The sequence below is a fragment of the Saccharibacillus sp. O23 genome, from assembly GCF_002205895.1.
In the GTDB taxonomy this organism is placed as follows: domain Bacteria; phylum Bacillota; class Bacilli; order Paenibacillales; family Paenibacillaceae; genus Saccharibacillus.
Genome location: NZ_NJDE01000030.1, coordinates 1 through 47,896 on the forward strand (window position 1 = coordinate 1; position 47,896 = coordinate 47,896).

Consider the following 47,896-nt stretch of genomic DNA (forward strand, 5'->3'; position numbering starts at 1 on the left):
CGCCGCGGCCGCGGCGGGGTCGATGTCCGCGGACGCGTCCGCGGCCACGGCGCGCACTTCCGCGCCGAGCACCCGGCCGAGTTCCTCGGCCGGAATCCCGCCCGGGCGCAGCACGGTCGCGCCGCCTGCGGCGTTCGTCCGCACGACGGTCGACTCGACGCCCACGCCGGCCGGGCCTCCATCGACAATCCCGTCGATGCGGCCGTCCAGATCTTCGCGCACATGCCGCGCGAGCGTAGGGCTGGGGCGTCCCGAACGGTTCGCGCTGGGCGCCGCGAGCGGACAGCCCGACGCGCGGATCAGCGCCAGGGCGATGCCGTGGTCCGGCATCCGCACGGCCACCGTATCCAGCCCCGCCGTGACCCGCGGCGACAGCGCGCCGGGGCGCACCGGCAGGACCAACGTCAGCGGTCCGGGCCAGAACGCGTCCATCAGCTTCTCGTCCGCTTCGGACACTTCGAGCACGAACGCGTCCAATTCGGCGCGATCGGCGATATGCACGATCAGCGGATTGTCCGACGGACGGCCTTTGGCGGCGAAGATGCCTTCGACGGCCGCCGTGCTGCGCGCGTCTCCGCCCAGACCGTACACCGTCTCGGTCGGAAAAGCGACCAGCTTGCCTTCGGCCAGCAGCGCCGCCGCCGCCCGAATGCCGGAATCGGCAGGCCCCGTTTCGGCCTTTGCCGTTGAATCCGTCTCGGCCGACGGACGCGTTCCGGCCGCGTTGTTCCCCGTGGAACCTAGGTCGGCAACTTCCCAGATCAGGGTCTTTTTGTTCGAATCTTTGCCTGCGTTCATGGTCGTTTCCTTTCTCTGCCTTTTCGCCTTCTGCTTCGATTTCGCTCCTGAAGCGGATCAAAATTTCAGATTAGGAATTTTAAACTTGCGCTTTTTGTTTTCTTTTTTCTCCCCGTCGTCCAAATGATCCGTTCTCAGCACGTTTTCTTCCGCCTGATGCTTTTTGTTGGCGAAGTGGATGCTCATGACGACTCCGATACACGCCATGTTGATGATCAACGAGGTGCCGCCGTAACTGATAAACGGAAGCGTGACGCCGGTCAGCGGCATCAGCCCCATGAACATGCCGATATTCTCGAAGATCTGGTACATGAACATCGCCACGATCCCGACGATGATGTACGGGCCGGCCCGTTCCCGGCATTCCAACGCGATCAAGATCATACGGTGAATCAGAATGAAGTAGAGCAGCAGCAGGACCGCCATGCCGACGAAGCCGAATTCTTCGGCGATGACCGAAATGACGGAGTCGGCATACGTATACGGCACGCGTCCGGAAAGTTCGCCTTTCATATAGCCTTTGCCCAGCATTCCGCCGTTGCCGATCGCAAGCTGCGCTCTTTCGATCTGATAGATGTCGTCTTTGCTGGCTTGGTCGGGCAGCAGCCACGCATCGATCCGGGCTAAGAAGTGAGCGCGCCCCGATTCTCCCAGAAAGTCGGTAATCTGTTCGTGGTACGTCTTATACGCATGAATGCCGCCGAACAGCATACTTCCCGCCAATACCAGAAAGAGCAGCGCCTGCGTATATTTCATGTTTCCGATCCACAGCAAGCCGACCAAGATTACCAGATAGCATAACGCGTTGCCCAAGTCGTTTTGCAGAACCACCAACCCGAAAGGAATCAGCACGATAAATCCCGCCGGCACGATATCTTTCCAGAAACCGAGTTTGTCTTTCTGCTTGCGAACCAGATAAGCGGCCAGAGTCACGATCAAGACTAGTTTGAACGCCTCGGCCGGCTGCAGACTGAACCCTTTGAATCCGATCCAGCCGTCCGCGCCGTTAAGCGACATGCGCAGCGGCGTCCAGACCAGCAAGAGCAGGCCGATCCCCAACATATACACATAGACGGCATATTTGATTAACCATTTGTAAGGGAAGAACGCTACGGCAAAAAAGGCGACAAAACCGGCTACGTAATACACCGCCATTTTAAAAGCCGAAGCCGTAAGAACGTCCGCTTTGCTGTTCGTAATCGCGCTGTGCACGACCGGAATACAGATTCCCATAAAGATCAGCAGAATCGTGACAAGAGCCCAGTCAATATTTTTGATCTTGCTTAGCATCGTCGCAGCCTCCCGGTCGCACGCGCCGGTCTTCGCCGCCGCGTGTCGGTTGATAGTCGGACGAATCGTTCCGCCCGCGCCGTTCTACGCTTTCTTCGCAATCTCTCGATCGTACGCTTGCTTATTCGGCCGTCCGATCGGTGCCGTTTACTCCGCCGTTCCCGTTTTGCCCGTTTTGCGCGAGCGTCCCATCATCTTGCCTACCGCGCCGCGAAGCGCGCGCAAGCCTCCGTCGTCCTTCTTGCCGTCCGATTCTTTGAGGTGCGAGAACTCGTCTTTGGAAGCTTCGTCGCGCGTGCTCGCCCGGATGCTCATCACCACGCCGATACTCGCCATATTGATCAAGAGCGACGTGCCGCCGTAGCTGACGAACGGCAGCGTGATCCCCGTCAGCGGCATCAGTCCGATGAACATGCCGATATTTTCGAAGATCTGATACATGAACATCGCCACGATCCCGACGATGATGTAAGATCCGACTTTGTCCCTGCATTCCAGCGCGATCACGATCATCCGATGAATCAGGATAAAATACAGCGCCAGCAGGAACGAAATGCCGACAAATCCGAATTCTTCGCCGATCACGACGATGATGGAATCGGAGTACGTATACGGCACAAGCGATCCGTTCGGATTTTGCACCATCTCGCCTTTCATGTATCCTTGACCGAGCATGCCTCCGCCCGCGATGGCGAACTTGCCGTTCTTGGTCTGCCAAGAAGCGTCCCGACTGGCTTCGTCCGGCATGAGCCACGGATCGATCCGATCCAACCAGTGCGCGCGATGCAGCGTATTCGTCATGAAATCGGAGATCTGATCATGATAGGTGACGTACGCTTTGATGCCGCCGACCAACATTCCGACCCCCAGCACGAGGATCAGCAGCGCATGCGTGAACTTCAAGTTGCCGATCCACAGCAGACCGAGCAGAATCAATACGTAACTCAGCGCGTTCCCCAAGTCGTTCTGAAGCATGACGACGGCGAACGGAATGAAAGCCACGATGCCGATCGGGATCACGTCGGAGAGAAAACTCAACTTGTCTTTGTTGCGCTTGGCCAGCAGCGAAGCCAGCGTAATGACCAAAGCCAGTTTGAACAGCTCTGCCGGCTGCATGCCGATCGGTCCGAGCTTGAGCCAGCCTTGAGCGCCGTTCTGCGTCTGGCCGAGCGGCGTTAACGTAAGCAGCAGGAGCAGCAGGCCTCCGCCGTAGACCAGCCAGAAATATTTGACGTACAGCCGGTAATCGACGAGCGTCATGAAGAAGATCACGCCGAATCCCAGAATGTAATAGAAGATCATCTGGGTATCCAGCCCTCTGAACTTGTCGCTGTTCGCGACCGCGCTGTGGACGACGGGAATACAGATTCCCATCATCATCAGCAGCACAACAATAAGAGCCCAATCGGTATGTTTCCATTTCGTAATCATAATCGTACGGTTCCTCCGAAAAGCCTGTTCAAGGCCGGTTATTCCCTCTTGCGCCTTGCAGACCCCGTTACAGTCCCGTCGGCTTCTCTTTGTATTTGTCTTTATCTATATTGTAGGCTACAAAACGCCCCATGTCATTTTAACGTCCGAATTGCCGTCATGCCCTGCATCGCCCTAGCGAAAAGGCGGAAAGACGCAGGCATTCCGCCTGCGCTCCCCGCCCGCGCCGAAGCTCTGCGCGCTATCGCGCTCAGACGATTCCGATCACATGCCGCCCGATGCCGGCCAGATCGTGCACCGTCTCCACCGTACGCCAACTGCCGCGGGCGCGCAGCATGTTGGCGACTTCTTCCGCTTGTCCCATGCCCAGCTCGAACGCGATCAGCTTAGGATCGCTTTGCAGCAGATCGAGCTGCTTCATGATCTCCCGGTACGGCCATAGTCCGTCCGGTCCTCCGTCCAGCGCGCCGCGCGGTTCGAAGTCGCGCACTTCCGGCTGAAGTTCTTCGATATCTGCCGCCGGAATGTACGGCGGATTCGATACGAGGATATCGAACCGTTCGCCCGCGAACGGCTCCAGCAGGCTGCCTTCGCGGAAATCGACCTCAGCGCCCAGCCGCTCGGCGTTGCGTCTGGCCACGCTCAGCGCGCCGGGCGAGATATCGCTGGCGGTCACGCCGAGTTCAGGACGCAGCAGCTTGAGGCTGACGGCGATCGCGCCGCTGCCGGTACCGACGTCGAGCGCGGATGGCGCGCCGTCCGGCCACAGCGCCTTCGCCCGCGTGAGCACGGCTTCCACCAGCAGTTCCGTTTCCGGACGCGGAATCAGCACGTCCGGCGTCACTTCGAACAAGAACCCGTAGAACTCCTGATCGCCCAAAATATATTGAGCCGGTTCCCCGTCTCCTTTGCGCGTAATCGCGTTCTCCCAACGTTCCCGATGTTCGTAAGGGAACGGCTCGCGCAGCGCCATCGCGTACTGCGCGCCGGACATGCCCAGAATTTCTTTGAGCAGCAGCCGCGCGTTTTCGTCCGCTTCGCCGACGCCTTTCTCCCGCAAAAAAGAAGAAGCCTCCGCAAAGGCTTCCCGGAGCGTCAGTCCTTCGCGCAGTTGAAAGCCGCTCCGGCCCGATCTCGCTCGATTAAGCGGATGATTCTTCATCGAATCGAAATTCAAGGGATTAGACTCCCTTTTCGATCAATTCGGCTTGTTCGGCGATCGTGAGCGCGGACACGATCTCCTGAATATCGCCGTTCATGATTTGATCCAGTTTGTGCATGGTCAAGCCGATGCGGTGGTCGGTCACGCGGCTCTGCGGGAAATTGTACGTACGGATGCGTTCGCTGCGGTCGCCGGTTCCGACTTTGCTTTTGCGTTCGCCGGCATATTTCGCTTCTTCTTCCTGCCGCATCATGTCGTAGATGCGCGAACGAAGGACCTGAAGCGCTTTTTCTTTGTTGGAGTTCTGCGATTTGCCGTCTTGGCAGGTCGCTACGATTCCGGTCGGCACGTGCGTCACGCGAACGGCCGATTTGGTCGTATTGACGGATTGTCCGCCCGCGCCGCTCGAACAGAACGTATCGACGCGAATGTCTTTGTCATGGATCTCGATATCCACTTCTTCGGCTTCCGGCAGCACCGCGACCGTCGAAGTCGACGTATGGATGCGGCCGCCCGATTCCGTAGCCGGAATGCGCTGCACGCGATGCGCGCCGCTTTCGTATTTCATTTTGCTGTAAGCGCCGCGTCCGTTGATCATGAAGATGACTTCTTTGAAGCCGCCCAGATCGCTTTCGTTCACGTCCATCAGCTCGACTTTCCAGCCTTGCGTATCCGCATACCGGCTGTACATGCGGTAGAGGTCGGCCGCGAACAGCGCCGCTTCGTCGCCGCCCGCCGCGCCGCGAATCTCGACGATCACGTTCTTCTCGTCGTTCGGGTCTTTCGGCAGCAGCAGCACGCGGATCGTTTCTTCCAGTTCCGCTCGGCGAGTCGTCAGTTCATCGATCTCCATTTTGACCATCTCGCGCATCTCGTCGTCGAGCTTCTCGCCCTGCATTTCTTTGGCGGCTTCGAGATCTTCGACCACGCGTTTGTACTCCGTATACGCTTCGAACGTTGGTTGAAGATCGGACTGCTCTTTGGAATAGTCGCGCAGTTTCTTCGAATCGCTTGCCACGTCCGGGTCGCACAACAGTTCGCTCAATTTTTCGTAACGGTCAACCAGAGCTTGCAATTTATCCAACAAGGTTGATCACCTCTTCAATATTTTTTAATGATTCCGTACAAAATCTTTATGACATCTATACCTTACGATTCAGGAATACTCGTTATGCTCGCTATAAATGAACGCCGATGAACCTCATATTCATTCCTCCAGTTCCGCGTTTCGCGGAGAAGAAAAAGGATAAGGAAAATAGCCGTTCGCATCAAGGTGCGACGACTCTTAATTATAGCATAGCTCTTGCGGATTGCCTATCGAAACTTCCGCCTGCCCGCCGTGTCCGTCTCGCGCGTTTGCTCTGTTTTTCGAAATCTTCGATTTTTATCGTTCTGCATCAAAAGTCTTATTCATCCGAGAACTTTGCCTTAACATATGCGCGCTTTCTGTCGATATTAGTTACAGTGCTCCGAATCCCCGATCGGCCTTGTTTTCTACGCTGTTAGGGCTAGAGCGTAAGCGCTTTTCTTGGGAAAAACGCGCAGTGAAGAAAGGATGGGTTCATATGTCAGCTTTAAGAGTCGTAATTGTGGATGACTCGCCCTTTTCTATAGCGGTTATCCGAAATATCCTTGAAGACAACGGATTTGAAGTGGTCGGAGACGCCGGCACACTGGAAGAAGTCAAAGAAGTGATCGCCGCCACGCAGCCCGATCTGGTTACGATGGACATGACCCTGCCCGGCACGGACGGACTGGAGTGCACGCGCGCCGTTCACGAGATCAATCCGAACATCAAAGTCGTCGTGATCAGTTCCATGATGGACGACGAAATTCTCAAAGAAGCCAAAGAAAATCACGTCTCCGGATATATCCAGAAACCGGTAGACGCCGACGAGCTGATCGGAACGATTCAACGGCTTGTCTCGTATAACGAGATGTTCAAAGAACTGGAAGACGCCTACGTCGAAGTGTTCAAAGAAACGCTCAAAGACGGCATGAATCGCATGACCAAGACCCTTGTGACGTATACCGACGAACACGAACTGCATGAAGATTTCAATTCCCGCGGCATCGCCGTCATCGTCGGAATCATCGGCAAATTCTCCGGCAGATTGATGATCGATCTCAGCAAAGAAACCGCCCATGCTCTCGTCACCGCCATGATGAGAAAAGAACCGACCAGCACCAACGAGATCACGGCCGCTCTGGCGGAATACACGAATATCGTGGCCGGCAACGCGTGCTCGATCCTGAACAAGAAAAACAAAGCTTTCGGTCTGCGTTTGTCGCCTCCGTCCGTGATGCACGGCGACAACATGCTGATTTCGCAAGCCACATTCAAGACCGTGAGCGCCGTCGGAGACACGAACTTCGGCGAAATCCTGCTCAACGTCGGTTTCAAAAGAGGTGAGGACAAATGGATGTAGCTCACGTTAACCCGTTTATCGAATCGTTCATGAACGTGATGCCGCAGCTCGGCTTTGCCGAAACAAGCAAAAAAGGGCTGGCCGTCAAAGGACAAGAGCTTGTCTGCTCAGGCGTTATTATTCTGGTCGGGATCGTCGGCACGCTCAAAGGAAACGTCGTGTACCGAATCGATACGGAACATGCCAAAAAAATCGCTTCGACGATGATGATGGGCATGCCGGTCGAGCAGCTCGACGATATGGCGAGAAGCGCGCTGTCCGAGCTGTCCAATATGTTGACGGCTACGGCCGCGACCGGATTCGCCAATCTCGGCGTAAGCATCGATATCTCTACCCCGACCCTGCTGTCGGGCGAGAACATTTCCGTCAAGATGAGCTCCAAGCAAGTATTGAGCATCGAACTGCTGGCCAGCGGCATTCCGGTCGAAGTCTTGATCTCTTTCGAAGGTTGATCTCTGCCGAGCAAGCCGCTTTCGTCCCGGACGAAAGCGGCTTTTTTGCGTTGTCCGATAACGATAAGTTATTCCAATTAAACGAACAATGATGTATTATGTTTGTATAATAATAGACAAAATAAATAAACGTCTATAAAAATAAGGAGATACGATACGAAAATGGACACGGACACGTTATGGAATGCCCCGATCGAAGATCTCAAAAAAGGCTATGCCCGCGGCGAAGAAGGATTCGTCTGCTTGTTCTGCGGCCGCTTCGTCGAACAAGGCTTGATCTATCCGGAAGAAGGCCGTTTCTACGAAGCGGAAACCTATATGCGGCGGCATATCGGACAAGCGCACGGCTCTCCGTTCGAAGCCTTGATCGCCTTGGACAAGAAAGCGACCGGCCTGACCGATCATCAGAACGCGCTGCTTCGCCTTTTCTATGAAGGGCGCAGCGACGACGAGGTCAAAAGCGAACTGGGGATCGGCAGCGCTTCGACGATTCGCAATCATCGTTTCGCGCTGAAAGAAAAGGAACGGCAGGCCCGCCTTTTTCTCGCTTTGATGGAACTGCTTAAAGAACGCGGCGGCGATCGGACGACCGCGTTCATCGCGCCGCATCCTCAAGCCCGCCTGATGGACGATCGCTATAATCTGACGGAAGACGAGGAACGCGAGATTTTGCGGAACGCTTTTCCGGACGGCCCGGACGGTCCTCTTCGCACTTTCGATCTTCAAGAAAAACAGCGGCTGGCCGTGCTCCGGCATCTCGCTTCCCGACTGGACGACGAACGCGCGTATACGGAAAAAGAAATCAACGCGGCGCTCGAGCCTTTCTATGCCGACTACGCGATTCTGCGCCGTTTTCTGATCGAATACGGATTCGTGGAACGCGAACCGGACGGCAGCGCATATTGGACGACCCGGGGCGGACGTCCGAATGCCCGCGCGGAGAATCGGCAAGCAGACCACCCGGACCACGATCAGCAAGCCAACCCTAAACCTAATTGCCGAGCGGCCGCTTCTCTGCCGCCGAAGGAGGAATCATCCGTGAACCCTACGAATCGACGCAAAGAACTTCAAGCTTTGTACAAAGAAATGAAGCAGGAGGGCGGCGTCTACCGCATCGTGCACAAAGACAGCGGCCGATCGTTTATCGCTTCGCTGCCGAATCTCAAATCGATGGACGGACGGCGCTTCGAACTGAACAACGGCAGTTTCAAAAACAAAGAATTGCAGCGCGATTGGAAGGAGTACGGCGAAGAAGCGTTCGAGTTCGAAATCTTAGAGGTCTTGAAGCCGTCCGACAATGCTTACGTGACGGTGCGCGAGCAGCTCGGCGAGTTGGAGCAGAAATGGATGGACGAGCTGGAACCTTACGGCGAACGCGGATACCATCGTCGATCTTCGAAATGAACGAAGCGGACCGTCCGAACGGCGGACCGCTTTCGCGCCAGCCGAGACGCCGGCAGTCCGTTCGAGCGGCGTTTCCCGATATTCGTACCGATCCGCGAGCGGTTCCGAGCGCGCAAAAAAAGCCGTTTCCTTCCCGAACGAAGGAAACGGCTTTTCGGCGCGCTCGTTTAAAGGCGGCTTATACGTTGAAACGGAAATGCATGACGTCGCCGTCCTGCACGATGTATTCTTTGCCTTCGAGACGCAGTTGTCCGCGCTCTTTGGCTCCGTTCATCGAACCGGCATTGACGAGGTCTTGGTAGCTCACCACTTCGGCACGGATGAAGCCGCGTTCGAAGTCGGAGTGGATGACGCCCGCGGCGCCCGGCGCTTTGGTTCCTTTGCGGATCGTCCATGCGCGGACTTCCTGTACGCCGGCCGTGAAGTACGTGTACAGACCCAGCAGTTTGTAGGCGGCTTTGATCAGCAGGTTCAAGCCGGATTCTTCGATGCCCAGCTCGTCGAGGAACATCTGCTTGTCTTCGCCTTCCAGCTCGGAGATCTCTTCTTCGACTTTGGCGCTGATCGGCACGACTTCCGCGTTCTCGGCAGCCGCGAAATCGCGGACCTGCTGCACGTAAGCGTTATTCGCCACGTCGGCGATCTCGTCTTCGGCCACGTTCGCCGCGTACAGAACCGGCTTCAGCGTCAGCAGATGCAGTTCGCGGATCAATTGCAGCTCGTCGTCCGTGAGGTCGATGCTGCGCGCCGGTTGGTCGTTATAGAGCGCTTCTTTGACCTTCTCCAGCACTTCGATCTCTTGGGCGTATTGTTTGTTGCCGCCCTTCATGTTCTTCTTGGAACGGTCGATCCGTTTGTCGACGCTCTCGATATCGGCCAAGATCAGCTCCAGATTGATCGTCTGGATATCGCTCACCGGATCGATCTTGCCGTCGACGTGCGTGATGTTCTCGTCCACGAAGCAGCGAACCACGTGCACGATGGCATCGACTTCGCGGATATGGGCCAAGAATTTGTTGCCCAGACCTTCGCCTTTGCTGGCGCCGCGCACGAGGCCCGCGATATCGACGAATTCGAAAGCCGTCGGTACGGTCTTTTTCGGTTCGACCAGCTCGGTCAGCTTGTCGAGACGTTCGTCCGGCACTTCGACGATCCCGACGTTCGGGTCGATCGTGCAGAACGGATAGTTGGCGGACTCGGCGCCCGCTTGCGTGATTGCGTTGAACAGCGTGGATTTGCCGACGTTCGGCAAACCTACGATACCGGCTTTCAATGCCATATGAATACACAACTCCTCTGAGTTTGATCTCGTTAATGGATGACGCGCGCGAATAGGACGCTTCGGCTTGCTCTGAACCTCGAAAAAGCATCACCGCATATTATAACAGGAAATCCCGCGCAGCGATACGGTGTCCGGGCAAGTCTTTGCAAGAAGCGCCGACGCGGCAAAAAAGCGCCTGCTCGTCTAACGACGAACCAGACGCTCGGTTCTTCTGAGCTCGGCGACGGTGCCCGCGCCGATGCCGAACATCACCGTGCGCAGCTCGAATTCCGCTTGTTCCAGCGCCGCTTCCGCGCTGGCGGCGGAATCGACGGCAGGGCCGAGCAGCGCGCGGCCGAAGCCCGCGAGATCCGCGCCGAGCGCGATCGCTTTCGCCGCGTCTACCCCGCTGCGCAGTCCGCCGCTGCCGATCAGCGGCATCTCGGGCAGTTCCGCGCGAATCTGCGCGATGCTGTCCGCCGTGCCGATGCCCCAGCCGGCGAAAGCTTCGGCGGCCGCTCGGCGCATGGCGTCGGCGCTGCGGTACTTCTCGACCTGGCTCCACGACGTGCCGCCCGCGCCCGCGGCGTCGATAAACGCCGCGCCGGCTTCCGCCAGACGCCGGGCCGTTTCACCGTCGATGCCCCAGCCGACTTCCTTGATGCCGACCGGAACGCCGGCCGCGCGGCATAACCGTTCGATCTTCGGCAGCAGCCCGGCGAAATCCGTGTTCCCTTCGGGCTGGAAGACTTCCTGCAGCCCGTTCAGATGCAGCACCAGCGCGTCGGCCTCCGCGATCTCCACCGCGCGCCGGCATTCGTCGACGCCGAACCCGTAGTTCAACTGTACCGCTCCCAGATTCGCGATAATCGGAATGTCCGGCGCGCGATGCCGGACTTTGAAGGTCGCCGCGAGGTCTTCGCGCTCGACCGCGGCGCGCACCGAACCGAGTCCCATCGCCCAGCCCCGGGCCTGCGCCGCTTCCGCCAAACGCTCGTTGATCCGTCCCGTACCGACGCTGCCGCCGGTCATCGAACTGATCAGCAGCGGAGCCTTCAACTTGCGCCCCAGAAAGCCCGAAGTCAGATCGATCCGCTCGAAATCCAGCTCCGGCAGCGCGTTATGGCGAAATCCGTAACGTTCGAAGCCGGTCGTGACGCCTACGCTTCCTACTTCTTCTTCCAAGCATAATCGGACATGCTCGCTCTTGCGGTCTCCGGTCGACGGACCGGAACCCTTATTCTGTTCGGACATGGCCGATACCCCCGTTTCCCTTACTCTATAGATCCGCTCGAATCGGATTCGACGAACCTCGCCCGTTTAGCGAAGCGATCCGTTCGGCGATCAACCGGCCGGACAACGTCACGAGCGGCGTCCCTCCGCCCGGGTGAGCCGTGCCGCCCACATACCATAGTCCGTCGATATCCCGATCCCGGTTGCCGGGACGGAAGAACGTCTGGCGCATCGAGTTGGACGAGATCCCGTAGATCGCGCCGCGATGCGCATACGTATCGCGCTGCAAGTCGGACGGCGTGTACGTTTGCAGGACTTCCGCCTGATCCAGACCGCCGATCCCCCGCCGTTCCAGCATGCGGATGATTTTGTCCGCATAGGCTTCCCGGTGCTGCCGCCAATCCCAAGACTCCGACAAATACGGCGCGTTCGCCAGAACGAACAGCGAACTGCCGCCTTCCGGAGCCGTGCCGCTTTCCGAATGCCCGCTATTGCAAATGTACAGAGCCGGATCGTCCGGCGCAACCCGGCGAGCGAAAATATCGTCGAATTCGCTTTCGAGCCGCTCGGGGAAGAAGAGCGTATGATGCAGCAGCGACTCGTAGCGGCGGCGTACTCCCGCCAGCAGAACGAAACCGGAGAGCGAAGGTTCGTAACGGTCCAGACGATCCGCCGCCGGGCGGCGGCGCAGGCGGTCCGGCACCAGACGGGCCGTCGCGAGCAGATCGCCGTTGCAGACCACTTCGTCCGCTTCGATCGCGCCCCGCGTCGTCTCGACGCCGTAAGCGCGTCCCGAGCGGACCTTGATCGACAGCACTTCCGTGTCCGTGCTTATGCGCACGCCGAGTTCCCGCGCCAACCGTTCCATGCTCTCGACCAATGCATAGGTGCCGCCCTGCACGCCGTAGATGCCCAAGTCCGCTTCGACATGGGCCAGCATGGCAAAGATGGCCGGTGCTTGAAGCGGAGAAGCTCCGACATAGGTCGCGTAACGGCCGAACATCGCCAGCGTATACGGATGGACGAAGTAGCGCGCCAGCAGCGTACGCAGCGTGGTTCCCGGGCGTACCCGCAGGAAATCGCGCAGCAGCGCGGGATCGGCTTTTTCCCGCATCGACAGCATCAGACGGTTCAAGAACCGTCCGTCCGCCAGTCCGTAGACCCGCCGAGCCTCCTCGAGAAAAGCCGGGTAACGCGCCGCGTCTTCCGGGCTGTACGCGGCGATCTGCTCCCGCATCCGATCGCGGTCGCGGCTGAGATCGACCGTTGTGCCGTCCGCGAACACGTTCCGCGTCCGCGGCTCCAACTCGTACGTCCGAATATAGTCTTCCATGCGCCTTCCGGCCTGCTCGAATACGCTTCGGAACGCGTGCAGCATCGTGATCGTGCTGGGTCCGCGATCGAACCGGTAGCCCGCTTCCTCTACGCGTTTGAGCTTGCCTCCGAGCGTTTTTTCTTTTTCCAGAAGGGCGACTTCGAACCCGGCGGCCGCCAATCCGATCGCGCAGGACAATCCGCCCAGGCCTCCGCCGACAATGACCGCTTTACGAGTCACGGACGGCACCTCCTTTCGTTGGTACGATTGCGGGAACAATCAAACATAACGCCGCCCTTTCCATTCGTAGCCGCGGCCGTTCGAACCCGACGCGGCGCTGGATACGGCAAGCGCGATCGTGCAGGCGGCAGCGGCCGGCATCAAGAAGCCGTACGCGAACGGAAGTCCGCCGCGCACGTCGCTGATGCCTTTGATCGCCATGCCGAGCAGCAGCACCGTTCCGGCCGTCAAGGCCAGATGGATGCTGCCCGCGAGCAGGCCGATCAGCAGAACGAATAACGGCAGGACGTAGAGCGCGGCATACCCCGCGACCAAGAGCAGCAGCAGCAAATAATTCCGCCCGAGGCCCGGAAACAGATTTTTGCGATAACCGTCCCACACCTCGCGCGAGCTGCGGTACATCCGCATATAGGCATGACGCGTCAGATCGACCAGTTCCATGCGGTAACCGCATTTTTTGATCGCCCGGGCCATCGCCATGTCGTCGAGCATCTCGTTTTTGATCGCTTCGTAACCGCCCGACGATTCGTAAGCCGATTTCTTGAACAGCATGAACGCGCCGTGCGCGGCGACGAACATGCTGCTGCGCGAACGGGACACGAACGGAATCGGCAGATGGCACAGAATCACGAATTCCATCATCGGCACGATCAGCTTCTCCAGCTTGCTGCCGACTTTCTGAAGAGGAAACCCGCTCACCAGCCCCGCCCGGCGCGAGACCGCCGTGCGCAGCGTGTCGCGGATCGCCGACGGAAGCAGACGGACGTCGGCATCCAGCATCAGATACCAACTGCCCGACGCGCGTTCGGCAAGCTCATAACAGGCGTGGGATTTGCCTTTCCAACCCGGCGGCAGCTCGGTGCCCGGCATCAGCCGTACGCGAGGGTCGTCGACGGCGATCCGGCGCACGATATCGCCGGTCGCGTCGCTCGAACCGTCGTCGTAGACGATCACTTCCAGCCGGAACTCCGAATCGTCCGACGCCAGCACGTGTTCCAGGCAAGCCCCGATATTGCGTTCCTCGTCGCGGGCCGGAATCAGGACCGACACCAGCGGACGCCCTTCGATCCGTTTGGCTTTGCGGCCGGGAACGGGCAGCGCGCGGATATTCGTCAGCACGAAGATCAACTGCGCGACCAGCAGGAAAGACAAGAAGGTCATGACATGGGCAAGAGTCGTCAATGAGCCGCCCTCCTTCCGCCGCGCGCGCGGTCGAACTTCTCGTTCACGGACAGGCCCGTACGCAGAAGCTCGCGGTCCGGACGCGGCGCCGATGCCGGATCGTCCACGGCGGCGATCTCTCGTTCGCGATGTCGATCGAGCTGCCGCTGAAGCTTGCCTTGCAGCAGCGCCATGACGTCTTCCCGGTCCGACGCCGCCCAATCTTCCAGCAGCGGACGGCCGATCTCCAGCGAAGCCTCGGGCTTCGAGTGGAGACCCTGCGTATAATAGAACGTCACCGGCACGACCGCCGCGTGCGGCACGCGGCGAAGCAGATGGGCCGCCCCGCGCCTTAAAGCGAGCGGACGGCTCTCCAGATGACGGATGTCTCCCTGCGGAAACAGCCAGACGCGGCTGCTTTGTCCGAGCAGCCCCTCCGTATAACGCAGCGAAGAACGGCTCGCGCCGGGGCCGCTTTTGTCGACGGAATACGCGCCGAGCTTGCGAAAAAAGCGGTACTTGGCAAGCTGTTCTTCGTCCATCATGACATAATGGCGATCTTCGCCGCTTCGCCGCCATAGATGAAACAGCAGCAGGCCGTCCCACCAAGAGCTGTGGTTGGCGATGTATAAAATCGGCCGATCGCGTTCTACTCCCGCGTCCAGACTGCCGTACAGATCGATTCGGCGGAAAGCGCGGGGAAGCAGATAACGACGGTTATAGAGATCGAACAGAGCGCGAAACGCCGGGGAATGTTCTGCGGGTATCATAACGGAACCTTGCCTCCGATAGCACCATGCCGGCCAGCGCGATTCCGGCGGGACCGTAGATCCCGTCTTGAAGAGCAAGCAGACCGAACATGAGCAAAATAAATTGATAAAGCCTCAATCCGAGCAGCCGGGTTCGACGGCTCGGCAGACGATCCGGCAGCAGCAGGGACAGCAGGGCGCCGACCGCGAACCAACTGACGAAGTTGCTCCACGGAACGCCGTAGAACCCGCCCGACCCGCTCCAACTCCAGAAGCCCCGCGAAGCGGCGGCCGGATCGAGCACGAAGTCGATCAGTACCGTCCACGCGCCGATCTGCACGGCTTTGCTCGATCGGCCGATCAAGGAAGGGCGGACCGGTCCGGCGATCAAGGCGGAGCTGCCGACCACGGCGATCCACGCGAAGCCGAGCGTGATCGGCACGCCGAACAGATGCGGGCCGAGAATCCAAGAATAAGAGTAGCCGCCGAACGGCCAACCGGTATGCACGCCGCTCCATTCGATCGCCATTCCGCCGAGCCAGATTCCGGCCGCCCCGACGATCAGACGAAGCAGCGGATGCGAATACGTGCGGATGCCGGGCGGGATCTCCCGCGATTCGGTTCCCGCCGTCGCCGAATGCAGCAGAATCACGGCGTAGACGGCGTAGAACACCAGAAACAAAGCGCTCGAGAACCCGAGCGGCTTGGCGACGCCGATCGTAAGCATAAGCGCCGAACCGATCGTCATCCAGACGTAGAAGACGATCCCCATGATCCGCGCCGTCCGCTGCGCCGTCTCCGCCCGGGCCGAGAGTTCCGCGACCCGGTCCGACGAACGGCCGGCAGCGCCTTCGCGTCCCGCCTCGCGCCGCCCTCGGCGACCGGGCGGGCGGAAGCTGCCGAAGCTGCCCATCAGGATACCGCAGCGTTGTCCGACGCATCTCCCGCCGCGCCGAAAGCGGACAATACGCGCATCAACAGCATGCCTTTCTCTTCGTCGGGAACGACCGCGCGGCGCGTGAACACGTCGTATTCGTTGCGGCGTACCTGTTCGAAGATCGCGCCGTAGAACGCCGCGGCCAGAGCCACGGCAAGTCCGCTTCGCTTCGGATAGGTCTCGAGGTTCGACAGCCCTTTGGCGAACCAAGCGGCGGCCTGCGCGTGCAGCTCGTCGATCATCGCGACGAACCGGCCGTCGATCACGCCGCGCTCCAGTTCTTCGTCGGCGTATCCGTGCCGGCGCATCAGTTCCGCCGGAACGTAACGCCGTCCGCGTCGCAGGTCCTCGCCGACGTCGCGAATGATGTTGACGATCTGCATCCCTTTGCCGAGCGCGATGCCCGCTTCGGCCGCTTCGGCGTGCAGGTCGTCGCGCAGCACCGGCAGCAGCATCTCGCCGACCGTTCCGGCGACGAGATAACAGTAATGTTCGAGCTGCTCCATCGTTTCGTAGCGAAGCAGCGTCAGGTCGCTCAATTGACCGTCCATCTGGCTCAGGAACGGACGGCGGTCCAGATTCGGGAAGCTGCCGAACAGCCAACGCAGCGCCGGCCAGATATAATGTCCGTCGGCTTTGTCCAATTCCATGAACTTCGTTCTCAGCTCGTGAATGGTATACGGCGACGTGTCCGGCTCGTCGACGCTGTCGTCGATCAGACGGCAGAACGCATAGATGACGTATACCGCGTGCCGTCTCCTTTCGGGCAGATCCCGGAAGGCGTGGTAAAACGAGGTGGAGCCGCGACGCATCGCTTCCTCGCACTGCTGCATGATATGTTCGTTCATGGATTCCACTCCTTCAAAAGCTGATTTACGGCCATTCTCGCTCCCTGCATCACGATCGGAACGCCTCCGCCGGGATGGACGGACGCGCCCGCCGCGTATAAGCCGTCGATGCCGGCGAACGGTTTGGGCTGCGGCCGGTAAGGACCGGATTGAGCCAAGATCGGCGCGATGCCGAAGCTGCCGCCGACGTAATTGCCGTCGCGAAGCGCGTCTTCGGGCGTCCGCAGCTTGATCCATTCGATCGATTCGCGCAGTCCCGGGAATCCTCGGCGTTCCGCTTCGCGAAGAACTTTTCGCGCCAAACGCTTGCCTTCTTTGGGCCAAGCGATGCGCGAAGCGTCCGGAGCGGGAATCAAGAAGTACAGGACGCTCTCTCCCGGAGGAGCCGCCTGCGGGTCCAGTTCGACGGGATTGAATACGTAGAACGACGGATTGGCGGGAATCATGCCCCGCTCGAAGATCGCTTGCAGGCCGTCGCTGAGACTGTCCGGCAGGAAAAATTGATGGGCCGCCGTATCTTCCCAACGCTTGGAAGCGCCGAGATAGACCAGCACGCAGCCCGACGAAGGCCGGTAAGGCTTGCGCCGACGCGCTTCGGGCCGTGCGTCGAGCAGCGGCAAAATAGCAGGGAAATCGCCGTTGAACAGCACCGCGTCATATTCTTCGCGCCGGCCGCCGACCACGATTCCCCGGCATTTCCCGTCTTCGACGGGCAGGCTCTCGACGCGCTCGTTCAAACGGATCTTCACCCCGCGGGCGCGCAGTTCTTCTTCCAGAATGACCGGCAGACGGGCATAGCCGCCTTCGATCATCCAGATGCCGAATTCGTGTTCCGCATACGGCAGGATCGAATAGACGCCCGGCGTTCCCGCCGGCTGACCGCCGATATAGAGCGATTGGAGCGAATAAGCGTCGATCAGATCGTCCGACTTGAAATAACGCGAAGCCGCGACCCTGACGCTGCGGTGCGCCTGAAGTTTGCCGAGCATCCGGACCAGCCGAGGCGTAAAAAAGTCGCGTTTGCGCGGGAAGGTCTGTTCGAGCACCGCTTTTTGCGCTCCCGGATAGGTCTCGCGCATCTGCTCCATATAACGCTTGTACCCTTCCGCTTCTCCCGGAAACAGCCGAGCGATTTCTTTTTCCTGCTGCTCGGGGCGGCGATGTTTGGTCATCGTCCGGCCGTCGGCGTAATGAATCCGGTAAAGCGGGTCGGATTCGATCAGCTTGATCCGCTCCCGTTCGATCCCGCCTTCTTCCAAGATCGACAGCAGCATCTCCGGCAGCAGCACGATGGTCGGTCCCTGATCGATCCGGCGCGTATCGTTCTCGTCGCGTTCGAAAGCGATCCGGCCGCCCAGACGGTCCCGCGATTCGATCAGCGTCACTTCGGCGCCCCGTTTGCTGAGCAGCAGCGCCGAAGTCAAGCCTCCGATGCCGCCGCCCACGATCGCGACGCGCGGCGCGCGGCTCATTCGGCTCCTCCTGCCGCGACCGGCGCTTGAACCGCCGGATGCGCTTGCGGACGGCCGTCCGCGCCTTCGATCAGATCGACGCTGATCCGCGCGGATTCGAAGATCGTCGGCAGGCCGCTGCCCGGATGCGTACCTCCGCCGACCAGCCATACGCCTTCGACTTCCTCGAAACGATTATGCGGACGCAGCGCCATCATCTGCCCGAGATTATGAGACAGATTGAAAGTCGCGCCCCGGTAGACGTCGAGTTCGTTCCGCCAGTCGAGCGGCGTGAAGAACGCTTCTTCTTCGATCCGTGCGCGCAGTCCTTTCAGCTGTTCGATATTTTCCAGGCGATCCAGCATCCAATCTTTCAACTCTTCGCGCCGCCCGCTCCAATCGGTATCGCCTTGAAGATTCGGAACCGGCATCAGCACGTACAGCGAAGATTTGCCGGCCGGCGCGAGCGTCGGGTCCAGCTTGGACGGATTATGCACATAGATCGAAGGGTCTTCCGACAGCGTCAGCGTTTCGGTGATTTCTTTGACGTTGCGCGCGTAGTCGTCGGCAAAATGGATCGAATGGTGCGGCAGATCCACTTCGCCGTCGATGCCCAGATAGAGCATGGCCGTCGAACAGGAATATTTTTTCGCTTCGAGCTTTTTGGGGTTATATTTCTTCAGAACGCCCGGTTCGAACAATCCGTTCATCGCCGAAGCGAAATCCGCTCCGATCACGATATGTTCGGCAAAGCGAGTCTCTCCGTCTTGAAGCCGAACGCCCGTCGCGCGGCCGTTCTCCGTCAGAATCTTGTCGACCGGCCTGCCCATATGGAACCGGACGCCGTGTTCTTCGGCGACCTTGACCATCGCTTCCCAGAGCGCGGCGATGCCGCCGATCGGATGCAGCAGACCGAAACGATGTTCCATGAACGACAAGATCGTGAACGTTCCCGGACAGTTCCAAGCGGACATGCCGAGATATTTGGATTGGAACGTGAACGCGTACTTCAGCCGTTCGTCGTTGAAGTAACGCGATAGCTGGCCATAGACCGTATCCGTGACTTTGAGGTGAGGCAGCGCTTTGATGGCATCCGCTTTCAAGTAATCCCCGAATCCGCCGAACGGTCGACGCAGCAGAGGTTCGACGTGTTCGTACTTCACTGACTCATCGGTCATAAAACGATAGAAACCGGCTTCTTCTCCGGGGAACAACGCTTGGATGCGTTTGGCTGTTTCTTCGTTGTCGCTGGAAGGCATCAACACCGTTTGTCCGCGGTCGAAATACAATCCGTACAGCGGGTCCAACCGATGAAGCTTTACGTAATCGTGCACCGAACGTCCTGCCCGCTCGAACAGCTCTTCGAGCAGTTGCGGCATCATCAGAAACGTCGCGCCGCGATCGAAGGTGTACGCGCCCAGCCGCAAACGTCCCGAACGTCCTCCGGGAACGGGCTGTTTTTCGTACACGTCGACTTCGTAGCCTTTGGCTCCGAGCAGCATTGCCGCCGCCAATCCCCCGGGACCGGCGCCTACCACAACCGCGGTTTTACTCTTTTGGTTTCTCCCCATGCCATTCACCTTTCCTGATTAGACTTGCCCCATCACCTTTAATTACCCATTAACCGGCCTGTCGGCTCGCTTTTCGTATGATGTATTTTGTAAAATCGGTTTGAGCGCGGCTGAGTTTTTACCAAATTTAAAATTTTAAAGTTTTGAGTCCACGATTCTATTTTAGACTACCATAGCTGTCCCCTCCCGACAAACGCTATCCGCCCCGAAAACTTAAATTTTTAACCGATTCGCGACCCGACGCCCAAAAAGCCAAGGCGCTCCTAAGGAGCGCCTTGACCGTCTTTGGGCCGCAAATGTCTCATAACAAAGGCGAAAGCAGCCGCGCGGCCGATTCCATGAACCGCACCGCCATGCGTTTGCTGCCGAATTCAGCCGGATCGATCATCGTCGTATTCAGCAGATCGCGTTCGAAGTCCGCCGCGATGCGCGCGACGCTGGCATTGTTCATGAGCAGCGCGTTGACTTCGAAATTGAGATGGAAGCTGCGCATATCCATGTTCGCGGTGCCGATGCTGGCCGTCTCCCCGTCCACGATCAGGAGCTTGGAATGCAGGAAGCCTTTTTCGTATTCGTAGATCTTCACGCCCGCGTCGAGCAGGATCGGGAAATACGAATGCGACGCCCAGAACGGCAGCTTCTTGTCCGGCTTGGCCGGGAACAGCAGCCTGACGTCGAGACCCGACAGCGCGGCCGTGCGCAGAGCGGTGAGAATGTCTTCGTCCGGAATGAAATACGGCGTGGCGATCCAGACCGACTTTTTGGCCGTCGTGATCATGGAGAAAAAGATATGTTTGAGCGCCCGGCGATCGTTATCGGGTCCGCTGGCGATGATCTGCACCGCTCCGAGCGACGGATCGGCTTTGCTTTTGCTTTGAAAATATCCCGGTCCGGTCGGCTGTTCGCCGGTCATATGCCGCCAGTCCCGCAGGAAAATCCGCTGCAGCGTGGCGACCGCTTCGCCTTCGATCCGCATATGCGTATCCCGCCAGAATCCGTACGTCTTGCTCCGGCTGAGGTATTCGTCCCCGACGTTCAACCCGCCGATAAAGCCGATGTTTTTGTCGATCACCACGATCTTGCGATGGTTGCGGTAGTTGACCCGGCTGGTGGCGAGCAGGAATTTGGTCGAGCCGAAGATCGCCACCTTGATTCCGGCATCGCGCATCTCGTCCAGAAATTTGCGCGGCAGTTGAATGCTGCCTACGGCATCCACCATGAAGCGCACTTCCAAGCCCGCTTTCGCTTTCTGGATCAGCAGCTGCTGAATCTGCGTGCCGATATCGTCCGCGCGGTAGATGTAATATTCCATATGGATATGATGCTTCGCTCCGCGCAGCGCTTCGAGCAGCTCGGAGAAGGTGCTGCCCCCGTTGGTCAGCACTGCCGTCGGGCTCGAATACGAGACCGGCATCAGCGACAACCGGCGCGACAGGCGCAGAATGCGCTGCTGTTCCTCGGTAAAATGCGCGGTATTCTCGATGCCCGCCAGCGTATCTTTCTCGCTCCATTTATAAATGCGGCGGTCCCATTCAGCTTTCTTGTCGTATTTGCGGCGGCGGAAATAATTCTGCCCGAACAGAAAATAGAAGATCAGGCCGACCACCGGCAGCAGTCCCAAGACCAGTATCCAAGACAACGTGCTCGACGGATTCCGATTGTCCATAAAGATCACGAAGGCGATCGAGATGACCGTCAGCGTGGAAAAGATGCTCATGACCGCGGCCGCGGTCGTTCCGAACAGATCGACGCCGAAATAATAAAACACGAACAGCAAAACGGCGAGCAGGAATACGATCAGCCCACGTCTCATTGTGCAATCCCCCATTTCTCGTGACGGTCATTACGTCTCCGGCCGCAATCGGTTTCATCGAAATCCCCGTTTCCGGCTCTTCGCAATCTTGATAACTGTCTTTACCCTTCCCGTTGACAGGACGAATCCGGTGTGATATTTTTCTACCTAACGACCGTTAGTTTGTTTTCTTCGGAAAAAAGGAGGATTTCGCATGACCCGCAAGCCCGTCATCGAAGATATCGCGCTCGGTTTGTTCGCCAGCGAAGGGTTCGAAGGCGCTTCGCTCGGCCGGATCGCCGAAGCCGTCGGAATCCGCAAACCTTCGATCTATGCCCATTTCCGCAGCAAAGAAGACTTGTTCCTGTGCGTATTCGATCGGGCGCTTCGACGCAAACGGCGCGATTGGTTCCGCTATGCGCTTCAAGGAGCGGAGCTTCCGCTCGAACAGAATCTGCATCGGCTGACGGAACGTCTGCTGGACGATTACGAATCGGATACGGAGACCCGTTTCCTTCTGCGCATGTGCTACTTCCCGCCGAGTTCGCTGCACGACGACGTGATGAATCGGGTCGTGCCGTTCTTCGAACAAGCCGAGCAGGGATTGAAGCAGCTATTGGAGAGACCGGCGCACGCCGCCCGGCTGCATCCCGGCGGCGCGCCGGATGCGGCGCTGGCTTACGTGACCGTGCTGGACGGCATCATGGCCGAAGCCATCTACGGCGACCGGGCAAGAGCGGAGCGGCGTCTCAAAGCCATGTGGCCGATCTACTGCCGCGGCATATTGAAAACTTGAGTTTATCGAGAAAGCAAGGAGAGTGGACACCATGAGCCGCGCCAATCGCGGATGGACCTATGTATTGATCGGAGGATTGTTCGAAGTGGCCTGGGTATCCGGGTTGAAACACTCCTCGAACCTGTGGGAATGGCTGCTGACGATCGTCGGCATCGCCGCCAGCTTCTGGCTGATGATCAACGCTTCGAAAGTGCTGCCGATCGGCAGCGTATACGCCGTGTTTACCGGACTGGGCACGGCGGGCACCGTCGTGGCGGAGACGCTGATCTTCGGCGAACCGTTCAGTCTCGCCAAGACGCTGCTGATTCTGCTGCTGCTCTCCGGCGTGGTCGGCCTCAAGCTCGTCACCGACTCGCCGAAAGAAGAACAAGCCGGCTCGGCGGAAGTCCGCGCCGGCGGAAAGGGGGCGGTCTGATATGGCATGGATCGCTCTGCTGCTCGCCGGATGCTGCGAAGTCTCGGGCGTCATCGGACTGAAGCAGGTCTCTCTTCGCAAAGGCGTACCGGCTTATCTGCTGCTGATCGCTTCGTTCGCCGGCAGCTTCTCGCTGCTGACCTTCGCCATGCAGCATGTCGCCATGGGCACGGCGTACGCGATCTGGACCGGCATCGGCACGGTCGGCGGCGCGCTGGTCGGCATGTTCCTGTACGGCGAACCGAAGGAAGCGCGGCGGATTTTGTTCATCGCGATGATTCTATCGGCCGCGGTCGGTTTGAAACTGATCTCGTGAAACGCCGCTCTCGACTTTCGGCAAAGTTGAGAGCGGCGTTTTTTTGGTTTATACTATTTTCGACTAGAGAGTCGATCGTAGAACCGTACAGTCAGAAAAGGAGGCGCAACCCGTTTGACCGACCGATCCGCAGAGCGCAAACAGACCATTTTCACCGTCGCCCTTTCCTTGTTTTCCGAACGGGGAATCAAAGCGACATCCATGCAGGACATCGCGGAGCGCTGCGGTTTCTCCAAAGGAACGCTTTATCAGCATTTTCGCTCCAAGGAAGAATTGATCCGCTCTATCCACGAATACGCGCTCGCCACGCTTCAGCAGAAGTTGGAATCCGCGGCGTCGCAGGACCGAAGCGCCCGCGAGACCTTCGTGGCCCAGATCGAGGTGCTGCTCCATTCGCTTATCGAATTCAAGACGTTCATGGTGATGCAGATCCGCGAACAGGAGTTTACGGGCATCGGCGACGGGCTGCGCAAGCAGCAGGCGGCCGGCGCCTGCGCGCCCGAACGCCACCCGCTGCTGACTACCGCTTTCGTTCAAGTACGCCGCAGCCTGATCGGCATCTACGGCCCGGAGATCGACGCGTATTCCGGCGACCTGTTCATCTTGATCAGCGGCTTGACCTTCTCTTACCTCCAATTGGCCGACGATTGGGGCATGCCGGAGATTCCGATTCCCCAGTCGCTTCGTCATCTGGAACGCATGGTCGACGCCGCCGTCGAACGTCTGCTTCAATCGAATCCGGAACCTCTGATCGCTCCGGCGCTGTGGGCGGGCTGGATCGAAGAAACGCAGGCTCCGGGCGACTCCGGCGCCGCCAAACGGCCGTTCATTCTGATCCGCCAGATGCGGGATACGCTGGCTTGGAGCCCGCTGCTGCGCGCCGAGCGCGAAGAGACGATGCAGACCTTGGACGTGCTGGAAGCCGAACTGAACGAAGAATATCCCCGACGCGCCGTCGTCAAAGGGATGCTTGCCAACCTGCGCGAAGTTCATTCGCTGCACGGCGCGCTGGAACAGTTGGAGCCGATCCTGCTGTATCGCCTGGACGAACAGGCCGCTTTTTGAAGCTCGAACGCGTTCTTAGAAACCGTTCGGCATAGAGATGCCCGACCGACGGGCGCAATCCATTAACAGGTAAGAGGAGTGGAGAATTTTTTATGAAAAGTATCATCGGCTTCTCCTTGAGGAACAAGCTTGCCATCTGGTTTCTCACCGTCGTCGTGGCGGCCGCCGGCGCTTACGCCGGTTTGACCATGAAACAAGAAACGATTCCGAACATCAACGTGCCGTTCCTCAACATCACCGCCGTCGATCCGGGAGCCGCTCCGGAGACGGTCATGAACGAGCTGACCGTTCCGCTGGAACAGATGCTCCGCAACGTCGACGGCGTCAAGAACGTCACGTCGTCTTCGATGGAAAATGCCGCTTCGGTCGCCGTCGAATTCGATTACGGCGCCAATCTGGACGAAGCGACCGCGCAGATCCGCGAAGGACTGAACCGCATCACGCTGCCCGACGGCGTGGAACGGCCGCAGATCACCCGTTTCAGCCTCAACTCGTTCCCGGTCGTCTCGCTGAGCGCGACCGCCGAAGAAGGCGGCGACGATCTGGAAAAGCTCTCGCGCGTCGCGCAGGAGCAGGTCGTGCCGGAGCTGGAGAAGATCTCCGGCATCGCTTCCGTACAGCTGTCGGGCCAATACGTCCGCGAAGTGCAGCTCAAGTTCGATCAGAAGAAAATGGCCGAGCTCGGCTTGACGCAGGAAACGGTGCAAAACATCGTCAACGCCTCCGCCGTGCGCGCGCCGCTCGGACTGTTCACGCTTGACGATTCGCAATCGGCCGTCGTGGTCGACGGCGGCGTGACCACGCTCGACGACTTGAAGGCGCTGGAGATTCCGGTGACGCCGGCTTCGGCGCAGCCGCAATCGGGCGGAGCCGCGGGCAGCGCCGGAGATTCCGGCGGCGCTCAAGGACAGACGCCGGGCGCGCCGAGCACGGGCGCGGACGGCGCGGGAACCGCGAGCGGCCCCGATGCCGCGCTCGAGGGCGAAGCCCAGCAGGGCGCCGAAGCCGCGGCCGCGGAAGAAGCGGGCGCGAACGCCGCGCTCGAAGGGCAAGCCCAGCAGGGCGCCGCGGCGGCCGCAGCGGCCGGGCTGCCGACCGTCAAGCTGAGCGAGATCGCTCAGATCGACGTGGCAGGCAGCTCCGAGTCCGTTTCCCGGACCAACGGCCGGGAGTCGATCGGGATTCAGATCGTCAAGACCAACGACGCCAACACCGTGGACGTCGTCAACGCGGTCAAAGACCGCATCGCCGATCTGGAAAGCCAATATTCCGGTCTGAATCTGACCGTCATGCTCGACCAAGGCAAGCCGATCGAAGACTCGGTCCGCACCATGCTGGAAAAAGCGGCGTTCGGCGCGCTCTTCGCCGTGCTGATCATCCTGCTGTTCCTGCGCGATATCCGCTCGACGATCATCTCGATCCTGTCGATCCCGCTGTCGCTCTTGATCGCGCTGCTGCTGCTCAAGCAGGTGGGCGTCACGCTCAACATGATGACCCTCGGCGCGATGACCGTCGCGATCGGCCGGGTCGTCGACGACTCGATCGTCGTCATCGAGAATATCTACCGGCGCCTGACGCTCGGCACCGAGAAGCTGCGCGGCCGCCAGTTGATCAGCGCCGCCACGCGCGAGATGTTCCTGCCGATCATGTCGTCCACGATCGTCACGCTCGCCGTGTTCGTGCCGCTCGCTTTCGTCAGCGGCATGGTCGGCGAACTGTTCATGCCGTTCGCGCTCACGATGGTATTCGCGCTGCTGGCTTCGCTGCTGATCGCGATCACGTTGGTGCCGATGCTCGCGCATACGCTGTTCCGCGGCGGCATCAAGAAGAAGCAATCCCACGACAAGCCGGGCCGCATGGCCGAAGGCTACAAACGCATTTTGAACTGGTCGCTGTCCCATAAGCTGATCACGTTCCTGATCGCGGTCGTGCTGCTGGTCGGCAGTTTGTTCACGCTGCCTTACGTCGGCACGAGCTTCCTGCCTTCGCAGGAAGACAAGACGTTCACCTTCACGTACGCGCCGGAAGCCGGAGCGACCGACGAGCAGGCGCAAGAGCGCATGCTCGAAGCGGAGAAATACGTGCGCAGCGTGCCGCATCTGACGAACATGCAGTATTCGATCGGCGGCGCAAGCCCGCTGGGCTTCGGTTCGTCGAACTCGGCGCTGTTCTATACGGAATTCGAGAGCGATACGCCGAACTTCGACAAGGTCAAAGAAGACTTGATCGCGGGGCTCAAAGAGCGCGTCAAAGAAGGCGAATGGAGCCAGATGGATATCGGCGGCGGCGGACTCGGCGGCAGCCAATTGAGCGTCAGCGTCTACGGCGACAGCACCGACGATCTCAAGCCGGTATCCGACGAGATCCTGAAGCTGATTCAAGAAGATCCGAACTTCGAGAAAGCCGAAAGCAATCTGGAAGAAGGCTACGCGCAGTATACGCTGGTCGCGGATCAGCAGAAACTCAGCTCTTACGGCCTGACGGCCGGACAGATCGCGATGACGCTCGCGCCGGTCACTCAGCGTCCGGTCTTGACCAAAGTCGATATCGAAGGGCAGAAATACAATGTTTACATCGAAGCCGACAGCAAGACGTTCAAGACGCTCTCGGACATCGAGAAGACCGAATTGACGTCCCCGCTCGGCATCCAAGTGCCGATCAGCGACGTGGTCGAGGTGCAGGACGGCATCTCGCCGGAAACGATCACCCGCTCGGACGGCAAGACCGTCGCCCAATTGTCGGCCGACATCGTCGCTTCCGACGTGGGCGGCGCTTCGACCGCGCTGGAAAACAAGATCAAAGAAATGGATCTGCCGGACGGCATCACCGTCGAATTCGGCGGCGTGACCGAGCAGATCAACGATACCTTCTCGCAGCTCGGTCTGGCCATGCTGGCCGCGATCGCGATCGTCTACTTCGTGCTGGTGGTCACCTTCGGCGGCGGACTCGCACCGTTCGCGATCTTGTTCTCGCTGCCGTTCATCGTGATCGGCGCGCTGATCGGTCTGTTGATCGGCGGGGAAACGCTGAACGTCTCCGCGCTGATGGGCGTGCTGATGCTGATCGGGATCGTGGTCACGAACGCGATCGTCCTGATCGACCGCGTCATTCACAAAGAACGCGAAGGCATGTCCACTCGCGAAGCGCTGCTCGAAGCCGGTTCGACCCGTCTGCGCCCGATCCTGATGACGGCGCTGGCGACGATCGGCGCTCTTATTCCGCTCGTCGCGGGTTGGGAAGGCGGCGCGGGCATCATCTCCAAAGGCCTCGGCATCACCGTCATCGGCGGCTTGATCAGCTCCACGCTGCTCACGCTCGTAATCGTGCCGGTGGTGTACGAATTCCTGATGAAGATCAGCTCCAAGTCCCGCGCGCGGCGCGCGGAGCTGGAGAAGCTCGAAACTCCGCTGGAGTAGGCAAGCGGCAGAGGACGGGGTTCTTCACCCGTCCTCTTTTCGCTGCTGTATATAATAGAAAAAGACCGTCTGCGACGGCTTCCTTGCGGGAAGCCTGTACAGGCGGTCTTTTATTTATCGTGCTCGAATCCGAATCCTTTCCTTAGGCTTCCGGATTTCGTCGATCGCCGCTATCCCCAAAGCTAGGATCGCCCCTATTGCTCTCGAGCGGCCCGGCGCCTCTTACTTCGAGCTCTGTCCGTCCAACCAAGCCTGATCGCAAGCGATCAATTCTTCCATCAGCGCGCAGAGGCTCGAATACAAAGGGCTGTCGGTTTGTTTACGCAGTTCGGCGCAGAAAGGCGGAACCCACGTCTGCATATGGCGCTTAACGAAGCCCGCCTGCGCGCGGACCAGCGCTTCGCATTCGGCTCGGGAACGTACGCCTTGCTCGGTCAGGCGCTCGGCCAATACCGCCATGAATTCCAATTCCACGCTCAGCTCGTCGTCTTTCTCGCCGGCGGTCTTATTCAAGATTACGCCCGCGCGGTCGTACTCCGCGCTGGCGCGCACGGCCGAGAGTTCGGCTTCGCAATCGGCGTACCAAGCTTCGCGCAGCGGGACGATCGCTTGTCCGCGTTCGAGCAGCCGATCGTATTCGCGCGTTTCGTTTTTGCAGAACGCCGCCAGCGAAGCCGTATCCGGCTCCGAGATCACGGCTTTGAAACGATCGAAAGCTTCGCGCGGCCATTCGATTCGTTGCAGTTTGCTGCGCCATTTCATGACCAAATGCACGCTGGGTCTATAAATAATAAAATCGCTCAGCAGTTGATACATCATCCACCGCGTGTGCGTCCAATCGTTCTCTTCCCGGGCGGCCGCTCCGGTCTTCTCCATCATTGCGCTAGTCATCAGCGTCAACCTCCTTACGGAAATGAGCGCCCGGTGCGTTCCCGATCTGAACGAGCGTAGGAATCCGGCCGCCGAAAGTGATCAAAGGTATCGTAAATCCGAATGTTCGCATTGTGCACGCTTACACTTTCAATTATAATCGCAATTTGAAACAGCTCACCCTTCTTGATGTGACAAATCGGTAGCAGTTCCGGAAAATAAGCAAAGCTTCCTGCCGCAAGCCGCATAAAAAAGGCTTTTTTCCTGCTTGTCCGCCTTTGTTTCATTAACGCTGTGCATTATTTTGTTGTAATCTGTCTTGGGAAGGACTATATTGTCGATTGAGGACCCTGCTGTCCGACTCGGGCCCTTCATCAAAGCTGACATGAAATGAAAGCCCTTACTTAAAGCTGACGACCGGCCGTTTTTCCATATCCGCTTATTATCCGATTTTCTGCAAGGAGAGTGCTCGACGTGCCTGACGACCAATCGAACCATCCTCACCCCGCAAACTCCGCGAGATCGCCTTTTTTTATGCTCAAAGCCTTCAACTTCTTCCTGTACGGAGCGATTGCCGTTTTCGCCAGTTTCTTTCCGCTGTACCTTCAGGATGCAGGCATGAGCAAGCTCGAGATCGGTACGCTGATGGCTATCGGGCCTTTCGTGTCGCTGATCGCCAACCCGTTCTGGGGGTATCTGGTCGACCGGACCGAGAATACGCGGCGTACTTTGATGTTTATGCTGCTCGGTACGCTGGTATTGGCGCAGTTCGTTTTTCAGGTTCATTCGTATGCCATGATCTATCTGGCGATGATCGCTTTCTTCTTTTTCCAGAGTCCGGTATTCGCGCAGAGCAACACGCTGATTCTCGGCTATATCGACGGAACGCCTCGCAAATTCGGCGCTTTCCGCTTATGGGGTTCGCTCGGATGGGCGCTGACGGCGGCCGCGGCCGGCTTTGTCATCGATCGGGCGGGGACGTCCACCGGCATGCCGTGGCTGTTCACCGGCCTGCTCGCGTTGGCGCTGCTGTCCGCGATCGTCCTGCCTTCGCTGCGCCGGGCGGCCGATACGACGACGATCACGCCTCCGGGGGGATTCCGCCGCGTGCTCGCCAATCCCACTTTCGCGGCGTTCCTGCTGCTCGGCGTATTCGTGTCGATCCCGAACGCGATGAACGGCACCTTCATGACGCTGTACATCACCGATCTCGGCGGCTCACGCGAACTGGTCGGTTGGGCGGTATTCTCGGCGTCCGCGCTCGAAGCGATCTTTTTCTTGATCTTCGACCGTTTCTTCCGGCGCAAACTCGGCTTCATGATGATCTGCCTGACGACCGTAAGCGTATTGTTCGCGGTGCGCTGGTACATGATGTCGGCGGTCATGAACCCGATGCATATCGTCTATATCCAAATGCTGCACAGCGTCACGTATGCCGGTTATTTCTACGTGGGCACGCATATGACCAGCATGTTCGTGCCGAGCGCTTACCGCGGCACGGGCCAAGCGCTCTTTACGCTTTCTTGGAGCGGCATATCCGGGATCGTGGCGGGCATCTTGGGCGGCTGGATGTTCGATAATTTCGGCGCTCCGATGATGTACCAGAGCGGAACCGTCTTGTCGATCATGGGAGCGGTCGGCTTCGCCGCGATGGGCTATACCTTATATCGGGGCGGCTACCATGCGCCTCGGGTTGCGGCACCGGGCAAATAGCCCGACTCCGCCTAACCGAAAAAGAACCCCTGCTGCTCCGGACTTGACCGGAATCGCTAGGGGTTCTTGCTTTTTTCGTCGAGACTCGCGCTCGTCTATTCGCGTAAATCCGCAGAACGGTTCGTCTGTCCGAGACGCTCTGCTTCGTGCTTGGCTTTCGTGAAAATCAGTCGTTATCGCGTTGACGGGATCTGGCTTCTCCGCCTTTGCGTCCGGCTTCTTCGCGGCTCATCTTGCCGTCGTTGTCGTCGCTCGAATCGCCGGAATTGCTCCGCGCCTTGCCGCCTTCGCTGCCGATTTCCTGATAGAATTCTTTGTCGTGGGAAGCCGAAGTCGCGTCTCCGCCTTTTTTGCCGATTTCCTTGTAGAAGTCGGAATCCTGCGAATTTTTGGTCGCTTCTCCGCCCTTCTGGCCGATCTCCTGATAAAAATCGCGGTCGTGATTGTTCGATGTCGCTTCTCCGCCCATTCTTCCCGCTTCCTCGCGCGTCATTTTGCCGTCGTTGTCGTTACGGTTGTCTTGGTTGTTGCGTGCCATTCTTAATCACTCCTCATGATGTTTGTGTGGTGCTTCATGGTGCGACATCCTTACTTTAACCGGGGTTTTTTTGAAATAAACACCCTCATGTCAGATTTACGAAAAGGAGATTTCCGGGCTGTTCGACAAACGCGATAAGCCTGCGGATCGAAGCATGCCGCTGAGCACGAAAAATAAAAAAGCCTTCTTCCCTGCTCGGGAAGAAGGCTGCTTGCCTCGCCGCGTATAACCGAACGCCGCGAAACGGCATTTATTTTTTCGGCAGCTTGAACGAGCTTTTCATCGAAACGATCTGGCCGAATACCGGCTTGCCCGGTTCCAACAGCTTCGGATCGACGTTGAAATACCCGTGACGGAAAAATTGGAATTTGTCCTGCGGCTGCGCGTCTTTGAGCTGAGGCTCGACGAACCCGTGCAGGATTTCCAGCGAATTTTTGTTGACCTTTTTCAAGAAATCGTCCACTTCGTTCGCCGATACGTCTTCGGTCTCGTCCGTCGCCAGTTCTTCGGATTCCTCGTCTTCGCCGAGCAGCGGCTCGTAGAGACGGAATTCAGCCGGAACAGCTGCCGAAGCGTCGACCCAGTGGATCGTCCCTTTGACTTTGCGGGCGTTGAAGTCGCTGCCGCTTTTCGTCTCCACGTCGTAGGTGCAGTGGATTTCGACCACGTTGCCGTTCTCGTCTTTGACGAAGTCATGGCATTTGATGAAATAAGCGTGCTTCAAGCGCACTTCGTTGCCCGGGAACAGGCGGAAGTATTTGCTCGGCGGCTCTTCCATGAAGTCGTCCTGCTCGATATAGATCTCGCGCGAGAACGGGATTTGGCGAATGCCCATCTCTTCGTTCTCCGTATTGTTTTCGGCCGGCAGCAGCTCGCTTTCGCCTTCCGGATAATTCGTGATGACGACCTTCAGCGGGCGCAGAATCGCCATCGTGCGCGGCGCTTTGAGCTTCAGGTCTTCGCGCACGAAATGTTCCAACGTCTGAATATCGACCAGACCTTGACTGCGCGAGATGCCGGTTTCGTAGATAAACGCTTTGATCGCTTCCGGCGTATAACCGCGGCGGCGCATTCCCGAGACCGTCGGCATGCGCGGATCGTCCCAGCCGTCGACCAGATTTTCTTCGACCAGTTTGCGCAGTTTGCGTTTGCTGGTGACCATCGTGCTGACGTTCAGACGGCCGAATTCGTACTGATGCGGCTGCGCCTCCATCTCGCACTCGCGAACGACCCAGTCGTAGAACGGGCGTTGGTCTTCGAACTCCAGCGAGCAGAGGGAATGGGTTACGCCTTCGATGGCGTCTTCGAGCGGATGCGCGAACGTGTACATCGGGTAGATGCACCATTTGTCGCCCGTGTTATGATGCGTCGTATGCGAGATGCGGTAGATGACCGGATCGCGCAGGTTGATGTTCGGCGACGCCATGTCGATCTTCGCGCGCAGCACGCGTTCGCCGTTCTTGAACTCGCCGTTTCTCATGCGCGTGAACAGATCCAGATTCTCTTCGACGGAACGATCGCGGAACGGACTGTTTTTGCCCGGTTCGGTCAGCGTGCCGCGGTTCTCGCGGATCTCGTCGGCCGATTGGTCGTCGACGTACGCCAAGCCTTTTTTGATCAACAGGACGGCGCGTTCGTACATTTCGTCGAAATAGTCCGAAGCGTAATATTGAGCGTCCCATTCGAAACCGAGCCATTTGATGTCTTCCTTGATCGAATTGACGTATTCCACGTCTTCTTTGACCGGGTTCGTGTCGTCGAAACGCAGATTGGTGCGTCCGCCGAACTCGTCGGCCAACGCGAAATCGATAAAGATCGCGCGTACGTGGCCGATATGCATATAACCGTTCGGCTCGGGCGGAAACCGCGTGACGATTTCTTTGACTTTGCCGCTTTTGAGATCTTCTTCGATGATGCTTTTAATGAAATTCGGTGGGGTTTTCGCGTTCTCCACGATGATCAACCTTTCGTTATTCCTGATTTCTGTAACCTTCTTCCGGCGCGTCGTTCCCTGCAAGGTTTCTGCATTTTAATATAACGCAAACCGGCGCGCCCGTTCAATAAAAACGCCCGCTTTCGCCGATTCGTCAGTCTCGGCCGTTTTTGACGGACCGCGCGCGATCGAGTAGCATAATGGCATAATCCGCCCAGAAAAGGAGCCGATGCCGCATGTTTGTTCTGCCTTTAAAAGAATCCGTATTCCTGAAGCCGCTGCGCGTCGGACATGCCCGGGAACTGTTCGAGCTGGTCGACGGCTCCCGCAGCACGCTTCAGCCGTGGCTGCCGTGGATCGGGCAAATGCAAGAAATCGAAGACGCGGAAATGTTTATCGCCAATACCGTCCGGCTCTATGCGGATCACGACGCCGTAACGGCCGGTCTCTGGGAAGGGGAACGTCTGACCGGCGTGATCGGCTTCCACGAGATCAACTGGCGCAGCCTCTCGACCCAGATCGGCTACTGGCTCGGGTCCGATTTCGAAGGTCGGGGACTGATGACGCTCGCCGCGCGCGCTTTCGTCGACCACGCGTTCGTCGAACTCGGACTGCACCGGATGGAGATCCGCTGCGCGACGCACAACAGCCGCAGCCGAGGCGTGCCCGAACGTCTGGGCTTCCTGCTCGAAGGCGTGCTGCGGCAAGCCGAAAGACTGGACGACGGCTACGTCGACCACGCCGTCTACGGTTTGTTGGCCGAAGAGTGGAGCGCGAAGAGACCTTTGCTCTGACCGGCTCGCGTCGCGGTTCAAGACCGCGTCCATTGTGCCGCGAAGCCCGGAGATTTCCGGGCTTCAGAGCAGCCAGCAGCCCATCAGGATATCGTCGACGTACCGGCCGTCGATCTGATATTCCCGTTCGAGACGGCCTTCGACGACGAATCCGCAGCGCAGGTAGAACTGCACCGCGCGTTCGTTGGTCGAGAGCACCCGCAGCCGCAGCTTCTTGATGCCGCGATGCCGGGTATGGATCTTGGCCGCTTCGATCAATCGCCGGCCGATGCCGTAACCCTGATAAGACGGGTGTACCGCGATGTACAGCTCCGTAACGTGCGCGTTGCTGAACATCAACGTAGGCGGACGCCAGCCGACGCAGCCGACTACGCCGCCGTCCCACTCGGCGACCAATTGATTCTCCGGCGGGCAGTTGCGCAGATAATGCGTACGCGATTTCCAGACCGGAATCTGCGGCGAGTTGCGCGAATTCCAGACCAGCTTATCGATCCGCATGAGCGGCTTGGCATCTTTGACCTGCGATTCCCGAATCGTGATTTCGCCTTCTTGTATCCGCTTCATCCCTGCTCCTCCTCCGAATGAGCCGAACGCCTTCCCCTATCCGGCGCCCGTCTTTAAGCCTTCCGAATATGCCCTTTCCTATCGGCAGCGCAGCGCTGGAGCCGATGGTTCCATACGAAGAACCCGCACGACAGAACGGCCGAAACGACCGCCGACCACGCGACCGGCTCAAGTCCTCCCCGGTCATACAGGATGCCCATGATATAAGGACCGATCACGCGCCCGGCCTGCGCGATCCCGCCGGATACGCCCAGATAGAACGGCGCGTCCGCTTGGGTACGTTCGGAGATGAACGCGGGCATGGCGGGCTGGAACAGCATCTCTCCGATCGTCGCCAGAAACATCGCGAGCACCATCGCCCAATAATGCGGAACCAGCAGGATGATCGCGTAGCCCGACAGATAGAACAAGCTGCCGGCCGTCATCTGACTTTCCGGCAGAGCGGCGAAGCTGCGTTTGATCCAAGAAATGAGCGGCTGCAAAGCGAAGATCAGCACGCCGTTCATCGTCCATAGGATGCTGTAATGCGAAGCGGGCCGGCCTTCCGACAGAATCGACGGCGAAACGCCGCCGTTCCAGATGCAGTTGCCGAGCCACAGAAACAGCGCGCCCAACCCCATATACAGATAGACGCGCGTATTCACGAGAAGAGGCAGCGCCTTGCTCTCGCGTTTCACCGTCCGGGTCTGCACGTGCAGCCCGCCTTCTTGACGATCGATCCGATTCAGATAAACGAAGAAATATCCCGCGAACAGCAAGCAGGTGACGCCGTTCAGCACGAACGTCAGCGGAAAGGAGATCTCCGCAAGCGGACCGCTGAGCGCCGTACCGAGCGCTACGCCGATATTATTGCCTACGTAAATCGTATTGAAGATCTCGCCCCGGCGCGAAGAGAAGCGAAAGCCGACGAATCCTTGAATCGCCGGAAGCGTCATGGCGTTGCTGAAGCCGGTAACGAGCATGGCGAGCATGTACAGCGGCCAATGGGCGCTGACGATCGGCAGCGCGAACAGCGCCAGCGCGTTGACCAGCAGCGAACCGACCAGCAGGTTCTTGACGCCGATCCGGTGGTACATCGCGCCGCCGACGAGCTGCCCGGCGATGCCGCCGAGCGATTGCAGCAGGATCACCAGTCCGGCGTCCTGCATGCTGCGGCCCAGCTCGCCGAATACGTACATCGTGGTCAGCGGCCACATCAGCGCGCTGCCGGTGGAATTGATCAAGCTGGCCAGCAGCAGCGCTTGAATTTCTCTGGGGTATCGTCGAAGCCCGTTCATGAAAGTCCGTTATCCTCTCTCTGCTGCCCGCGCCGGGACGATCGAAGCCGCTTCGAGCGCAGCCGACCGTCGGACGAGCGGGAAATCTATTGCTTTCTCACCTGCGGTGCGGCTTCCGCGAGGCGTACTTCGACCGTCGTCGAGAAGAACGTCGCCCCGCCGCCCATGTCCGCGAGGCGCGAAGAGGTCAACGCGTTCGCCAATCCGCGGCGCTGCCGTCCTCCCGGCGTCTCCGGCGGCAAACTGCCGGAATCCCCGTTCGGGCCGCTCCACCATAAGCCTTGACTGATCACCGTTCCCGGCAGCATCGCTTCCGTAACCGACGCTTTCAGCGCATAGACGCCTCGGTCGTTATAGGCTTCGACGAGCTGCCCGTCCTCGATTCGGCGCGCCGCCGCATCCTCCGGATGAATCTGGAGCAGCGGTTCCTTCTCCATCGAGCGGTGCTTCGCCACGTTGGCGAACGAAGAATTCAGGAAATTGTGGTTCGGCGGACTGATGAACATCAGCGGATAAGCGGAAATCGCTTCGCGTTCGCCGCGGTTCTCTCCGTCGTAGCCTTCCTTCAGCGGCATATAAGTCGGCAGCGGCGGCAGGCCGATCGCCTTAAGCTGCTCCGAATACAATTCGATTTTGCCCGAAGGCGTCTTCAAACGATCCAGATACCCTTTCTTGGGCGACATGTCGAGCGGGACGAACCGTTCTTCGCGAAGCCGTTCCAACGTTACCCCGTTCAGGTACGGGTTATCCGGATAATCGAGAGCCGCCCGGACGACGGCCGATTCTTCTTCCCGGAACGCCTCTTCTTCGAAGCCCATCGCTCGAGCGAGCAGCTTGAACAATTCGAAGTTGCTTTTGCTCTCGCCCGCGGCTTCGATAACCGGCTCCTGAAGCTGCACGTAATGATGCCAATACGACGTGTACAGATCGGTATTTTCGAAGCTCGACGATGCCGGCAGAACGATGTCCGCGTATTTCGCCGTATCGGTCAGGAACAGCTCGTGCACGACCGTGAAGAGGTCTTCGCACATCAAGCCTTCGCGCACGCGCTGCGCGTCCGGCGCGACGACGGCCGGATTGCTGCCGTAGACGAACAGCGCCCGAATCTTCGGTTCCAGCGTCAGCAGCGCGTCGGCCAGCTTGTTCATATTGATCGTTCGCGCTCGCGGTTCGGCTCGCAGATCCGGGCGCTGAAGCGCCTCGTCGTTAAGCGAGGCGTACGCGCTGTTGGACTTGAACGCGCCTCCGCCGCGCATCCACTGGCCCGTCAACGCCGGCAGGCAAGCGATCGTGCGCACGGCCATGCCGCCGTTATCGTGATGCTGAAGCCCGTTGCCGATATGGATATGGCTCGGCGAAGCTTCGCCATACATTTCCGCCAGCCGCGCGATATCGGCCGCAGGCACGCCCGTGATGCGCGATACGCGCTCCGGCGTGTACGCTTTGACATGTTCGCGCAGTTCTTCGTGTCCCAGCGTATAACGGCGCAGGAACGCTTCGTCGACCAGGCCGCGCTCGAACAATACGTGCATCATTCCGAGCGCCAGCGCCGAGTCCGTGCCGGGATGCAGCGGAACGAACCGGTCGGCTCGGCGGCCGGTCAGATTCTTGTGCACGTCGATCACGACGACCTTCGCTCCGTTCTTCCGCGCTTGTTCCATCCATACCGCCTGATGCATGGCGGTGCTGACGATATTCCCGCCCCAGACGATAAAAAGCTTCGCGTTCAGCGTGTCTTCGGGACTCGCGCCTCCGCCGAAGCCCATCGTATATTTCCAACCGGCGCTGCCCGCCGACTGGCAGATCGTGTAATCCAGTTTGGAAGCGCCCAGCCGGCCGAAGAAACGACGGTCCATGCTTTCGGCGTTCAGCACGCCCATATTGCCGTAGAAACTGTACGGCAGGATGCTCTCGGGTCCGTGCTCGGCGGACAACGATCCGAATTTCTCCGCGATTTCCGAAATCGCTTCAGCCCAAGACATGCGGACGAACTGCCCCGAACCCTTCGGGCCGGAGCGCTTCATCGGATAGAGCAGACGGTCCGGGTGATGCACCCGTTCGGCCATATTGCGGACTTTGTTGCAGATGGCTCCCCGCGTGACGGGATGGTCGGGATTCCCGGTCACCTTGACGATCTTGCCGTTCTCCTTATGCAGCAGCAGGCCGCAGGTATCCGGGCAATCGAGCGGACAGACCGCGGGAAACACGCCGTTCGGCTGTTCGGTCATAGACATGAAAGGCGGCTCCTTTCGAGAATCGGATCTCGAATCGAACTTCGGTCGAATCCGATAGGTTTTCAGGATTTTATTGTAGCATATTTCGCCGTTAAATATTTTCGGGAAGTTATTTGACGCGGTGTTTCAACGGGAGGGACTCGCGGGTATTAAAAAGCATTGGCAAATAGACAGTAAGTGATGTCCCCTTCATGAACTGTTCCTACTGCCATATCATGGACCACTCCCGAAATTAGCCTTCACAAGCTCCTTCCCCCGGACTTGTGAAGGCTAATTTATTTTTATGCCAACTTTTCCTTTCGCAAAAACGTTTACGGAAGAGAAGTTCCCGTTTGAACCTTCCGTCGATCGATACAGCCATAATGGAAATTCAGCCATGTAAGGAGGAGAACGCTTTGCCGCGAAAAAGCATATGGATTCCCGCGATTGCAGGCCTGCTGCTGCTGTCCGCCTGCTCGCCGCAAGAGCTGGCGACGAACTTCGCCAAAGGCAGGCTCATCGAGGCCGGAGCCGAACGTTATCCCGATCAACAGCGTCCGTCTATCGGATATGCTTCCGGTTCGGGCTTCACGTGGAACAAAGGCAAAGAAACGCAGAACAAAGACGCATGGAGAAACCTGGCGGAAGCCGGTCCGACCGGCGAGCCGAACGAAGTGGACATTTCCGCCGAACACGGTTACGGCTACACGTTGAACGGTACGCAGTCCCGCATTTCCGGCAAGTCGCTGGCATCTTTGGTCGAACGCGCGGCCGCTTACGAATACAAACATAAGCCTTCGGGCATCCGCATCGATTCTCAAGTGGAAGAAGACGGGTATGTCGCGGCGTCTTTCCCTTATCGGTACAAAGGCGAAGATTATACCGGAACGATCCTCGCGAAAAAGAAAGGCGAGACTTATATCTACAAAAGACTGAACTTCTCCCGGGAAATGACCGACGAAGGCCTGGAACTGCCGTTGGTGCCGGGTAACGGTTCGATGGGGATCGGCGAAGGCAATCGAAGCGTCTCTTGGACCGGAGGCAGCGTGCATGACCAACGCATTCGCGAAGTGGTCATCCACTTCGAAGACGAGAGCCTCCGCCGCATTCCGATCGCGGAAGATCAAGCGACCTATATGATTCCGGCAGAATGGGACCGCGAGATTCAATACGTCGAAGGATTGGACGCGGACGGCAAGTCTCTTTATTCTTGGCAGTTCTGAATATCCGCCCTCTCCCGGCAATCCGGCCGCACCCGCGAATCGCGGGTGCTTTTTTCCGTATTTTTACAAAGCGTTCGGGTGTCGGCCTTCTGCGCCTTATGCTATGCTGGGCTATATGCAAACCGATTCTTCGACGAAAAGGAGACTTCATTCATGCTAAACAGCATTGCGGTATTCTGCGGTTCGAGAGAAGGCGCGTCGCCCGCGTATATGGAGAGCGCCCGAGCGCTGGGACGCGAACTCGGCACGCGAGGCATTACGCTCGTCTACGGCGGTTCGCGGCTCGGGCTGATGGGCGCGGTCGCCGATGCGGTATTGGAACGCGGCGGGCAAGCGATCGGGGTGCTCCCCCATTTCATGCAGGTGCGCGAGATCGCTCATCCGGGCCTGACGGAGCTGATCATGGTCGAGTCGATGCACGAACGCAAAGCCAAGATGACGGAGCTGGCCGAAGGATTCGTGACGCTGCCCGGCGGCTCCGGCACGATGGAAGAATATTTCGAGATCTTTACGTGGGCGCAGCTCGGCCTGCATGCGAAACCGATCGGCGTGCTGAATTCGGCGGGCTACTACGATCCGCTGATCGCGCTGTTCGACCGGATGACCGGCGAAGGCTTCGTCACTCCGCAGCATCGCGAAATGATGCTGACCGCCGTCGAACCGGCCGCGCTTCTGGACCGGATGCAAGCTTACCGGATGCCGGAGACGAAACGGATTCTGACCGAAGACCGTACTTGACGGCAAGTCGGCGGTTCATCGAACGCGAACGGCTTGCCGGCGCGTATTCCGTCTCATTTTACGAGACATCGGGAAAAACGGCCCGCTTATGCGGAGCCGTTTTTCTTTGGTTATTCGCGAGCGGACCGCGTCGTGCCGGTATCCGCCGCTCGCGTCATTACCGGCGTTTCTCGCTCTGTCTTCCGCCCCAACGCCACTGTTTCCGTTCTCCGTTCATCTGCTCCGCGCGGCGCCAGTAGTTGCGATCCACTTCGCGAAGACGTTCTTTTTCTTCCTCTCTCAACTTCTCCAGCATGTACGGATGGTTCGCTTCCATTCTGTTCTCCTCCTTATCGGTGTTGGTCCGGCCGAATGCGATCATTTGTTCGCTTCCTTATCAAGTATAGTCGCCGAACCGGGACACCTGTATGTCCGGGTTATTTGCTTTGATACAAGAAGCATAATCGAGGACGCGCGGAGGAAAAAGGGTAGAGCTGACACGAAAGTTTTCGCCTTTTACAGCTTAGTGCGGGGCTCGGGCGGAATTTAGGCGGAAAAAGAAAAAGAACCTGCCGCTTAAGTGCAGGTTCTGATTCTTTCGAGGACTCGGCAGTCGGAAATTTTCGCGGCCGATCAAGCGTGTTTCTTCAATTCTTGCGCGCCGTATGCTCCGTGAGCGGCCGCCTCGCTTTGCGCGGAATCGGATTTGCGCAGGTAAGCGGCCCAGTAAGCGGCCCCTACGAAGATCGCGCCGCCGGTCAGGTTGCCGAGCCATACCGGAACGAAGTTGGCGAAGTATTGTCCCCAAGTAAAGTGGCCTTCGAAGATCGCCGCCGGGATCAGGAACATGTTCGCCACGACGTGCTGGAAGCCGATCGCGACGAACGCCATCGTCGGGAACCAGATGCCGAGGACCTTGCCGCTCATGTTGTCCGCTCCGTAGCTGAGCCATACGGCCAGAGCGACCAGCCAGTTGCAGCCGATGCCGGAAATGAACGATTGCAGGAACGTGCTGTCGATCTTATGGCCCGCCATGTCGACCAGTTTGTCGAGATAAGGACCCGAAGCGGTCAATCCGACGACGTGGCCGAAGAAGTAGGCTACGAAGATCGCGCCCGCGAAGTTGGCGATCGTGATCAGCACCAGATTCTTGAGCATCTCGCCGGTCGTGATCCGGCGCGCCATGCGAGCCAGCGGCACGGCCATCATATTGCCGGTCAGCAGCTCGCCGCCGGCCAGCAGAACCAGAACCAGTCCGACCGGGAACACCGCCGCGCCTACGAAATTCGCCATGCTTCCCCACTCGGCCGGCGTATTCGCGATGACGCGAATATCCAGCAGGAAGCCGAGCGCGATAAACGCTCCGGCCAAGAATCCGAGAATCAGGACGGAAGAAAGCGGGTTATGGGCTTTCTTGACGCCGTTTTCGACGGTGACTTCCGCGATTTGCGCCGGTTTGTTGTAAGCCATTGTTGTTTTCCCCTTTATGCTTAAAATTTGAAAGGTCTCTTGTCGTACCTCATTTTAGCGTAGAAGATCGCACAGGTACGTGATAAAGGTCATACTTTCGGAGATAAAGTGAATAATTTCACGTATTTTCAGGAAATTCATTTCCTTCTTTGTCCATCGGGGATTTCTTGCTTTCGCCGCCTGCCGCTCCCTATTCAAGTTTGCGCCGGGCCTTTATAGTGGATAAGAATATGGGAAAAGGAGTGTGTGCCTCGAATGAACCGTAACGAAGCGTCTTCCGGCGGGCTTCCCCTCTGGATGGCGAATATCCCCGAGTCTGCCGATTGGACGGCGGCGGAGCCGATCGACAAAGGCTGGTCGGCCGACCGCAAATACCGGATCGAAACGCGCGGCGGAGATCGGCTGCTGCTGCGCTGTTCCGACGCCGCGCTGGCGGAAGCTAAAAAAGCCGAATTCGAGCGGGTGCGCCAAGTCGCGGCGCTCGGGATTCCGTGTTCGCGGCCGATCGCTTTCGGCGAACGCGCCGGCACGGGTGAAGAAGGCGAGCCGGGCGGCGCGCCGTTCGTCTATTCGCTGCTGAGCTGGATCGAGGGCGAGGATGCCCAGGATCGGCTGCCCGATCTGCCGGAGAGCGACGCGTACCGGCTGGGCCGTCAGGCCGGCGAATGGCTGCGCCGGATGCACGGATTGGCCGTTCCGGCGGACGCGGAGCCGCCGGCGGTCGCGGTGCGCCGAGAGCTGGCCCGCAAGCGGGAGGCTTACGGGAAATGCGGCTATCGCCTGCCGTTCGACGCGGAGCTGTCGGCGCGGATCGAAGCGCTTCTGCCGCTGCTGGACGGCGTGCCGGCCGGTTTCCGCCAAGGGGATTATCACCCCGGCAACATGATTCTGGGGCCGGACGGCAGCCTCGGCATCATCGATTTCAATCGCTCGGCCACGGGCGATCCGTATCGGGATTTCAACCGGCTCGTCACGTTCACGAGCGGGATCAGTCTGCCGTTCGCCAGAGGCCAACTCGACGGCTATCTGGCGGCCGGGCCGCATGATCCGAGTTTCTTCGGCCGGATGGCGCTGTACTGCGCCATGGAATGTTGGTTCGCGATCGTCTGGGCCGTGCCGTTCGGAGAACCGGAGATTACGGATACGCTGCGGCGATCGGAGCGGATCTGGTCGGACTATAGGGGGTTCGAGCTGGGGGCTCCTGAGTGGTATGGGGGGCTTGAGCTTTAGTCCTGGGAACCTTTGGAAGTTCCTGTTCGTTTCTGGGGGCCGCGAGTCGGCAGGAGAATTTCATCAGCATATGCTTCCGACGAACCTTTCTCCGAAAGGTCTTAGATCGCGTGTTGAAATCGAGAAAAGCGATCAAATTTTAGTAAGGAATTTTCTCGATTTCAAAGGCGACCTACAGCATATGCTTCCGAAGTGCATTTCTTCGAAATGCTTTAGCTCCTACACTGAAATTCTCCCGCCTTTGTGGCGGCCGGAATCGATCAAGAACGGATCAAAAGGCGAGCCTGCAGCTCTGTTTGGATTAAGGGAAAAAGGCGGACAGAAGTCTAGGCTTTCTGTCCGTTTTTCGTGCAAAAAATAAAGGGCATAAAAAAACCTGCCGATTCTTATCGGCAGGCGGGAGCAAGCTATATCTAGCATGAAGGGAAAGACGCACCTTCGATTAAACGTTGGTTTTGGCTTTGGCGGCTTGTTCGACGGATTCGGCGGCAGGTGCGGGTTCGGCTTCCATCGCGGCGAAACCGAGGGAATTCAGGTAGTTCCACGGTTTGTTGTAGTGCGGTTGGAAGAAGAAGTCCACGAAAGCCAGTTCTTCGACGGTCATCTTGTTCTGAATGCAGACGGACAGCGTATTGATCGACTGGGTCAGGTCCACTTTCGACATGAGCTGCGCGCCGACGATCCGGCGGCTGTCTTTTTCGAACACGATCTTGAACGTCGCTTTGGCGTATTCCGGCATGAATTCCGGACGGTAGTTATCTTCGAACATGGCGGTCGCCACGTCGAGTCCGGCTTCGTTCGCCGCTTCTTCGGTCATGCCGGTCGCGGCGATATTGTCTTCGTAGATCTTGATGCCGCTCGTGCCCTGCGTACCCATATAAGACACTTTCTTCTCGACCAGGTTCATCGCGACGAGCGCGCCCATGCGCACGGCGTTGGTCGCGAGCGGGATATAAGCGGCTTTGCCTGTCGGGTTGTAACGGATCGCGCAGCTGTCGCCCGCGGCGTATACGTCTTTCGCGCTGGTCTCCATATAGTTGTCGACGAGAATCGCTCCGTTCGGCATCATGTCGACTTGGCCTTTGAGCAGTTCGGTATTCGGACGGAACCCGATGCACAAGATCACGAGATCGGCTTCATGCGAGCCTTTGGTCGTGACGACGGTTTGCACGCTGCCCGCCTGACCTTCGAAACGCACGACTTTCTCGTCCAGCGCCAGATTGATGCCTTGATCCATCAGCGACTCTTCGATCCGGTCCGTGAATTCCGCGTCCAGATACTTGCTCAAGATGCGCGGTTCCGCGTCGATCAGCGTGACTTGTTTGCCGTTCATTTCGAACGCTTCGACCAGCTCGACGCCGATGTAGCCCGCGCCGATCACGACGACTTTTTTCGCCGATTTGGCTTTTTCGATAATGGTATTGGAATGGTTGAAGTTCTTCGACAGGATGATGTTCTCCAGTTCGATGCCTTCGAATTTCGGTACGACCGGCCACGAACCCGTGGTCACGATCAGTTTGTCGAACGTATCGTCGAACTCTTCGCCCGTCTCCAGATTGCGGACGATCAGCGTCTTGCCTTCGGTATCGACGTTCAACACTTCATGGCGCATCCGGGTCGTCACGCCCAACGTCATCAGATGTTCCGGCGAGGAGTAGAACAATCCGTTCGGATCTTTGACCACTCCGCCGACGTACAGCGCGATGCCGCACGAGAGGAACGAGATGTTGTCGTTGCGTTCGTAGACCGTGATCTCCGCTTCCGGGTACAGCTTGGCGGCACGGACGATAGCGGCGGTTCCTGCATGCGTACAACCGATAACTGCGATCTTCATAAATGAATTCCTCCAATTGGGATGATGTATGGGGTGAGACTCGCGAATACTTGATGTTTGTGAAAAAAGTAACTTTATAACATGCAGACTGCCGACGTTTGCGTGATCGGTTCCCTGTAATCTTTCTCGACAACCGGCTTCGACTTGTGAATCCTTTCACCAGGTTATATGCACCTTCTTGTGAATTCGTTCACCTGATAATCTTATTATAGTGTGACATTTTTCACAGCGCAAGGGGTTATGCATCATTTTTCACAAAGTTCACAACTTCGACACAATGTGAGCGTTCGCATACGGCCGTTACGGGTCAGACCGTATTTTTTATCATAGAAACTTGTTTGAGCGCTCGTAAATGCCAAAAAACCGCGCTTCGGCAGCGATTGCCGAAACGCGGTCCTGATTAACGATTCTCTGCCGACCGGATTATTGAGAGGCCGTACGCAGCGTTTCTCCGCCCGTCTGCTGCGACAAAGACGCGGATTTCTGGGTAGCCTCGCGCTTGCGCTCTTCCGACAGCGCATAGAGCGCATACGGCAGGCAGAGCGGTACGCCGGTGCGGGGATCGGTCACGATATCCGCTTCGATGCCGAAGACTTCGTGCATGACCAGCGGGCACATGACTTCGAGCGGCGTGCCCGAAGCGAGCGCTTGGCCGTTCTTGATCGCGATCATATGCTGAGCGAAACGGGACGCATGGTTCAGGTCATGCACGACCATGACGATCGTTCGACCTTCCGTCTTGTTGAGATCATGCAGAAGCTGCAAGACTTCCAACTGGTGCGCCATATCGAGATAAGTCGTCGGTTCGTCGAGGAACAGAATATCGGTCTCTTGAGCCAGCGACATCGCGATCCAAGCCCGCTGCCGCTGTCCGCCGGACAGCTGATCGATCGGGCGGTCGTGGAACTGGCGCATGCCGGTCACGTCGAGCGCCCACTCCACGATCTTCTTGTCTTCGGCTTTGAGCGTGCCGAAGCCTTTCTGATGCGGAAAACGTCCGTAGGAGACCAGTTCGGTCACGGTCAATCCTTCCGGCGCGGTCGGCGTCTGAGGCAGAATCGCGAGCTGCTTCGCGACTTCGCGGGTAGACTGTTTATGGATGGATTTGCCGTCGAGCAGCACGCTGCCGCCTTTCGGACGCATCAAGCGCGCCATCGTCTTCAAGATCGTCGATTTGCCGGAACCGTTGGCGCCCACCAGAGCGGTAATCTTGCCTTGAGGAATTTCGATATTCAGATCCTTGACGATTAAACGATCCTCATAGGCGATATCAAGATGCGATGTGCTTAAACGGAACATAGAGCAAATCATTCCCTTCCGAAAAATTCGGGGCTCGAGGCGCATCTCTTCCAAGCGCGCATGCAAGCCTTCTGATCGATTTATGGTTCTTCCTCTGCTGTCGACAACAAACGTTCGGACATCATCATTCGGTGCGCGGTAAGTAAGACCGCTCGGGTATCTATATGAAATCATCGGTTCTTCATCGATTCTTCATTACAGTTTAAGATACTGATAATCATTATCATATGTCAAGTTAAATTTAACCTTCCCGATTCTCCGGACATGACAAAAAGGCCCGAGAACCCCCTTGGTCCTCGGGCCCTTTCCACCAGGAAAGTACAAGATCGGTAGTTTGGCGGCGCGTTACGCCTTGTACTTGAGCTGCTTCTTGAGCTGGCTGACCCGGCTCTGGCTGATTCCCAGCATCTGGGCGATCTCGCTCTGGCTGGCTTCCGGATGGTCGATCAACGCCTGCTCCAGACGCGGCAGCATATCCGAGACCCGAATCCGCTTCTTCGAAGGCGATTCTTCGACCGCGGGCACATGATTCACGGGAACCGCCGGAGCGTGCTTCAATTCTTCCAGACACGAAGCGCACACGAATTGATCCTTGTAATAGACAACGCTGTCCAACGTGCGGCAGAACGCGCACTCGGTCGATTTGTACTTGCGCATGACGAGCATGCCGTCATCCGTTACGAAAAATTCCAACGAGTCGCCGATCTCGATATTTCGCGTTCCTCGAATTTCGCTGGGAATCACGATCCGTCCGAGACTATCCAAACTACGAATCATACCGGTATCCTTCATTTTGAATTCCTCTCTATGTTAAGTTAGCGTTTAACAAAAGGTTTATTTAATATGCAGTATAGCATATCTCGTAAAAATTTCTACTTTTTGTTCAAAAAACAATAATTATTCCAAATCATTTCGTCCCGTATTTTGCCTGTATAGGCACTAGATTCATTGTACCGGTAAAGCGTTGCTACATCAAGATAACAAAAAAATAAAAAAATAAAAAATGTAAACACGGTCCGTTTTCGCCGTCCGTTTCGCTTTGCTTATAAATTCGGATACAGAAAAAACCGCCTTGTTCAAAAAGACGGATCGGTGGGGCCGGAATCCATACGTTTTGACAAAGCGGTTTTTCACGAGATTTCATTGTAAGGCTTCAACGTCAAGGTCTGCTGCTTATTATCGCAAATCGTCAAACGCCGTACGACTTATAGCAGAGTCGGCTGCAACTGCCGAGCTTCCGCCCTTGCGGACTTCTGCCGCTGCGCAAGTACAATATAAGCGTCCAACCGCTGGCTTAACTCGACAACGTCCCGGTCACAAAAACTTTTATGCTGCGTGATCATAAGCAGTTCGTGTCGCAAGTGCTCGATCTTGCTGTTCAGCGGTTCTTCGTTGCGATAAGATTCGTAAGCCAATACGGTCACCTTCTCTCTCGTGCTTACTTTTTAATCATAAAGTCTGATAGTAAAAAACAATTTTTGCTAAATTCAGAGAAAAGAACACTTTTTATCGTGTTGTTGATAGCGGATACGAAAAAAGGACGACTTTGGATCGCTTGACGCTGAATTCTTTTTTCTGGTATATCTGAACGTGCCCCTTCCGTCTTAGGACCTCTACCCGGAAGGAACGAGTTCATTTCATCATTCGAGGAGGGTTACCATGTTTTCCGATTCCGCCGAGCTGACCCACCTTTTGATCCGAACGCTTCGCGCTCATCATACCCGTATGCATGCCGCTCACCAGTCGCTTGGCATTCATCCCGGCCAAGCCCCGGTGTTTTTTATTCTTTCCAGTCACGAAGGCTTGAACCAGAAAGAATTGGCCGAAAAGATGCATATCAAACCGGCCACGTTGACCGTTATGCTCACGCGCCTCGAACAATCCGGCTTCGTGGAGCGGTTCTCCGATCCGTCCGACCAGCGCGTCTGGCGGATTCGCTTGACGCCGGAAGGCCGCGAAATCTCCCGCCGCGTTCAGGACGCGGTCAAAGAGATCGACACGCTGACGTTCGGCAACTTCTCGGAAGAAGAGAAAGGAGAATTCCGGCATCTGATGGAGAAGATGTACGGGAATTTGCGGGAGTAGCGGAAGAAGAGGCGAACCCCTATGCGCAAGTCCGTTTGACACGACGCGCTTCGGAGAAAGCTCGCGAATCAAACTTCGGTTTCTAACGGATCGAGGTAAAGCTTAGCATGCATTCGGAGCGATTTTTGAATTCTAACGGATCTATATGACGCTTAGAACGAAAATACGCGGATTTCGAGCCGAAAAAGAAGCGAATCAGGCGGCTAACGAATTGACGATCCGTTAGCCTTTCCAAACGGGTTGTTTTGCGGTTCTAACGAATCGACGATCCGTTACGTCGGCGCAGTCGCTTTACCGCCTACGCGGCTTTCCCGAAAAAATAAAAAAGAAGCCGGAGATTCTCTGTCGAACAGAGAATCTCCGGCTTTATTTGAGTTCGGATCGGTTGAGTTCGCCGCGCTCGGAAGGAACAAGCCCGATCCGGTCAGAATGCGATCGCAGCAAGGCTCGAGCCCGACAGAAGAGCTTACTTAGGGCAGGGCAGCAGGGCACTGCCGGAAAGAGCCCGCGGGCTCGTCTCCGGAGCGCCTTAACGCTCTTAGCGGCGGCGACCTCGGCCGCCGCTATCGCCCCGGCCTCCGCTGCGGCCGGAGCCGGAGCCCAA

The 47,896-nt window shown here is 58.0% G+C and carries 41 protein-coding genes; 14 read left to right on the plus strand and 27 right to left on the minus strand.

The features are described 5' to 3' along the window. The 5 genes from CDO73_RS24780 to prfA all read right to left on the minus strand — a co-directional run. The coding region (locus tag CDO73_RS24780) for an L-threonylcarbamoyladenylate synthase (RefSeq protein WP_143536180.1) at nt 1–798 on the minus strand (798 nt) is incomplete at its 3' end. A 57-nt stretch (nt 799–855) separates the two neighbouring features. Next, the gene (locus tag CDO73_RS24785) at nt 856–2,088 is read right to left on the minus strand and encodes an FtsW/RodA/SpoVE family cell cycle protein (protein ID WP_088491180.1); all 1,233 of its coding nucleotides are present in this window, start codon (nt 2,086–2,088) and stop codon (nt 856–858) included. A 147-nt stretch (nt 2,089–2,235) separates the two neighbouring features. Then, nucleotides 2,236–3,519: an FtsW/RodA/SpoVE family cell cycle protein gene (locus CDO73_RS24790; RefSeq protein ID WP_088491181.1), complete on the minus strand. Its 1,284-nt coding sequence runs from the start codon at nt 3,517–3,519 to the stop codon at nt 2,236–2,238. 250 nt (nt 3,520–3,769) lie between these two features. Continuing rightward, nucleotides 3,770–4,681, minus strand: coding sequence for a peptide chain release factor N(5)-glutamine methyltransferase (gene prmC, locus CDO73_RS24795; protein WP_088491215.1), 912 nt, complete (start codon nt 4,679–4,681; stop codon nt 3,770–3,772). A 19-nt stretch (nt 4,682–4,700) separates the two neighbouring features. Continuing rightward, complete coding sequence (gene prfA, locus CDO73_RS24800; RefSeq protein WP_088491182.1) at nt 4,701–5,768, minus strand: peptide chain release factor 1; 1,068 nt, start codon at nt 5,766–5,768, stop codon at nt 4,701–4,703. A gap of 478 nt (nt 5,769–6,246) precedes the next feature. Here prfA and CDO73_RS24805 point away from each other — a divergent pair, with 478 nt between their 5' ends. The 3 genes from CDO73_RS24805 to CDO73_RS24815 all read left to right on the plus strand — a co-directional run bounded on the left by CDO73_RS24805 (nt 6,247) and on the right by CDO73_RS24815 (nt 8,966). Next, nucleotides 6,247–7,110, plus strand: coding sequence for a response regulator (locus tag CDO73_RS24805; RefSeq protein ID WP_088491183.1), 864 nt, complete (start codon nt 6,247–6,249; stop codon nt 7,108–7,110). Then, complete coding sequence (locus CDO73_RS24810; RefSeq protein WP_088491184.1) at nt 7,101–7,562, plus strand: chemotaxis protein CheX; 462 nt, start codon at nt 7,101–7,103, stop codon at nt 7,560–7,562. Before CDO73_RS24805 ends, CDO73_RS24810 begins: the two co-directional genes overlap by 10 nt. A 162-nt stretch (nt 7,563–7,724) precedes the next feature. Further along, nucleotides 7,725–8,966, plus strand: a complete 1,242-nt coding sequence (locus CDO73_RS24815; RefSeq protein WP_088491185.1) for a DUF2087 domain-containing protein — start codon at nt 7,725–7,727, stop codon at nt 8,964–8,966. Nucleotides 8,967–9,144: 178 nt separating this feature from the next. On the opposite strand, the gene ychF is transcribed toward CDO73_RS24815, so the two are convergent. The 10 genes from ychF to cls all read right to left on the minus strand — a co-directional run bounded on the left by ychF (nt 9,145) and on the right by cls (nt 21,545). Next, complete coding sequence (gene ychF, locus CDO73_RS24820; protein ID WP_088491186.1) at nt 9,145–10,245, minus strand: redox-regulated ATPase YchF; 1,101 nt, start codon at nt 10,243–10,245, stop codon at nt 9,145–9,147. A 186-nt stretch (nt 10,246–10,431) separates the two neighbouring features. Next, nucleotides 10,432–11,481 (minus strand): type 2 isopentenyl-diphosphate Delta-isomerase, encoded by a 1,050-nt coding sequence (gene fni, locus CDO73_RS24825; RefSeq protein WP_088491187.1) that lies wholly within the window; start codon nt 11,479–11,481, stop codon nt 10,432–10,434. 25 nt (nt 11,482–11,506) lie between these two features. Further along, a complete protein-coding gene (locus tag CDO73_RS24830) occupies nt 11,507–13,015 on the minus strand; it encodes a phytoene desaturase family protein (RefSeq protein WP_088491188.1) in 1,509 nt (502 codons plus the stop codon). Between the two features lie 39 nt (nt 13,016–13,054). Further along, nucleotides 13,055–14,197: a glycosyltransferase family 2 protein gene (locus CDO73_RS24835; RefSeq protein ID WP_143536181.1), complete on the minus strand. Its 1,143-nt coding sequence runs from the start codon at nt 14,195–14,197 to the stop codon at nt 13,055–13,057. Continuing rightward, nucleotides 14,194–14,946, minus strand: a complete 753-nt coding sequence (locus tag CDO73_RS24840) for a lysophospholipid acyltransferase family protein (protein ID WP_088491190.1) — start codon at nt 14,944–14,946, stop codon at nt 14,194–14,196. The genes CDO73_RS24835 and CDO73_RS24840 overlap by 4 nt, the downstream gene beginning before the upstream one ends. Beyond that, on the minus strand, nt 14,894–15,838 hold the full coding sequence (locus CDO73_RS24845) for a carotenoid biosynthesis protein (RefSeq protein WP_256972843.1): 945 nt from the start codon (nt 15,836–15,838) through the stop codon (nt 14,894–14,896). Before CDO73_RS24845 ends, CDO73_RS24840 begins: the two co-directional genes overlap by 53 nt. Next, on the minus strand, nt 15,838–16,710 hold the full coding sequence (locus CDO73_RS24850; RefSeq protein ID WP_088491191.1) for a phytoene/squalene synthase family protein: 873 nt from the start codon (nt 16,708–16,710) through the stop codon (nt 15,838–15,840). The genes CDO73_RS24845 and CDO73_RS24850 overlap by 1 nt, the downstream gene beginning before the upstream one ends. Further along, complete coding sequence (locus tag CDO73_RS24855; RefSeq protein ID WP_088491192.1) at nt 16,707–18,182, minus strand: phytoene desaturase family protein; 1,476 nt, start codon at nt 18,180–18,182, stop codon at nt 16,707–16,709. Before CDO73_RS24855 ends, CDO73_RS24850 begins: the two co-directional genes overlap by 4 nt. Continuing rightward, nucleotides 18,179–19,732, minus strand: a complete 1,554-nt coding sequence (locus CDO73_RS24860) for a phytoene desaturase family protein (RefSeq protein ID WP_088491193.1) — start codon at nt 19,730–19,732, stop codon at nt 18,179–18,181. Before CDO73_RS24860 ends, CDO73_RS24855 begins: the two co-directional genes overlap by 4 nt. A gap of 301 nt (nt 19,733–20,033) precedes the next feature. Further along, nucleotides 20,034–21,545: a cardiolipin synthase gene (cls, locus tag CDO73_RS24865; RefSeq protein ID WP_088491194.1), complete on the minus strand. Its 1,512-nt coding sequence runs from the start codon at nt 21,543–21,545 to the stop codon at nt 20,034–20,036. 193 nt (nt 21,546–21,738) lie between these two features. On the opposite strand from cls, the gene CDO73_RS24870 reads away from it, so the two are divergent. The 5 genes from CDO73_RS24870 (at nt 21,739) to CDO73_RS24890 (ending at nt 27,532) form a co-directional block, all read left to right on the plus strand. Further along, complete coding sequence (locus tag CDO73_RS24870) at nt 21,739–22,320, plus strand: TetR/AcrR family transcriptional regulator (RefSeq protein WP_088491195.1); 582 nt, start codon at nt 21,739–21,741, stop codon at nt 22,318–22,320. A gap of 31 nt (nt 22,321–22,351) precedes the next feature. Continuing rightward, nucleotides 22,352–22,735, plus strand: a complete 384-nt coding sequence (locus tag CDO73_RS24875; protein WP_088491196.1) for a DMT family transporter — start codon at nt 22,352–22,354, stop codon at nt 22,733–22,735. Nucleotide 22,736: 1 nt separating this feature from the next. After that, nucleotides 22,737–23,051 carry a DMT family transporter gene (locus CDO73_RS24880; RefSeq protein ID WP_088491197.1) on the plus strand — a complete coding sequence of 105 codons (315 nt, stop codon included), beginning with the start codon at nt 22,737–22,739 and terminating at the stop codon, nt 23,049–23,051. Between the two features lie 114 nt (nt 23,052–23,165). Then, complete coding sequence (locus tag CDO73_RS24885) at nt 23,166–24,116, plus strand: TetR/AcrR family transcriptional regulator (RefSeq protein ID WP_088491198.1); 951 nt, start codon at nt 23,166–23,168, stop codon at nt 24,114–24,116. Nucleotides 24,117–24,208: 92 nt separating this feature from the next. Beyond that, nucleotides 24,209–27,532 carry an efflux RND transporter permease subunit gene (locus CDO73_RS24890; RefSeq protein ID WP_088491199.1) on the plus strand — a complete coding sequence of 1,108 codons (3,324 nt, stop codon included), beginning with the start codon at nt 24,209–24,211 and terminating at the stop codon, nt 27,530–27,532. A gap of 222 nt (nt 27,533–27,754) precedes the next feature. On the opposite strand, the gene CDO73_RS24895 is transcribed toward CDO73_RS24890, so the two are convergent. Further along, nucleotides 27,755–28,423, minus strand: coding sequence for a TorD/DmsD family molecular chaperone (locus CDO73_RS24895; RefSeq protein WP_088491200.1), 669 nt, complete (start codon nt 28,421–28,423; stop codon nt 27,755–27,757). 453 nt (nt 28,424–28,876) lie between these two features. Between CDO73_RS24895 and CDO73_RS24900 the strand changes: the two genes are divergently transcribed. Continuing rightward, nucleotides 28,877–30,115: an MFS transporter gene (locus tag CDO73_RS24900; protein WP_256972844.1), complete on the plus strand. Its 1,239-nt coding sequence runs from the start codon at nt 28,877–28,879 to the stop codon at nt 30,113–30,115. Between the two features lie 166 nt (nt 30,116–30,281). Here CDO73_RS24900 and CDO73_RS24905 read toward each other — a convergent pair whose 3' ends face one another. Beyond that, nucleotides 30,282–30,653, minus strand: coding sequence for a KGG domain-containing protein (locus CDO73_RS24905; protein WP_088491201.1), 372 nt, complete (start codon nt 30,651–30,653; stop codon nt 30,282–30,284). A 250-nt stretch (nt 30,654–30,903) separates the two neighbouring features. Beyond that, entirely contained in the window at nt 30,904–32,607 is a 1,704-nt protein-coding gene (locus tag CDO73_RS24910; protein WP_088491218.1) for a glutamine--tRNA ligase/YqeY domain fusion protein, read from the minus strand. A gap of 215 nt (nt 32,608–32,822) precedes the next feature. Between CDO73_RS24910 and CDO73_RS24915 the strand changes: the two genes are divergently transcribed. Next, a complete protein-coding gene (locus CDO73_RS24915) occupies nt 32,823–33,380 on the plus strand; it encodes a GNAT family N-acetyltransferase (RefSeq protein WP_088491202.1) in 558 nt (185 codons plus the stop codon). A gap of 63 nt (nt 33,381–33,443) precedes the next feature. On the opposite strand, the gene CDO73_RS24920 is transcribed toward CDO73_RS24915, so the two are convergent. The 3 genes from CDO73_RS24920 to CDO73_RS24930 form a co-directional block, all read right to left on the minus strand. Then, nucleotides 33,444–33,944: a GNAT family N-acetyltransferase gene (locus CDO73_RS24920; RefSeq protein WP_088491203.1), complete on the minus strand. Its 501-nt coding sequence runs from the start codon at nt 33,942–33,944 to the stop codon at nt 33,444–33,446. 53 nt (nt 33,945–33,997) lie between these two features. Next, complete coding sequence (locus CDO73_RS24925) at nt 33,998–35,221, minus strand: MFS transporter (protein ID WP_088491204.1); 1,224 nt, start codon at nt 35,219–35,221, stop codon at nt 33,998–34,000. Between the two features lie 86 nt (nt 35,222–35,307). After that, complete coding sequence (locus tag CDO73_RS24930) at nt 35,308–37,449, minus strand: molybdopterin-containing oxidoreductase family protein (protein WP_088491219.1); 2,142 nt, start codon at nt 37,447–37,449, stop codon at nt 35,308–35,310. Nucleotides 37,450–37,850: 401 nt separating this feature from the next. Between CDO73_RS24930 and CDO73_RS24935 the strand changes: the two genes are divergently transcribed. After that, nucleotides 37,851–38,657 (plus strand): hypothetical protein, encoded by an 807-nt coding sequence (locus tag CDO73_RS24935; protein ID WP_088491205.1) that lies wholly within the window; start codon nt 37,851–37,853, stop codon nt 38,655–38,657. A gap of 153 nt (nt 38,658–38,810) precedes the next feature. Next, nucleotides 38,811–39,395, plus strand: a complete 585-nt coding sequence (locus tag CDO73_RS24940) for an LOG family protein (RefSeq protein ID WP_088491206.1) — start codon at nt 38,811–38,813, stop codon at nt 39,393–39,395. Between the two features lie 157 nt (nt 39,396–39,552). Here CDO73_RS24940 and CDO73_RS26915 read toward each other — a convergent pair whose 3' ends face one another. Both CDO73_RS26915 and CDO73_RS24950 read right to left on the minus strand, forming a co-directional pair. Next, nucleotides 39,553–39,711, minus strand: a complete 159-nt coding sequence (locus CDO73_RS26915; RefSeq protein ID WP_179218832.1) for a hypothetical protein — start codon at nt 39,709–39,711, stop codon at nt 39,553–39,555. Between the two features lie 296 nt (nt 39,712–40,007). After that, a complete protein-coding gene (locus tag CDO73_RS24950; protein WP_088491208.1) occupies nt 40,008–40,844 on the minus strand; it encodes a formate/nitrite transporter family protein in 837 nt (278 codons plus the stop codon). 255 nt (nt 40,845–41,099) lie between these two features. On the opposite strand from CDO73_RS24950, the gene CDO73_RS24955 reads away from it, so the two are divergent. Then, nucleotides 41,100–42,074, plus strand: coding sequence for a phosphotransferase family protein (locus tag CDO73_RS24955; protein WP_088491209.1), 975 nt, complete (start codon nt 41,100–41,102; stop codon nt 42,072–42,074). 442 nt (nt 42,075–42,516) lie between these two features. Here CDO73_RS24955 and CDO73_RS24960 read toward each other — a convergent pair whose 3' ends face one another. The 4 genes from CDO73_RS24960 to CDO73_RS24975 form a co-directional block, all read right to left on the minus strand. Beyond that, nucleotides 42,517–43,908: an FAD-dependent oxidoreductase gene (locus CDO73_RS24960; RefSeq protein ID WP_088491210.1), complete on the minus strand. Its 1,392-nt coding sequence runs from the start codon at nt 43,906–43,908 to the stop codon at nt 42,517–42,519. A 423-nt stretch (nt 43,909–44,331) separates the two neighbouring features. Then, the gene (locus tag CDO73_RS24965) at nt 44,332–45,207 is read right to left on the minus strand and encodes an ABC transporter ATP-binding protein (RefSeq protein ID WP_088491211.1); all 876 of its coding nucleotides are present in this window, start codon (nt 45,205–45,207) and stop codon (nt 44,332–44,334) included. A gap of 345 nt (nt 45,208–45,552) precedes the next feature. After that, the gene (locus tag CDO73_RS24970; RefSeq protein WP_256972845.1) at nt 45,553–45,984 is read right to left on the minus strand and encodes an AbrB/MazE/SpoVT family DNA-binding domain-containing protein; all 432 of its coding nucleotides are present in this window, start codon (nt 45,982–45,984) and stop codon (nt 45,553–45,555) included. A 428-nt stretch (nt 45,985–46,412) separates the two neighbouring features. Continuing rightward, nucleotides 46,413–46,631 carry an aspartyl-phosphate phosphatase Spo0E family protein gene (locus tag CDO73_RS24975; protein WP_256972846.1) on the minus strand — a complete coding sequence of 73 codons (219 nt, stop codon included), beginning with the start codon at nt 46,629–46,631 and terminating at the stop codon, nt 46,413–46,415. Nucleotides 46,632–46,866: 235 nt separating this feature from the next. On the opposite strand from CDO73_RS24975, the gene CDO73_RS24980 reads away from it, so the two are divergent. Continuing rightward, entirely contained in the window at nt 46,867–47,292 is a 426-nt protein-coding gene (locus CDO73_RS24980; RefSeq protein WP_088491214.1) for a MarR family winged helix-turn-helix transcriptional regulator, read from the plus strand. The last annotated feature ends 604 nt before the right edge of the window (nt 47,293–47,896 follow it).

Coding starts and splice junctions, on each gene's coding strand:
- CDO73_RS24785 (WP_088491180.1), bottom strand. CDS start 2,088: ATGCTAAGCAAGATCAAAAATATTGACTGGGCTCTTGTCACGATTCTG.
- CDO73_RS24790 (WP_088491181.1), bottom strand. CDS start 3,519: ATGATTACGAAATGGAAACATACCGATTGGGCTCTTATTGTTGTGCTG.
- prmC (WP_088491215.1), bottom strand. CDS start 4,681: ATGAAGAATCATCCGCTTAATCGAGCGAGATCGGGCCGGAGCGGCTTT.
- CDO73_RS24805 (WP_088491183.1), top strand. CDS start 6,247: ATGTCAGCTTTAAGAGTCGTAATTGTGGATGACTCGCCCTTTTCTATA.
- CDO73_RS24810 (WP_088491184.1), top strand. CDS start 7,101: ATGGATGTAGCTCACGTTAACCCGTTTATCGAATCGTTCATGAACGTG.
- CDO73_RS24815 (WP_088491185.1), top strand. CDS start 7,725: ATGGACACGGACACGTTATGGAATGCCCCGATCGAAGATCTCAAAAAA.
- ychF (WP_088491186.1), bottom strand. CDS start 10,245: ATGGCATTGAAAGCCGGTATCGTAGGTTTGCCGAACGTCGGCAAATCC.
- fni (WP_088491187.1), bottom strand. CDS start 11,481: ATGTCCGAACAGAATAAGGGTTCCGGTCCGTCGACCGGAGACCGCAAG.
- CDO73_RS24840 (WP_088491190.1), bottom strand. CDS start 14,946: ATGATACCCGCAGAACATTCCCCGGCGTTTCGCGCTCTGTTCGATCTC.
- CDO73_RS24845 (WP_256972843.1), bottom strand. CDS start 15,838: ATGGGCAGCTTCGGCAGCTTCCGCCCGCCCGGTCGCCGAGGGCGGCGC.
- CDO73_RS24850 (WP_088491191.1), bottom strand. CDS start 16,710: ATGAACGAACATATCATGCAGCAGTGCGAGGAAGCGATGCGTCGCGGC.
- CDO73_RS24855 (WP_088491192.1), bottom strand. CDS start 18,182: ATGAGCCGCGCGCCGCGCGTCGCGATCGTGGGCGGCGGCATCGGAGGC.
- CDO73_RS24860 (WP_088491193.1), bottom strand. CDS start 19,732: ATGGGGAGAAACCAAAAGAGTAAAACCGCGGTTGTGGTAGGCGCCGGT.
- cls (WP_088491194.1), bottom strand. CDS start 21,545: ATGAGACGTGGGCTGATCGTATTCCTGCTCGCCGTTTTGCTGTTCGTG.
- CDO73_RS24870 (WP_088491195.1), top strand. CDS start 21,739: ATGACCCGCAAGCCCGTCATCGAAGATATCGCGCTCGGTTTGTTCGCC.
- CDO73_RS24875 (WP_088491196.1), top strand. CDS start 22,352: ATGAGCCGCGCCAATCGCGGATGGACCTATGTATTGATCGGAGGATTG.
- CDO73_RS24880 (WP_088491197.1), top strand. CDS start 22,737: ATGGCATGGATCGCTCTGCTGCTCGCCGGATGCTGCGAAGTCTCGGGC.
- CDO73_RS24890 (WP_088491199.1), top strand. CDS start 24,209: ATGAAAAGTATCATCGGCTTCTCCTTGAGGAACAAGCTTGCCATCTGG.
- CDO73_RS24895 (WP_088491200.1), bottom strand. CDS start 28,423: ATGACTAGCGCAATGATGGAGAAGACCGGAGCGGCCGCCCGGGAAGAG.
- CDO73_RS24905 (WP_088491201.1), bottom strand. CDS start 30,653: ATGGCACGCAACAACCAAGACAACCGTAACGACAACGACGGCAAAATG.
- CDO73_RS24915 (WP_088491202.1), top strand. CDS start 32,823: ATGTTTGTTCTGCCTTTAAAAGAATCCGTATTCCTGAAGCCGCTGCGC.
- CDO73_RS24920 (WP_088491203.1), bottom strand. CDS start 33,944: ATGAAGCGGATACAAGAAGGCGAAATCACGATTCGGGAATCGCAGGTC.
- CDO73_RS24925 (WP_088491204.1), bottom strand. CDS start 35,221: ATGAACGGGCTTCGACGATACCCCAGAGAAATTCAAGCGCTGCTGCTG.
- CDO73_RS24930 (WP_088491219.1), bottom strand. CDS start 37,449: ATGACCGAACAGCCGAACGGCGTGTTTCCCGCGGTCTGTCCGCTCGAT.
- CDO73_RS24940 (WP_088491206.1), top strand. CDS start 38,811: ATGCTAAACAGCATTGCGGTATTCTGCGGTTCGAGAGAAGGCGCGTCG.
- CDO73_RS26915 (WP_179218832.1), bottom strand. CDS start 39,711: ATGGAAGCGAACCATCCGTACATGCTGGAGAAGTTGAGAGAGGAAGAA.
- CDO73_RS24950 (WP_088491208.1), bottom strand. CDS start 40,844: ATGGCTTACAACAAACCGGCGCAAATCGCGGAAGTCACCGTCGAAAAC.
- CDO73_RS24955 (WP_088491209.1), top strand. CDS start 41,100: ATGAACCGTAACGAAGCGTCTTCCGGCGGGCTTCCCCTCTGGATGGCG.
- CDO73_RS24960 (WP_088491210.1), bottom strand. CDS start 43,908: ATGAAGATCGCAGTTATCGGTTGTACGCATGCAGGAACCGCCGCTATC.
- CDO73_RS24965 (WP_088491211.1), bottom strand. CDS start 45,207: ATGTTCCGTTTAAGCACATCGCATCTTGATATCGCCTATGAGGATCGT.
- CDO73_RS24970 (WP_256972845.1), bottom strand. CDS start 45,984: ATGATTCGTAGTTTGGATAGTCTCGGACGGATCGTGATTCCCAGCGAA.
- CDO73_RS24980 (WP_088491214.1), top strand. CDS start 46,867: ATGTTTTCCGATTCCGCCGAGCTGACCCACCTTTTGATCCGAACGCTT.